41 protein-coding genes, 1 tRNA gene, 1 rRNA gene and 1 other annotated feature (1 of these 44 running past the window's edge) are annotated in these 57671 nt (G+C 38.2%); of the genes, 7 read left to right on the forward strand and 36 right to left on the reverse strand.

From position 1 onward, the window contains the following. Positions 1-314, reverse strand: a 16S ribosomal RNA gene (locus J2S10_RS09165); the annotation flags it as partial. A gap of 988 nt (positions 315-1302) precedes the next feature. Between J2S10_RS09165 and J2S10_RS09170 the strand changes: the two genes are divergently transcribed. Together J2S10_RS09170 and J2S10_RS09175 are read left to right on the forward strand one after the other, a co-directional pair. Next, positions 1303-1998, forward strand: a complete 696-nt coding sequence (locus tag J2S10_RS09170; protein ID WP_307406816.1) for an MgtC/SapB family protein — start codon at positions 1303-1305, stop codon at positions 1996-1998. A gap of 85 nt (positions 1999-2083) precedes the next feature. Further along, positions 2084-2156, forward strand: a tRNA-Ala gene (locus J2S10_RS09175). Between the two features lie 152 nt (positions 2157-2308). Here the strand turns inward: J2S10_RS09175 and J2S10_RS09180 are convergent. Continuing rightward, complete coding sequence (locus J2S10_RS09180; protein ID WP_307406818.1) at positions 2309-3193, reverse strand: fumarylacetoacetate hydrolase family protein; 885 nt, start codon at positions 3191-3193, stop codon at positions 2309-2311. A gap of 20 nt (positions 3194-3213) precedes the next feature. Next, positions 3214-4614 carry a DEAD/DEAH box helicase gene (locus tag J2S10_RS09185; protein ID WP_307406820.1) on the reverse strand — a complete coding sequence of 467 codons (1401 nt, stop codon included), beginning with the start codon at positions 4612-4614 and terminating at the stop codon, positions 3214-3216. A 167-nt stretch (positions 4615-4781) separates the two neighbouring features. On the opposite strand from J2S10_RS09185, the gene J2S10_RS09190 reads away from it, so the two are divergent. Continuing rightward, a complete protein-coding gene (locus tag J2S10_RS09190; protein WP_307406823.1) occupies positions 4782-5360 on the forward strand; it encodes an RBBP9/YdeN family alpha/beta hydrolase in 579 nt (192 codons plus the stop codon). Between the two features lie 225 nt (positions 5361-5585). Here the strand turns inward: J2S10_RS09190 and ebgA are convergent, their stop codons facing one another. The 14 genes from ebgA to J2S10_RS09260 form a co-directional block, all read right to left on the reverse strand. Further along, a complete protein-coding gene (ebgA, locus tag J2S10_RS09195) occupies positions 5586-8672 on the reverse strand; it encodes a beta-galactosidase subunit alpha (protein WP_307406825.1) in 3087 nt (1028 codons plus the stop codon). A gap of 23 nt (positions 8673-8695) precedes the next feature. Further along, positions 8696-9526 (reverse strand): carbohydrate ABC transporter permease, encoded by an 831-nt coding sequence (locus J2S10_RS09200; protein ID WP_307406828.1) that lies wholly within the window; start codon positions 9524-9526, stop codon positions 8696-8698. Beyond that, a complete protein-coding gene (locus J2S10_RS09205) occupies positions 9523-10446 on the reverse strand; it encodes a carbohydrate ABC transporter permease (protein WP_307406830.1) in 924 nt (307 codons plus the stop codon). The genes J2S10_RS09200 and J2S10_RS09205 overlap by 4 nt, the downstream gene beginning before the upstream one ends. 80 nt (positions 10447-10526) lie before the next feature. After that, complete coding sequence (locus J2S10_RS09210) at positions 10527-11819, reverse strand: ABC transporter substrate-binding protein (RefSeq protein WP_307406832.1); 1293 nt, start codon at positions 11817-11819, stop codon at positions 10527-10529. A gap of 54 nt (positions 11820-11873) precedes the next feature. Continuing rightward, positions 11874-13448: an aminomethyl-transferring glycine dehydrogenase subunit GcvPB gene (gene gcvPB, locus J2S10_RS09215; protein WP_307406833.1), complete on the reverse strand. Its 1575-nt coding sequence runs from the start codon at positions 13446-13448 to the stop codon at positions 11874-11876. A gap of 26 nt (positions 13449-13474) precedes the next feature. Further along, positions 13475-14863, reverse strand: a complete 1389-nt coding sequence (gene gcvPA, locus J2S10_RS09220; RefSeq protein ID WP_307406836.1) for an aminomethyl-transferring glycine dehydrogenase subunit GcvPA — start codon at positions 14861-14863, stop codon at positions 13475-13477. 61 nt (positions 14864-14924) lie between these two features. After that, a complete protein-coding gene (locus J2S10_RS09225) occupies positions 14925-15704 on the reverse strand; it encodes an SDR family NAD(P)-dependent oxidoreductase (protein WP_307406838.1) in 780 nt (259 codons plus the stop codon). 51 nt (positions 15705-15755) lie between these two features. After that, a complete protein-coding gene (locus tag J2S10_RS09230; protein ID WP_307406840.1) occupies positions 15756-17438 on the reverse strand; it encodes an amylo-alpha-1,6-glucosidase in 1683 nt (560 codons plus the stop codon). A gap of 101 nt (positions 17439-17539) precedes the next feature. After that, a complete protein-coding gene (locus J2S10_RS09235) occupies positions 17540-18370 on the reverse strand; it encodes a carbohydrate ABC transporter permease (RefSeq protein WP_307406842.1) in 831 nt (276 codons plus the stop codon). Positions 18371-18404: 34 nt separating this feature from the next. Beyond that, the gene (locus tag J2S10_RS09240) at positions 18405-19310 is read right to left on the reverse strand and encodes a carbohydrate ABC transporter permease (protein WP_307408098.1); all 906 of its coding nucleotides are present in this window, start codon (positions 19308-19310) and stop codon (positions 18405-18407) included. A gap of 54 nt (positions 19311-19364) precedes the next feature. Further along, positions 19365-20633, reverse strand: a complete 1269-nt coding sequence (locus tag J2S10_RS09245) for an ABC transporter substrate-binding protein (protein WP_307406845.1) — start codon at positions 20631-20633, stop codon at positions 19365-19367. Between the two features lie 145 nt (positions 20634-20778). Next, positions 20779-21921, reverse strand: a complete 1143-nt coding sequence (locus J2S10_RS09250) for a response regulator transcription factor (protein WP_307406847.1) — start codon at positions 21919-21921, stop codon at positions 20779-20781. A gap of 5 nt (positions 21922-21926) precedes the next feature. Further along, positions 21927-23636 (reverse strand): sensor histidine kinase, encoded by a 1710-nt coding sequence (locus J2S10_RS09255; protein WP_307406849.1) that lies wholly within the window; start codon positions 23634-23636, stop codon positions 21927-21929. 198 nt (positions 23637-23834) lie between these two features. Continuing rightward, a complete protein-coding gene (locus tag J2S10_RS09260) occupies positions 23835-24713 on the reverse strand; it encodes an alkaline phosphatase family protein (protein ID WP_307406851.1) in 879 nt (292 codons plus the stop codon). A gap of 290 nt (positions 24714-25003) precedes the next feature. Here J2S10_RS09260 and J2S10_RS09265 point away from each other — a divergent pair, with 290 nt between their 5' ends. Then, positions 25004-25849, forward strand: coding sequence for an ABC transporter permease subunit (locus J2S10_RS09265; RefSeq protein WP_307406854.1), 846 nt, complete (start codon positions 25004-25006; stop codon positions 25847-25849). Position 25850: 1 nt separating this feature from the next. After that, positions 25851-26804 (forward strand): peptide ABC transporter permease, encoded by a 954-nt coding sequence (locus J2S10_RS09270; RefSeq protein ID WP_307406858.1) that lies wholly within the window; start codon positions 25851-25853, stop codon positions 26802-26804. A 1321-nt stretch (positions 26805-28125) separates the two neighbouring features. Here the strand turns inward: J2S10_RS09270 and nagE are convergent. Next, positions 28126-30012: an N-acetylglucosamine-specific PTS transporter subunit IIBC gene (nagE, locus tag J2S10_RS09275; RefSeq protein ID WP_307406861.1), complete on the reverse strand. Its 1887-nt coding sequence runs from the start codon at positions 30010-30012 to the stop codon at positions 28126-28128. A 331-nt stretch (positions 30013-30343) separates the two neighbouring features. On the opposite strand from nagE, the gene J2S10_RS09280 reads away from it, so the two are divergent. Continuing rightward, positions 30344-32875 carry a bifunctional diguanylate cyclase/phosphodiesterase gene (locus J2S10_RS09280; RefSeq protein WP_307406863.1) on the forward strand — a complete coding sequence of 844 codons (2532 nt, stop codon included), beginning with the start codon at positions 30344-30346 and terminating at the stop codon, positions 32873-32875. Positions 32876-32934: 59 nt separating this feature from the next. Here the strand turns inward: J2S10_RS09280 and thrB are convergent, their stop codons facing one another. From thrB to J2S10_RS09295, 3 genes are read right to left on the reverse strand one after another with little or no spacing between them, the layout of a single operon-like run. Further along, entirely contained in the window at positions 32935-33852 is a 918-nt protein-coding gene (gene thrB / locus J2S10_RS09285) for a homoserine kinase (RefSeq protein WP_307406867.1), read from the reverse strand. Next, the gene (gene thrC / locus J2S10_RS09290) at positions 33849-34910 is read right to left on the reverse strand and encodes a threonine synthase (protein ID WP_307406870.1); all 1062 of its coding nucleotides are present in this window, start codon (positions 34908-34910) and stop codon (positions 33849-33851) included. The genes thrB and thrC overlap by 4 nt, the downstream gene beginning before the upstream one ends. Next, on the reverse strand, positions 34907-36202 hold the full coding sequence (locus J2S10_RS09295) for a homoserine dehydrogenase (RefSeq protein ID WP_307406872.1): 1296 nt from the start codon (positions 36200-36202) through the stop codon (positions 34907-34909). The genes thrC and J2S10_RS09295 overlap by 4 nt, the downstream gene beginning before the upstream one ends. Positions 36203-36514: 312 nt before the next feature. Next, positions 36515-36729, forward strand: a binding site (T-box leader). Between the two features lie 139 nt (positions 36730-36868). On the opposite strand from J2S10_RS09295, the gene serA reads away from it, so the two are divergent. Next, entirely contained in the window at positions 36869-38512 is a 1644-nt protein-coding gene (gene serA / locus J2S10_RS09300) for a phosphoglycerate dehydrogenase (RefSeq protein WP_307406875.1), read from the forward strand. Between the two features lie 38 nt (positions 38513-38550). Here serA and J2S10_RS09305 read toward each other — a convergent pair whose 3' ends face one another. The 15 genes from J2S10_RS09305 to speB form a co-directional block, all read right to left on the reverse strand. Then, positions 38551-39678, reverse strand: coding sequence for an HAD family hydrolase (locus tag J2S10_RS09305; protein WP_307406877.1), 1128 nt, complete (start codon positions 39676-39678; stop codon positions 38551-38553). A gap of 205 nt (positions 39679-39883) precedes the next feature. Beyond that, positions 39884-41359: an APC family permease gene (locus tag J2S10_RS09310; RefSeq protein WP_307406879.1), complete on the reverse strand. Its 1476-nt coding sequence runs from the start codon at positions 41357-41359 to the stop codon at positions 39884-39886. Positions 41360-41564: 205 nt separating this feature from the next. Beyond that, positions 41565-42776, reverse strand: a complete 1212-nt coding sequence (locus tag J2S10_RS09315) for an acyl-CoA dehydrogenase family protein (RefSeq protein ID WP_307406881.1) — start codon at positions 42774-42776, stop codon at positions 41565-41567. 13 nt (positions 42777-42789) lie between these two features. After that, entirely contained in the window at positions 42790-43974 is a 1185-nt protein-coding gene (locus J2S10_RS09320) for a CaiB/BaiF CoA transferase family protein (RefSeq protein WP_307406884.1), read from the reverse strand. Between the two features lie 207 nt (positions 43975-44181). Next, entirely contained in the window at positions 44182-45600 is a 1419-nt protein-coding gene (locus J2S10_RS09325; RefSeq protein ID WP_307408100.1) for an NAD-dependent succinate-semialdehyde dehydrogenase, read from the reverse strand. Between the two features lie 40 nt (positions 45601-45640). Next, on the reverse strand, positions 45641-47008 hold the full coding sequence (gene gabT, locus J2S10_RS09330) for a 4-aminobutyrate--2-oxoglutarate transaminase (protein ID WP_307406887.1): 1368 nt from the start codon (positions 47006-47008) through the stop codon (positions 45641-45643). Positions 47009-47061: 53 nt separating this feature from the next. Further along, on the reverse strand, positions 47062-48435 hold the full coding sequence (locus tag J2S10_RS09335; RefSeq protein WP_307406890.1) for a putrescine aminotransferase: 1374 nt from the start codon (positions 48433-48435) through the stop codon (positions 47062-47064). Between the two features lie 20 nt (positions 48436-48455). Further along, complete coding sequence (locus J2S10_RS09340; protein WP_307406892.1) at positions 48456-49949, reverse strand: aldehyde dehydrogenase family protein; 1494 nt, start codon at positions 49947-49949, stop codon at positions 48456-48458. Positions 49950-50149: 200 nt separating this feature from the next. Then, entirely contained in the window at positions 50150-52288 is a 2139-nt protein-coding gene (locus J2S10_RS09345; RefSeq protein WP_307406894.1) for a sigma 54-interacting transcriptional regulator, read from the reverse strand. A 127-nt stretch (positions 52289-52415) separates the two neighbouring features. After that, a complete protein-coding gene (locus J2S10_RS09350; RefSeq protein WP_307406896.1) occupies positions 52416-52664 on the reverse strand; it encodes a biotin/lipoyl attachment domain-containing protein in 249 nt (82 codons plus the stop codon). Between the two features lie 26 nt (positions 52665-52690). After that, positions 52691-52981: an SAV0927 family protein gene (locus J2S10_RS09355; protein ID WP_307406897.1), complete on the reverse strand. Its 291-nt coding sequence runs from the start codon at positions 52979-52981 to the stop codon at positions 52691-52693. A gap of 55 nt (positions 52982-53036) precedes the next feature. Further along, a complete protein-coding gene (locus J2S10_RS09360) occupies positions 53037-54329 on the reverse strand; it encodes a Glu/Leu/Phe/Val family dehydrogenase (RefSeq protein WP_307406899.1) in 1293 nt (430 codons plus the stop codon). Positions 54330-54569: 240 nt separating this feature from the next. After that, the gene (locus tag J2S10_RS09365) at positions 54570-56003 is read right to left on the reverse strand and encodes an APC family permease (protein WP_307406901.1); all 1434 of its coding nucleotides are present in this window, start codon (positions 56001-56003) and stop codon (positions 54570-54572) included. A gap of 503 nt (positions 56004-56506) precedes the next feature. After that, a complete protein-coding gene (locus J2S10_RS09370) occupies positions 56507-57088 on the reverse strand; it encodes a TetR/AcrR family transcriptional regulator (RefSeq protein WP_307406903.1) in 582 nt (193 codons plus the stop codon). 138 nt (positions 57089-57226) lie between these two features. Then, positions 57227-57671: the final stretch of an agmatinase gene (gene speB / locus J2S10_RS09375; protein WP_307406905.1), read on the reverse strand. Its footprint extends 518 nt past the window's final position; only the last 445 of its 963 coding nucleotides appear in the window; its start codon lies off the right edge, out of view; its stop codon occupies positions 57227-57229.

Below are 57671 nucleotides of genomic sequence, written 5' to 3' on the forward strand. Positions count from 1 at the left end.
GATCACCCTCTCAGGTCGGCTACGCATCGTCGCCTTGGTGAGCCGTTACCTCACCAACTAGCTAATGCGCCGCGGGCCCATCTGTAAGTGACAGCCGAAACCGTCTTTCAGCTTTCCTACATGAGTAGGAAAGAATTATCCGGTATTAGCTCCGGTTTCCCGAAGTTATCCCAGTCTTACAGGCAGGTTGCCCACGTGTTACTCACCCGTCCGCCGCTAACCAATAGGAGCAAGCTCCTAAAGATTCGCTCGACTTGCATGTATTAGGCACGCCGCCAGCGTTCGTCCTGAGCCAGGATCAAACTCTCCAAGAAAGTTGATTAGCTCATAAAAGTTACGTTGGCTCAGCTTCACTTTCATACGAAAGATTCACTGATAGTTATTGTTTGTTTGCACGATTTTGTTTGTTTAGTTTTCAAAGAACAAGATTACTTCACCTCAAAATATCATTTCCAAGGCTTGTACTTTTTATCAATCGCTCAAAAGCGACTTCTTCAATATAACATATCTCTCTACACAGTGTCAATAACTTTTTTAATTTCTTTTTCGTTAATTGACGCTCTCGGTGAGGACGAGATTTAATATAACATGATAAATTAATGATTGCAATATAATTTATAAAGATTTTTTAAAATATATTTTTCACATTAACTAAATATAAGTTGTTTTTTTAAAATTCCGAGATATTATTCACATTGTTATCCACAAGTTAATGTATATTAAAGGCTATGGATATTATTAGTTAGATGATATACCAACAAAATGTTAAAAAATCTTCTTATATATATCCACATCTTATCCACTCAATAATTAAATCAAAAAATAGAGGAACAATTCTCCTTACTACTCACCGGCCCTGATAAAATCCAAAGGCTGTCCGGCTGTAAATGTATCATTCAAAAGTGTGAAAGAACTCATAAATAAACAATAAATGTATATGTATAATGATAATCTTTTACTAACAATTTGACCGAATAATAAACATGCTGTTACAAACACACAGACATTAAGTTCTGAAATTTACTTCTTTGTTCGAAAAAAAGGATGAAAATTTCAGAAAAAAATAGTCGGTTTAAAAGCAAATAAGGAGCAGATCTAGGATTTATAAATTTCAGAAGCTGTTACAGATATTATTCCTACACTTAGCCACATAAAAATTTATTTTGGTTCTATGACGAACTCCTTTATAATGAATATCAAACGAAAGGTGGCTTTTTCATTTTTTAACTGTTACTGAACATTATTTTCTATTAACTTATCAAAATTTTTGCCCACACAATATTATTATGGACGTGAAATCACATGAACAGTATTAATATGGAAATATTAATAAAACTTGGTATATCGGCTGTTTTTGGACTGATCATTGGTCTTGAACGAGAATTAAAAAGAAAGCCCGTCGGTCTAAAAACAAGTCTAGTTATTTGTATTGTAAGCTGCCTGTTAACGATTGTTTCTATAGAATCAGCTTATATGTTTCCCAATTCGGATAAAGTAAAAATTACAATGGACCCACTTCGTCTTGCTGCACAGATCGTTTCCGGGATCGGATTTTTGGGAGCGGGAGTTATTTTAAGAAGGGGTAATGACAGCATTTCAGGTCTAACAACTGCAGCGATGATTTGGGGAGCTGCCGGGATTGGTATCGCTGTTGGCGCAGGCTTTTACTTAGAGGCATTTGCCGGAGTAGCATTACTTATAATAAGTGTAGAATTTATCCCTTTCTTAATGAAGCTCATTGGTCCAAAACAATTAAGAGAAAAAGAAATTATGCTGCAACTGTTTATTCGTGATAAGGGTCAAATCGATATAGCAATAACCTCTTTAATGGAAAGGAACTATATTATTCGAAGAGTTCGGATAAAAGATTTAGACAATGGTGACCATCTTGTGCAAATTTTGGTAGCGGTTGATTATCGGGAAAAAACAACCGATGTTTACTCCTATGTTTCTAGTTTTAAGGGAGTAAAGAAAGTAGAAGTTGAAAGCATTAGTTAAGAGCCAAATTTAATTGGCTCTTTTAAAAATTTCCTCTTGCAAGAATGCGTTGTTACGGATATAATTTTATTTGTACCACTTATACGGGGGATTAGCTCAGCTGGGAGAGCGCTTGCATGGCATGCAAGAGGTCAGGGGTTCGAGCCCCCTATTCTCCATAACCCGAAAACCCTTGCACAGCAAGGGTTTTCTTTTTTTGTAGTTAAAAGTACTATTAGCGCAAATCTGAGCATTTTATATTTATAGTTGAAATGTAAAATTCAAGAACAAAGAAAACGCCGCTCTTTAAATGAAGCGACGCTTTCCTCCATTATTTCTCTGCTACGAATCTATTTGTTAATGCACCTATTTTTTCAACCTCAACCGTAACAACATCACCTGGCTTTAAGTAAACCTGCTTTTCTTCAGGATAGCCTAAGACCACACCTTCAGGCGTACCGGTCAAAATCAAATCACCGGGTTCTAATGTCAAATGCTGCGAAATGTAACTTACGATTTCGGCGCACGTAAAGATCATATCTGAGGTATTGGAATTCTGGCGCACTTCCCCATTTACTTTTGTAGTTAATTGCAGGTTTTGCGGGTCACCAACTTCATCGGCTGTCACTAAAAAAGGGCCAACTGGACTAAAATCGTCACAGCTTTTTCCTAGGAGCCATTGATGTGTTCTCATCTGTAAATCCCTTGCGGATAAATCATTCACGGTACAATAGCCAAAAACATGCTCTAGAGCTTCTTCTGTTTTCGCATATTTAGTTTTCTTCCCAATCACAATACCAAGCTCGACTTCATAATCAAGCTTTTTGGTTACTTTCGGTACTGCAATTTCACTCATATGGGACGTTAATGTATTATTGAATTTATTAAAAAGGATCGGCACTTCCGGATAAGAAGCGTTTGTTTCGTCAGCGTGCCTGCGATAATTTAACCCGACACAAATAATTTTTTGCGGATCCGTTACACAAGGGCCCCATTCAATCTCCTTTTCATTTAAAACCACCGGCTGATTATTTTCAGCGATGTATTCCTCCAACGCAGAAACTGCCGGCTGCCCTCCCTGAATTACAGACATAATGTCTGTTGGTATACCCTCTTTTGAGTTAACAGATAAGGATGCAGCGATATCAATAATCCCTTCATCCGATTTCACTCCAAGCGTTAATTGTTCATCTTTTAAAATGGCTACTAGTTTCATTTTCTTCCTCCCTATACTATTTATCTCGGTTTTTTCCTGCTGGATCCTGTTTTACTGCCTGATCTTTCACCTCTACCTGCCCGTTGACTGTCTGCCGTTCTCTTTCCCTTAACCGTCTTATACTTGACTCCAAATTCTTTCGTAGATTTTTCAGGACCGTCCGAATTTGGGTTTTGCTTTGTACTAATTGGTTTCGATTGTTTTTGGTTCCGATTACTGTTTAATTTTTTCTGTTTATCCTGCCTGGTTTTCGAGTCTTTGGTTGACTGTTTTCTCTCCGGTTTCTGATTATTATCCTGTATATTTTTTCTTACCAACGATTGTTTTTGAATCGTAATATTAAGTTCTTTTTCAATCATATCCAGCGTTGGCCGATCTGCTGATGAATAGAACGTGATTGCTAATCCTTTCATTCCCGCTCTGCCTGTTCTTCCAATTCGATGGATATAGCTTTCAGCATCCTCAGGGATATCATAGTTAAATACATGTGTAACTCCTTCAACATCAAGACCTCTTGCCGCTACATCCGTTGCAATCAATACTTGAATCTCAGCATCCCTAAAACGTTTCATTACTCGCTCTCTTTTTGCTTGTGATAAATCACCATGTAGTTCATCACATGAAAATCCATGAGACTTGAGGACCTCATAGAGTTTGCTTACTCTTCTCTTGGTTCGGCAAAAAACAACGGCCAAAAAAGGACGATGTGTTTCAACAAGCTCCATAAGTGTTGCTTGTTTAGCCCGATCAATCGTATGAATGGCAATTTGCTTTACATTATCTGCAGGTCCTTGCTTTTTTTCTATTTGAATATATTCAGGTGAACGCATTTGCTTTTTAGCTAATTTTCGAATTTCCGGCGGAATTGTTGCCGAAAACAACATAGTTTGCCGGCTATCAGGGGTTTCCCGGATAATATCTTCGACCTCATTTAGAAATCCTATATGAAGCATTTGGTCTGCTTCATCTAAAACAAGAAAGGATACATCTGATAATTGCACAGTTTCTCTTCTAATATGATCTAAAAGCCGCCCGGGTGTTCCGACAACTATTTGCACATTTCTCTTTAATTTTCTTAACTGTTTATCAACATCCTGTCCGCCATAAACAGCCAAGACATCAATCCCTATCAAATTTACAATTAATTTTTCAATCTCTTCGGTTATTTGCAACGCTAATTCTCTTGTGGGAGTAACTATGAGGGCTTGAACATGTGAAGCTTCTGAATTGATTTTTTCAAGAATAGGGAGGATAAAGGCAAACGTCTTTCCCGTTCCTGTTTGAGCTTGGGCAATAATATCTTTCCCTTCCATTATATGCGGAATAGCTCTTTCTTGAATTGGTGTGGGTGTTACCACACCATATTGATGTAATTGATCTGTTAATGCTTGTGAGATACCTAACGCTGAAAAATCAGGCAAATTAACCCCTACTTTCAATTAAGATGATGGAACTACAAAACCCTAGTCAAATATTCCAAAAAATGAATTATTATTAAACATTGTTTGCCATTTTGTAAGAAAGAAGATATAATTTCGATAATACCAACTTATTTTATCGGAATAGTGAACTTAAACGGAGGGATTTTATGAACCACCAAAGTTTTCTTATTATCCACGGACTGGGCGGAAGCGGACCTGATCATTGGCAATCTTGGTTGAGTCAAGAATTAAGAGAACAAAAGCTTAATGTCTGTTACCCTGTATTTTCAGAATTTGATTCACCTGATAAAAATGTATGGTTAAAAGAATTATCTTCTGCCATTGACACAATCCCAAAAGATCATTCCTTAACGGTCATTACCCATAGTCTTGGATGTCTTTTATGGCTTCATTTCGCCGCAGCTCAGAACAAACAAATTGCAAATCAAGTTATTCTTGTTGCACCGCCTTCTCCAATAAAAGTACTCTCAGAAGCGAAATCCTTTTTTCCGGTACCCTTAAATGTAAAAGATTTATCTATTGTGGCAGAAGATACGTTATTTGTCCATTCTACCAATGATCCCTATTGCAGCATTGAGGATTCAATGCACTATAATAAGCTCAACATTCCAACCATTTCATTAGCACACGCAGGCCATATCAACACACAATCCGGATTCGGAAAATGGCCTTGGATCCTCGATTTATGTTTAAAGAAAAATGAAAAATCCGAAGTTTATACTTAAACCAATAAAATAAACATGAGTTTCAACTCCTAAACCAATCATAGAAAAGAGACTATTGCTTGGATTAATTAAATATTGTTCACAATCCAGTTTATGTACTTTTATGAATTTAGAATAGCTTCGCCTCTTTCTCACAAAAAAAGTGCTTTTTAAAAGCACTTTTTTGTGTGTTGAGTCTCAAACTTCCTTTTTCCCCAAAAACATACAACAACATCATTTTAGTTACTATTGCTTAAAGATATACTTTGCAGTTTCTGCACTTCCATTAAACGGAATAAATGTGATTTCATATTTAAATGGACTTGGTTTTAATAGGTATTCAGATAATGGGCCTGGGCCGCAGCTATTACTACCGAGACCCATTAATTGAGAATCAAGATTTAATGTGATAAATCCACGTTTCTTTAATTGATATAAATGTTTGGCTTCCTCAATATCTTCATTGGTGTAATAATGTGAACTAAAATTCATGCTCTCTTTAGCTACAGCCATTAACCCAAAATTAACTCTATTATGGAGGCTCACCCATTTTACATCACTTCTATTGCCATTTTCCTGAGGATAGATATATGGGAAGAACAGTTCATCAACCTTCATACTAAAATGGCCCATTTTGCATGCAATCTTACTATCTGGATAGCTTTCCCAAGGGCCTCTTCCATACCAGCTGGCTTGTTCTAATTCAATCGGTAATTTCATTTTCAAACCTACCTTAGGCCAGGTTGCTGGCAATTTCCCATATGGCTGCCCTTTGAGTGCTAGGTGAATATTACCATTTCCAAGTATGGTATATTCATAGCTTGCATTTACACCCCAATCGAGGACTCTCGGTGACACTAAAGCTTCAACTCGTATTTTCACAGTCGACTCATCAATCTGTTCAAATTTGACCTTTTTAGTATCATGTTCTAGTAAATGAAGATATGCCTCCTTCCACTCTTTTTCGGTATACATTTCATTATCCGTCACAGCACGCCAAAAATTCATTTTCGGACCCTCAAGCATCACTTGTTGACCCTTATGAATCCATTTCGTCATCGTCCCAAGAACCTTCGAAAAGTTAACTTCAAAGTCTTGTCCTTTTACGAAAATATTAATATCTCTGTTTTCAACAGTAATTGGGCCGTGAGCTTGAAAATTCAACTGTTTTTCTACTAACCTCTTTTGAGGAACAGGAAGCTTAAATTGTGCCCATGCTACTTCGTGCCCTGATTTCGCCCATACTGTATCCTGCTTCAGTGTAAAGGATAAATTCAAATAAGATTCTTCCATAGAGGATAGTTTATAAGGAATCCTAATATAGCCTTTTTCAGTAGCTAAAATATTAGGTAAAGAAACGACTCCATTGTCAACCAGATCTCCAACAGCTGTTACATTCCAAGAAAGAGTGAGATGTTCCATTGATAAAAAGTCATAACGATTTTCGATGGTAAACTCACCAGTCTCAATGTTAAGAACGTCGACTAAAACTGGCTCAATGACTTTTTTGTACTGATAAAGGCCCGGTGATGGTATTCTGTCAGGACGAATCAGTCCATCAATACAGAAATTCCCGTTATTAGGTTGGTCATCAAAATTGCCTCCGTAGGCAAAATATTCCTCTCCATCTTCTGTAAACTGCCGCAAACCATGGTCAATCCATTCCCATACAAATCCACCCTGAAGACGTTTATATTGATAAAAAGCATCCCAATATTCCTTGAGTCCACCAGGTCCGTTCCCCATCGCATGGGCAAACTCACATAAGATATGTGGCTTTTCCCAGTCCTCTTCTTCAGCAAATCCGATTATTTTTTCCACCGATGAATACATGGTGCTAAAAATATCAGCAGCTTTCGTTTCGCGATCGCCTTCATAATGAACAACACGAGTCACGTCTAATTCCTTACACCATTTATACATTGCTTCAAAGTTGCAGCCAAAACCGGACTCATTTCCAAGTGACCACATGATAATGCTAGGGTGGTTTTTATCACGTTCTACCATTCTAACCATTCGGTCTACATATGCTTCCTCCCAAGTAGGGTCATCACTTAGAAGGTTGGCATCCCCTAATAGTTCAAAGCCATGGCATTCAAGGTCTGTTTCATCGATGACATATAAGCCATATTGATCACACAGATCGTAAAAACGCGGGTCATTCGGATAATGGGCAGTTCGAACCGCATTGATATTATATTGCTTCATCATCAATATATCTTGCTTCATTGTTTCATAAGATACCGCTCTTCCAGTATCAGGGTCGTGATCATGGCGATTTACCCCTTTAAACATGACCGTTTTTCCATTTACCTTTAGATTCCCAGCTTTTATTTCAATGGATCGAAACCCAATTTTGTACGGAATGACTTCCATAATATTTCCCATATTATCTTTCAAAAAAAGAAGAAGGGTATATAAGTTAGGGTCTTCTGCAGACCATTTTCTTGGTGCTGTTATATGAGTTTGGAGGGTAACATGTCTTATTTCGCCTGGAGCAATATTATCGGCCTTTGAAAATACTCCCTCACTCACACAATTGAGTTGCTCTAAAAGTTTGTATTCCAAATTGAAGCTTTGATGATTTGTTGTTGTATTTTTCACCTTTGCCTGAAGGTTTAATTCTGCATTCTCATAGTGATGATCAAAATTCGTCCTCACATAAAAGTCATTCACGTGCACTTGTGGCAAGGATAAAAGATAAACATCGCGAAAGATCCCGCTTAACCACCACATATCTTGATCTTCAAGGTACGATCCATCACTCCATTGATACACTTGTACAGCGATTACGTTCTTTCCATGCTTCACATAAGAAGTAATATCAAACTCTGCGGTCAAACGACTTCCTTTGCTAAACCCTGCTTCCTGCCCATTCACCCAAAGATGAAAGGCACTATCAACTCCCTCAAAACAAAGATGTATTTTTCTTCCATCCCACTCTTTCGGAAGATAAAAATCCCTCCGATAACACCCTGTAGGGTTCTTTTCTGGAACATAGGGTGGATTAACTGGGAAAGGATAGTATAAATCCGTATAATGCGGCTTTCCATATCCTTGAAGCTGCCAAACGCTAGGCACTTGTATATCATCCCACTCGCTTGTATCATAACTTTCTTCAAAAAAGTCCTTTGGAGCTAATAGAGAATGATGCGCATAATAAAATTTCCATTTCCCGTTAAGCAATTGAAAGGTTGAAGCAGCTTCTCGATTCCACCGTAATGCCTCATCTTCGTTTATGTAGGAAATAAAATGAGTTCGGGGCTCTAATCTATTTTTATGCATTATTTTTTGATTAGCGATATCTTCTTTTGAAAATGTTTTGTTCGCCATTTACGTCACCTCTAGTTTCATCATTATTCTTTTACGGACCCACCTAAAATCCCAGAGATAAAATGTTTTTGCAGTAATAGGAAAAAAATCATTATCGGGATCGTTGATAAAGTGGTTCCTAACATCAGCTGTCCATAATCTATTCTGGCCATTCCTAATAAACTAGATAAAGCAACAGGAAGTGTAAACATTTCTTTCGAATTTAGCGTAATAAGCGGCCAAATTAAGCTATTCCATTGGGACATAAATAGAAAAATAGAAACGGCAGCTAATGCCGGTCTTGTTACTGGTAAAATGACAGAAAAGAATATTCTTATTTCCCCAGCCCCATCTACTCGAGAGGCTTCAATAATTGAGTCTGGAACCGCCTTCATATTTTGCCTCATTAAATAAATCGCAAAAGGAGAGGACAGGCCTGGTAAAATGATTGCTTGATACGTATTTAACCAATTAAAAGAAACCATGATTTCAAATAAAGGAATCAATGTCACTTGAGAAGGAATCATTAAGGAACACAAGATAATGAAAAAGAACATGTTCTTTCCTTTAAATTGATATTTTGCAAAAGCGTACCCAGCCATTGCACTAATAAGCGTACTAATAAATGTATAAACAAGGGAAATAAATAATGAATTCCAAAATATTTTGGCGATACCTAATGACTCATTTAGTGATCGAAAGTTCTTTGTTAAGTAATCACCAGGAAGAAGCTTAGGTGGAATATGAAAAATCTCTCCTGATTGTAGAGTAGAACCGATGAGCATCCAATAAAACGGTCCAATTGATAAGATGACACCTACGATCAACAAACTATAAATCCATATTTTAGACGATATTTTCTTAGAAGTTATCATTCTTCAAAATCACCTACCAGTTTCATCTGAATCCAGGAAACGATTGCCGTAATAATAACAAGAACATAAGCAATGGCAGATGCATATCCAAAGTCAAAAAATTTAAAACCTGTTTCATATAGATAAAGCGTAATCGTTATCGTAGCACTATTTGGTCCACCATGTGTCAAAATAAACGGTTCGTCAAATAGTTGAAGTGTACCGATGGTCGACATTACGACAGTAAAAATAAACACGGGTTTTAATTGCGGAATGGTAATCATAAAAAATTGTTTTACTCTGCCCGCTCCGTCCATACTTGCTGCTTCATATAATTCAGATGGGATATTTTGCAATCCTGCCAAAAAAATTACCATATTATATCCAGTCCATCTCCATGTCATAACAAGGATCACAGAGACCTTCGCCCAAAACGGTGAAGTCAACCAAGGAATGGATTCAACTCCGACAAAGGATAAAACATAGTTAACTAATCCGAAATGCTCATCCAATAGAATCATAAAAACGATCGACGCAGCAACAAGCGCTGTAATGGCAGGCATAAAGTAAGAGATTCGAAAAAAAGCTTTCCCTTTTACCATTGATGAATGAAGTCCCACTGAAATGAGTAATGAAAGAAAAATCATGATTGGGACCTGGACAATCAAAATCTGAAATGTGTTAACAAGGGATTTATAGAAAATAGGATCATGAAAAAGTCGAACATAATTTGCCAATCCTACAAATGATTTCTCTACACCACGTACTTCATGAAAGCTTAAGATGAATGAAGAGATAACTGGATAAACGGTAAAAATCAAAATCAGAAGAAATGCCGGTCCGATAAAAGCATATGGAGCCGTTTTAGGAGTTAATAAATTTTTGCTTGTTTTGGCCCGAAGGTTTGGAGCAGTGCTTACTACTTTTTCTGTTTGATCCATTGAAACGCCCCCCAACTACAAGGAATTAAATGATAGAGCAGAGAGGAGTTGGACCTCCTGCTCTATCTCTATTACTAGACTTATTTTATTTCATTTTCTAATTGTTTTTGGGCATCTTTTAATGCAGATTCAACCGATTTATTCTCAAGTAAAATAGATGCTTGAGCATTACTAGTAAGACTGCTGGCTTTTGCATAATTTTCATTTAATTTTATTTTTGGAACTTGATCGACAATATCAGCAAATTTTTTGAAAATCGGACTATTGTTGAAGTACTCATTGTTTTGACTAAATTGCGGAGCACTATATGTTTCCTTCAAAGATGGAAATAGTCCATATTTTTCGAATCCTAAAAGTTGGGATTTTTTGTCCGTTGTAAAAAATTCTACAAAGGCATAGGCAGCAGATTGATTTGTGCTTGTTGAAGGAATCAATAAGGACGATCCCCCCACATTGGCATATCTGCTACCACCACTTTCAAAACTCGGTAAATAAAAAACATCCCATTTACCTTTTAAATTTGGTGCCTGGTCCATGATGGAACCAGCATACCAAACTCCATAAGGGACTGTAGCAACACTTCCGTTTACAGTAGCAGTTACAATGCCATCCCACCCTTTATTGTTTAAGACTAAATCCTCGTCGTGAAGCTTTTTAATGACATTCATTGCACGGATGGCTTCCTTGGATTGTAGTGTAATTTTCCCGTCCTTATCGAAATAGGAGAGTCCTTGCTGCTGCATCATCATTTGAAATACACCATCATAGTTTGGTATATCAATTGGTAATAACTTCGCACCGGTAGCATCTTTAATCTTCTTACCTGCCGCAATATAGTCATCCCATGTTTTGATGGAATTGGGATCAACATTTGCTTTTTTAAAATAATCAACTCGGTAAAATACCCCTGCAGGTCCAATATCCCACGGGGCAGCAATGAAATCCCCAGCCTTATTTTGAACGGCTGCAACCTTAGCTTGATTAAAGGAATCTTTGTACTTTCCATAACCAAGCTTGTTTAGTTTTAAAAATCCCTCTGGAAACTGGTGGACATATCCAGGAATTCGTTCATCCTCCATTAACACGACATCCGGTAATCCTGAACCTCTTGCGGCTAATCCCACAGTCAACTTATCATAAAGGTCTGAGCTATTGAAATCCTCCACTTTCACTTTTACATCCGGATATTTTTTCTGAAATCTATCTACAGCGGCTTTCATGGTTGCCGCCGCAACATCCCATCCCCAAACAGTTATTGTCCCTGTTGGATGTTTTTTATCCCCTGATATTTGGTCATTGGCAGTTGTATTTTTCGAGCAAGCAGATAGCAATAGGAGAATCATGACAAGCATAATCGACATGTACTTTTTCATTGTTTAGCCCCCTATTTTCATAAAGAAATGTCATTTCGGCCTTCTCTGTTCGTTTTATTTAACTAGATCGCATGCTTTAGTCTTTTTTAAATAAGTCCGCCAGGTGATACACCACTTCTCCGGATTTTCCAAATAATCTTGCTCGTCTATTTTGTGTATTGTACTATTATTCGGGGCATTTTTGACGGTAGCTGGATTTTCATATGCTTCATTTGAGATTTGCTCTAATGCATGAATGTATTCATCTAAATCCTGCTTCGAATAAGACTCTGTTGGCTCGAGGGTAAACGGCTGCTTTACGATATACGGATGGTGACTAGTCCAGTAATGCAATCCAAAATCAGTCATTCTTAACTGAACATCCTCTGTTGTTACCCCCGTTTCCTTCGTTAGTTGTTCCCAGCTGTAACGAACCTGCTCAAGACGATGTCCCTTGACATATGGTGCATCAGCACCTCGAATTTTTAACATTTTATGATACAAATAATTATTATTTAATACAGCAATTTTCGCTACTTCCTTAAGACCTTCAGCCCCAAGCGCCCGAATCCAAGCATAAGCACGAACTACCGTTTGAGCTACACCATGGAAAGCCCGAACTTTACCAATCGAATGCTTTAAATCGTACTCCAATGAATAGTTTTCATCTCTAAATTGGACAATTGGTACAGGCAAGAATTCTTTTAATTCTGCTGTTACACCAAGTGCACCTGTTGCTGGACCGCCGCACATATGTGGGGCAGCAAAGGTTTTATGAAGATTAAAGAAACACATATCAAATCCTGCTTCTTTTGCTCTTGTAATTCCTAGTAGGCCGTTTGCGTTCGCCTGATCGTAAAAGCAAATTCCTCCGGCTTGATGCACGATATCGGTAAACTCTTTAATTTTCGGATTAAAAATACCTGTATCTTCTGGGTTTGCCACAACAAAACCTGCTGTTCTCTCTGATACCGCTGCTTTTAATTTCTCAATATCGGGAAAGCCATTTTCATCTGGATGCAAGGTAATAATTTTATAGCCCTTCACGGCTGCCGTTGCTGCTTGGGATGGGTGAGAGAAAATGGTGGTGATAATTTCATCCCTATGGTCCCCTTCGCCTCTTTGTTCATGATATTTCTGCACGATTGAAGCCATTGTAAACAGTGCCTGTGTACCGCTGCTCGGTTGGAAGGAGAAATAATCCATACCGGAAATTTCTCTCATGCATAAATCCAGCTTGTAGAAAATCTCAAGCATCCCCTGAACAGTATCCTCATTTTGTAATGGATGAAGCTCCATTATTTTGGGATCGCGTATTAACATTTCATTTATTTTTGGAATGTACTTCATCGTACATGTTCCTTGCCCGATTTCAACATTAAAATCAGATCCAAGTGTTTCTTGAGAAAGCCTAAGATAATGTCTTAATACACGTGCTTGGCCAATTTCCGGAAGTTCCGGCTTATTTTTTCTCTGCATTGTGTGCGGAATCTTTGATTTCCCATCACCTACAGTCAATGCGATTTGTTCATGAACGGGTGGCAGCTCCACTCCTGTTTCTCCAGGTTGATGAAGTTCAAAAATGATGGGCTCATTCCATTTTGCCTGGTGAAAATCTCGGGTTTTGCTTTTACGTTGAATCCTTTGCATAATTGACAACTCCCCTCTTCTAATGATTATTTTGCTAAAATATCCTTTAAGGATTGAACAAGTTGGTCAATATCCTCTTTCGTATGAACTTCTGTTACACAAAATAATGCCGATTGACCAAACTCTGGGAACTCAGTTGAAAGGTCCTTTCCGCCAAAAATCTTTTTATCTAACAGCCTTTGATTAATCTGTTCAACAGAATAACCTGTTTGATTAAAATCAACGATAAATTCTTTAAAAAATGGCGAGCTCAATCGAGATCCGGTTATACCGGTAATTTCATTTAACTGTTGAACAGCATATTGACTATTTTGCATAATCGATTGCCCTACTTCCTCCATACCATGGGGGCCAAGTAATGCTAAATATACGCCTGCTGTAATTCCCCATAAAGCAGTCTGTGTACCAACGGATTCTTTTCCTTTTTCACGAAGTGCAAAGGATGTTCTTTCATATGCCACGTCCCCAAAGCCATATTCGCCTTCTTTCACCGTAGGGACGATACCAAATAAACGGGATGGATATTCATTGACGAATTTCACATCATTATGTGTTGCAATAAAGCCTGCCTGCCCTCCGCTAAAATTCATATGCATGCCAAGTGGCTGCAGGTCTCCGCAAACAATGTCAGCCCCATAATGGCTAGGCGGTGCAAGAATGCCAAGAGAAATTGGGTCTACCCCAACCACCATTAAGGCCCCGCTTGCCTTTAATAGCTTTGAAATTTGTGTTCCTTGTGCTTCAATAAAACCAAGATAGGATGGATTTTCAAAATAAAGTGCAGCTACATCAGCAGTTAATTTAGTTTTTAAGTCCTCAATGTCTAATTCCCCTGATTTCACATCAAAATTGACAAATTCAAACTCCAATTTCGGCGTTCCGTAGTTGATGATTATTTTGCTTCTTTCAGGTGCGACAGTTTTTGCTAATAAGATTTTTTTCCTCCCTGTGATACGAGAAGCCATTCTAACTGAAGTAGCTGCCGCCTGCCCCCAATCAAATGTTGGAACATTCACAACATCCATATCTACCAATTCAGCTACTAAACTTTGATACTCAAAAAGTGCCTGGAATCGGCCATGATCCTCATAAGGTTCACCAGCATAAGCTGTCAAAAATTCAGATCGCTGATTAATTTCATCACATACAGCTGGGACGAAATGCTGCCAGCTGCCAGCTCCGAGGAAATTTACACATTCCTTCGTACTCGTATTCTTGTTAAGTATCCCTTCAATATGCCGTCTAAGCTCGTATTCTGTTAATGCTGACGGCAGCTTCATCACTGCTTGAAGTTTCAGATCATCAGGGATACATGAATATAACTCCATGGTTGATTCTACTCCGATCACCTTTAACATTTCCGCTTGAACTTCAGGGACCATATTAGGTATATACGGATGTACCTTTTGTGACATTACAATAACCTCCTCATCGAGATTGATATCAATTAAATTTAAGTTTTGTTTTCAATTAATGTTAAGCTAATCCCCCGCCATCAACGGTGAGGTCTGTACCAGTGATCCATGATGACAAATCACTTGCGAGGAATAAGACTCCTTTAGCAATATCTCTTGGTGTACCGAGTCTCTCCAATGGTCGTCCTTTTGCAGATGAAACTAAAAAGGCTGCTTCTTTTATATTTAGTTGCTTCGCTTCATCCCTTAATAGCGGGGTATCTGTATCACCGGGACAAATACAGTTCACACGAATATATTGCGGACCATGGTCGATGGCCATTGCTTTTGTTAAATTCACTACTCCAGCTTTGGCTGCACAATAAGCGGCAGCTTGATCCCCACCTTTTTTCCCCCAACCCGAGCCAGTATTTATGATACTTCCCCCTCCCCCGCTAGCCATGAGAGGAATTAAATATTTAGAAAGAAGGAATATCCCTTTTAAAGAAACATCAATGACTAAGTCCCATTCCGACTCTTCCAAATCAACAACTGTTTTTCTCTTAATGACCCCTGCATTATTAAATAGAACGTTGACGGTGCCGTAGCATTCCTTTATGTGGTTTCCAACTGCTTTACAATCGTCTGCATTTGTTACATCACACCGAAAAAACTCTGCCTTATATCCCCTCCCTTTTAAATCTGCAGCGGCTTTGTAACCATTTTCTTCATTAATATCCAGCAGGACCACCTTTGCTCCTACTTCAGCTAAAAGAGCAGCGGTTGCATATCCAATCCCTGATGCGCCACCTGTTACAACACATACCTTATTTTCCAAATCAAAATAATCTTGATTAGACATCGTATAACCCCCTTATTTCGCAGATTTGATAATGTTAAAATTAGGATGATTTCATTCTAATAACGCATTGGCCAAAATTAGAAATACACTTGATGTCCATGTGAAGGCTGGATCACGCAAGCCTTCACCTGTAAGAGCTTGGAAGTTTTCAGCCATTCCTGATTTGTTTGCCATGTCACAAAACTTTTTAGCAATCACCTTTGCCAATTCGGTTTCTCCTGACTCCACAAGCCCTTTGTAAATTAACAAAGTAGTGGGTGCCCAAATCGGACCTCTCCAATAGCCATCCTCCTGGAAAAAAGAACTTGTTGGCTTTTCGGTGGCAAGCCCAAACTCCGTTATAAAGCCATTTTCCACTAACCCTTCCACTAAACTTTTCCTAATAGGTTCTGGCAACCTATTACCGAGAATAATAGGAACAAATAGAACAAGACTTTCAGAATGGATGACAGAATGATCACCTGAGCGAACTGCCGTAAACCGATCATTCTTCCAAAAATGGACAATCATTCTTGCAAGCAAATCCTTGGAATTCCTTGCCCATTTTTCCGCATCCTCTTTTTTCCCTACTTCTCTAGCAATTTCAGCCAGCACTTCCATTTGTAAAATTAAAAATGCTGATAAATCTGGACTTTCAATTGGAGTTCCCCTATGAAAGATCGTGCTATTATCCCAGCCGCTATCATTGCCATGATTATATTGCGGGATCCCGTCATGATCATCATCCCTGTATTGGAGCCACCAATCTGTCCATTTTATGAGCGGTTCATATACTTCTTGCAGTTTTTCTTTTGTAACAAATTCACGATTTTCCATAAGCTGCTTTAATGTCCAGCCATGGATAGGCGGCTTGGTAAAATTCCATAACGCATAGCGATTATTAATGAAGTCAGGCAGCATTCCAGATTCAGCTTGGTGATCAAAAAAAGTCACGAATTGCTCCCATGCTAATTCAGGTGAATTTTCTGCTAGGGCCAACGCATTGAAGCAATGATCCCAGCTCCAAATATTTGTCATCCAATTTTTTGACATGTACATGGCTGGTCTCGTTAATTTTCCTTCTGGTTCTACGACACATGACCAAGTTATATAAGCTGCAAGTTCCCTTCCATTTTTCAAGTAGGAACCACATTCAAGCGAATGATCCAACCAAGTTTGGAATTCATTCTGAACCAATTCTTGAGCTTTCAAAAATTCCAAATAACTCCGCTTTTTATAATCGGTGAAATATTCTTCAATCGCACAGTCCATTTCCAAGGTTTGTGGATCTGGTATAAAGTCAGCAACAATCTTCAGGCAGCGTTGTTCTTGAAAAGGTGCATCCATGACCAGTTTCCCTTTAATGGGAGTCAACATATAGTGGATTTCTTGACCTGAATGGTTTACTTCCCAGCACTCCCCATTCGCTGGAATCGCATAATCATAAGCGCCAGTAATACCTGTTAAGCGAATTCCAACTCCTTCACTTCTTATTTGCAGCACTTTTGCTTCTGTGATTGAAATGTCTGCAAATCCTTCTGCTGCTTCGAGCCGAAGAATGGTTGGTTTCAATACAGGTTTATACGGGACTATCTGACCATCGGAAAGGACATCTAACCGAAAAGTTTCTCCCAAATCGTTATCACCATTCCGAATATTCCGAATATATAGATTGTCATTATCCTTTCCATGTAACGGTGAGATAACGATAAAGGAACCAAATCTACTGAACGGGACCTTCAAAATATCCATCATTTATTTCACTCTCTTCCAAATCCCTTTCAATAAAGGCTTTAAAGTAAAAGTAATAACTTTTAATTGTCTCGAATCTTTTCTACCGATTTCTCACTATTACTCTATCCTTTGACCCCAGACCTAGAAGCATCCTCCACAATATACTTCTGTGCAAAGAAGAATAGAATAAGTGGCGGCAGACTGATTAAGAATGTTACCGCCATGATTCCCTCCATATTTACCCCAAACATTCCTTTAAATTGGGCTAAACCAAGAGTCAGAGTATATTTACTCTGATCATTTAAGAAAACCAGCGGGCCCAGATAATCATTCCAACAGCTTAGGATATTAAATACTGAAACTAATATTAAGGAAGGCTTCATTAATGGCAGATAAATTTTATAATAGATTTGAAACGCATTGGCTCCGTCCATTCTAGCAGCCTCATCCATTTCCTTTGGAATCGACATAATAAATTGGCGCAATAAGAAAATGTAAAATGGTGCACCAAACCATGAAGGCACAAACAACGACTTCAACGTATTAATCCAGCCTAGAACATTAAATTCCATGTATAAAGGAATCATTGTTACTTCCCAAGGAATCATCATCGAGGCGAGAAGGACAATAAATAAAAAATCTCTTCCCTTAAACTTGAAACGAGCGAAACCATAAGCAACCAAAGACGAAGATACAATTTGGCCAATCGTCGAAAGTACTGTCACTGTAACAGTATTTAGAAAAAATTGATTAAACGGCTGCGACATCCAAGCTTCTTTAAAGTTCTCAAAATGAAACTTTGAAGGTATCCATTTTGGTGGAAACAGGTATAACTCTTCAGGAGATTTAACTGAAGTTGTAAGCATCCAGAAAAATGGCGCTAAAAACAAGAGCGAAAAAAAGATAAGCAGTATATAGACAATTGTTTTCTCAGTTATTCTTTTTGTTTTCATAAAAGACCCCTCTACCTAGTCTGGGAAATACAAACTATTTATTCTTCATTTCTCCTTCATAATACACCCAGGCTGATGATGACTTAAAAACCAATAATGTTAAAATTAAAACAACTACAAACATAAACCAGGCATTAGCGGAGGAGTAACCCATTTTAAAATACTTAAAAGCATTTTCGTATACATACATCGCATAGAAATAAGTAGATTTAAGCGGTCCTCCACCTGTCAAAACAAGTGCTAATGTTAATTGTTGAAAAGCACTGATAATCGTTGTTATTAAATTGAACAAAATAGTTGGCGTTAACATAGGGATCGTAATCTTAAAAAACTGCTGAAATTTATTGGCTCCATCAATAGAAGCCGCTTCATATAAATCATTAGGAATGGCCTTTAAACCAGCTAAGAAGATTAGCATCATCGTTCCTTGGCCCCAAAGACTTGCAATAACCATTGCAATTAATGACCAATTAGGATCATTTAACCAATCAGGTCCTGTCACACCTAATCTCGACAAAAAGTAGTTGAGAATCCCATATTCGCCGTTATATACCCACGCCCAGATCATTGCCAGCGCAACACCTGAAATAACCGAAGGTAAATAGAAAAACGTACGAAATAATGAATAACCTTTTACTTTCTGATTTAATAGAATCGCCAAAAAGAGAGCTGTAATAATATTAAGAGGGACAAAAAGACAAGCAAACTTTAGTGTCACTCCCAATGACTCCCAAAACAATGGATCATCCGTAAACATCGTCTTGTAATTATCAATGCCTATAAACTTTTTCTCTCCTACTATCGGCCAATCAAAAAAACTAATAAAAAGTGAATAAAGTAATGGGCCTAATGTGAAGGCTAAAAATCCGATAACCCAGGGTGCGATAAAAAGCAGGGGGACGATATTACCCCACCTTGCTTTGCGATTTTGGATTTTTATAGTAGGTGCAGCTGCGGCATATTCTGTTTTCAACAAAAACACCTCTTTTAATTTTTACTTTTCAATATATTTCTCAGAGTCCTTCACTGCATTATTCAATTGTTTTTCAGCATCTTGGCCAAGCATGATGGCATTCACTGCAGCTGAGAGATTACGATTGATATCATCCCAATTTTTATTGAGTAGGAATGCTGGAGTATCATTCGATCTTTCAAGCATTTTATAAAAAGGACTAATTAATGGGTCTTGTTCCGTTTTCATTTCTTTAACCACACTAATGCGAACTGGTAAATCAGCTGTTCGCATTTTTATTGCTTCCGGAGAGGAGTAAAATTTCACAAATTTCCAAGCAAGGTCTTTATTTTTAGAATCCTTAGCAATGGAAACTGCTGAAGATGCAATAACTCCTTTCACAGGTTTCCCAGAAAATGCAGGCATTTCTACGGTACCAAAGTTCACCTTTGCTTCCTTAAAACCTTCCAATGGCCAAATCCCGCTTTCCCACATAGCAATCTTTCCTGCCTTAAAAATATCATCGCCGCTTTGTTGATTTTTACCGCCTACAAGGACAGCACTCTTATCCTTAACCATGTCTGCAAACATTTTGAGAGATTTAATTGTTTCAGGGCTATTCATATATCCAGCAATTTTCTTCCCATCCTCACTTATATAACTGCTGCCATTACTCCAAACAAAGCCTTGAAGATCGTACGTATCTGGTTCTGGTCTTACCCCAAATCCATACTGTTTTTTAGATGGATTGGAAAGTTTCTTTGCAATTGTTTTAAAGTCATCCCATGTCCAGCCATCTTTTGGGTATGGGATACCCGCTGCATCGAATAAAGCCTTGTTATAATAAACAACTCTTGTTGTAAACCCAGCTGGCATTCCGTACAATTTTCCATACATACTCGAATAGTTAAAGAGACCTTGGTAAAAATCATTCATGTCCATATCAGGATCACTTTTAATTAGCTGATCAAGTGGTTCAAGCGATTGGAAATATGCAGGGAAATTCCACATATACATCACATCAGGCGGGTTTTTCGCTCCAAAGGATGCTGCAAGCTTTTGGTCAAACCCATCACCGTAAGCTTCCACTTGCACTTTCACATTCGGATTTTTTTCTTCGAATTTTTTTGCAATCATCTGCTGAATTTTTAAAGTTTCCCCTGAATCCCAAGTAGCAAAACGAAGAATAGTTTTTCCGTTACTTCCGCCATTACCTCCAGCATTATTAGTCCCACTGGATTTACTGTTTGAACAGGCTGCCATTGCAAATACTAAAAACAATACTAAAAATGCCGTCGTAAGCTTTTTCATTACCATGTCCCCCTTTTTTCTTTTTATAAAACAGAAACCGCTTTCATTGTAACTTGAATGAAAGCGGTCTTAAACTAAAATTTATCTTATTCTTTTTGTAATATTGTTCGAATTTTCATAAGAGATGTAATAATAGGTAAATTTGTTAGCCAACATTCGGATTTTTGTTCTGCCGATAGTCTGATGGTGTTTTACCAATACATTTTTTAAACCATTTGCTAAAATATTTTCCATCTTGAATGCCTACTTTCTCTCCAATTTCTTGCAAAGTAAGTGATGAATTTTCAAGAAGATCACATGCAGCTTGGACTTTAATCTTTTCTGTAAAGGAGATAAAGCTTTCTCCAACCGTCTTTTTAAACATCGTACTAAAATGGCTTCGACTTAAGCCGACTTCATTGGCAATATAGGTAGAGGAAAGGGATTCGTGTAAATGTTGGATAATGATTTGAACAGCCCGTTGAATCGGTAATGGCCAATTTTCCAGCGAAAACTTAAATTGTTTTTCAAATTTTAACTGTCGGTAAAGCTTGGAAACTCCGTCCATCCATTCAGTCATTCCTTGATTTGGGCCATTCGTCTTCCAGCGAATCGAGGAATCAATAGTCCTTGCCTCAACTAAAAATCGTTCAAACTGTTGATGTGATTTTTCAGGAATAAATATAAAAGCTTGGCCCTTACCACAAGAAATCCTAGCAAAATGTTTCTCTTCTGATGGCAGTTTCTTTTGAAGGAGTTCACTGTTATTTACTCCGTTCAATAGATAAATAAAGTAGGGCTGACGCATCCATTTCCAATCACTAGAAAACAACTCCTCTAATAGCTTGGGAAAAGAATTTTCAAAGTCACATAACCATTCATAAAATTCCTTTGCTAGGGAGGATGAATCATATGCATTCTGGACATTTGCCAGGTTAATTTCACGTTCAAAACGCCCAAGGTATTCTTCAAATTGCTGGTCTTGAAAAGCAGTTTTCAAAATATATCCAGAAGCACCAATGTTCATTCCTTCTTGTGCGTATGTGAAGTCACGATGGCAGCTTAACAATATTATTTTGGTTGCTGGGGAATTCTGTTTTATTTTTCTTGCAAACTCAATTCCATTCATTTCGGGCATAACAATATCTGTTATCACTACTTCAGGGGAATGTTCCTGGAATAGCTCCCAAGCCTTTTGACCGTTAGGAGCATCTGCAATAACCTTCATGTTAAACTTCCCCCAATCGACCGTTGCGATTAATCCTTTTCTGACAATTAGTTCATCATCTGCGATTAACACCTTGATCATCACCGTTACCTCCTTTTCGGCCATCTCATACGAAAGATTGTCTTCATCCCTACAATTGATTCAATTGATAATCCATACTTAGTTCCAAAGTGAAGCTTTACACGCTGATCTACATTATAAACACCGATTCCTTTCCCTTTTTCGTCGAGATAATTCGGGTCGAGAAGCTTTTTAATTGTTTCATCATTCATTCCTTTGCCATCATCGGCCAATGTTAGTTCTAGATATTCAGGTTCAGCAGTGACCACAAGTTCAATTCTACCCTGGCCGTCTTCAAAAGCATGGAAAAAGATATTTTCAAATAACGGCTGGAGTGTCATCCTTGGGATTAAATAGTCTAAGCATTCAGATTGAATTCTCTCTATATATTCAAACGTATGGCCATAACGGACCTCTTGCACTTTCAAATAATGTTTGATTGTCTGGAGTTCTTTTCTTAAAGGAATTAACTCATCGGCAAAATTTAAATTCTCTTGAAGAACCTCAGTCAAATGATAGATCATCTCTTGTACTTCTTTTGCGCCTAACAGCCTAGCTTTCCACTGGATAGAGTTTAAAGTGTTAAATAATAAGTGGGGGTTAATTTGATAATGGAAAGCCCTTAACTCAGCTTGTCTTTTTAAACGTTCTGTCTGGCTAATTTGGTCAATTAACTCCTTAATTTGATTGACCATATCATTAAAGCTTTGAGCTAAAATCCCTAGTTCATCTTTTGAAGTAACCGCTATCTGTGTATTTAAGTTACCTTTACTGACACGTTCCATTGAAGACTTAAGATTTTTAATTCGCTTAGCAAGCGGAACTGAAAATACTACTGCTAAAAAGGAAGCAAGTATGATCGAAAATAAAATTGCAAATAGTGTATATTGATAGATCACATTTGATGATTGATAATAGTATTTTTGAGGTATGCGAACATTGATATCCCACCCATAAGCATCAAAGTGGTTATTCCAGACAATATCAGTTGCCAAATCATCGGGTGCATTCTTCGTTTTATAAACAACCTGATGCTTCCCATTTTTAAGGGTGATAGAGGCATGAAGATTTTTTTCAAGAAAGTTAATATAAGAGAATAGTTCCTCGGCGTTTGTTTCTATTAAAAGTTTACTTCCTTTTAATACTCCGAACTGACTCTCAACTGGAAGAACTAACCCCATTAATTTTTCATCTTTATTACCAGTGTAATAATGGTCGGATCTATAAAACCCTATCCAAAGATCTCCTTCTTTTAAACTATTAATTTCTCCTCTCCAAAAGGGCTTCTGAAATAGCTTATGAATATCCACACGATCATTTCCGTAATAATATCCTGTATTGGTAATTAAATAGATACCCTTCGTATTAAAAGTCTTATGTGCTTCTAAAAATCTTTCAAAATTTTTGTTTTCAATAAAACCTTTATACGTGCGAGGGATTTCTTCCTTTAATATGATTAAGGTTGGGTCAGATAAATAATGATTAATATCTTTCGAAACGACATACATTTGTTCAAAAGTGTTTTCTATTTGTTTGTCGAGTTGAGATACAGCAAATTGCTCATAATCATTATATTGTTTATTCACAATATTGGAGGACTTTTCATATGATAGAAATCCAAATAACACCAATGGAATCAAGGCTACCATAAGAAAAAACAACACCATTTTTGTACGAATGCTACTAGAAAAGAGAAACTTTATTCTTGCTGCAAATTTTTTAAAAGTTTGTTTCACACGGACCCCCCAATGAAAAATTGAATTTCTTACATAGCCCAATCATATCAAAAATATTAAAATTCGCGTGAATATTTTGCATTTATAAGCTTAATTGCACTATCTTTACATAGTTTTAACAAGAACCTCCAAATTTCTAAAAATATAACAAAAAAGCCCTTTCCCATTTAGAATAGGAAAAAGACTTTTTAAATCCAATTATTTCCATACACTTGTAATAGGCTCTACAGATTTACTTTCTGCCGCATGTGCTAATCCGTAAATATCTTCGAGGGTTCTTAATAGATTAAAGTGATTAAGCTGTTCACTGAATTGCCCATTTTTCACCATGGGACCGACAAAAAAGGTGGGAATTTTGTTATCTTGCGAATTATCATCTTCGTCCCATGTCACAATTAACAAACTGTTATTCGTTTTTGCCCATTGGACATAAGGATTGATCTGTTTTTCCAGCCATTGATCTGCTTCCTTAATCGTTCCATCATGCATGTCATGTTGGAGATTTGGGATAACAAATGAAACGGTTGGCAGTTGGTTAAAATCCTTCGGAAAATTTTCTAACGGTTGATTAGCCTTTTTGGGGACATTGGTGAAATTAACCCACGGATTATGCTTGCGCGCGTAGTCTCCACTGGATTCTCCGTTAAAGCCTATGGATGGCAGATCTTCTGAGTAACCTGCAAATGAATATTTTTTTTCAATCAATTCACTTGCTAAATTAATTGTCGAGAATTTAGTTTTTGGAACATCATCGTCCGTTACACCCTGGTTTGAGCCGGAGAACAAGTCCAAATAATTTGGCTGGCTGGGATGCTCTATAGCATGATAGTTCGTTAAATTAGCACCCATATTTATAAGTGAATTCATATATGGTGCGGAGGAATTTCCGATAATCTGCCGTTGAGCGTGGTTTTCCTCAATAACAATAACGATATGATCAATCTTCGGAAATTTCACTTCTTTTGCTGAAGGGATATTGGATGATTTAACAGGAGTTTGTTTTTTGGGCTGAATTTGTGAACAGGCATTTAATATAAAGATTATTGAAACAATGAGTATACCCCATTTTTTAACCAAATCACTACCTTCTTTCCTCTTAATTTCATTATTTTACCAAATTTTTAAGATCAAATCAAAAAAGATCATCGAAATAATGATTGGCAACCTTTTCTGTTAGCTTATTTCATGAGAACTATTTGATATGCCTTTATTAGTATATCTCAATATAATAATAACTAATTTTCCCCAGTTCCTTTTATTATTTATTGAAAAGGCAATTAATATAATGATAATTTAAAAATTTTGTATTTTATTGAATATTATGGTAATTTAAAAATTGAGACAAATTTTTTAATAAGGATGAAATTATGATTGTAATTAGAAGAACTTTCTCTTTGATTTTACAGTGTATGATCGCCATTGAAATTCTTATTTTTATTGGGGTATTTCCTGTTTTATTTGCGAATCTATCCTTTAACCTCAAACAATACCTACAAACTGTGTACCAGGTTTCTGTTCGATTATTTACCTTTAAGCTATTTACACTTAACGGCCATATTTCTTTATTTCCGTCCATTTTTGCCAGATACCTAGATTCAATGAGAATACTCGGTTTAGGTATTATCGTTGCAAGTATCATTGCCTTTCTATTCGCCTATCTTGCTCTTATCCTATTTCGAAAAAGAATCAATGTCTTTAAAAAGCTTTTAGAACTGGCTGAATCGATTCCTGATTTAATGTTCATACTTTTATTGCAAATGGCAGTTATTCTTCTTTATAAAAAAACTGGGATTAAGATTGCACAGGTTGTCACCTTTAGAGAGAAAACGATTCTTTTACCTGTTATCAGTATTGCTGTACCTATCAGTTTTTACATAACAAAAGTACTAATCCATCATATTGAGGAAGAATTAGAAAAGAACTATATTACATTAGCAAAATCGAAGGGCTTCTCCTTCTTTTATATTTTAAACATCCATGTGCTCCGAAATATCGCGGAGGGCATGTTTGGCACCTCGAAAACTATTTTCTGGTCTATGTTGTCAACATTGTTAGTCATCGATTATTTGTTTAATATGAATGGCTTACTACGAATGATGTTAAGCGGCACGGACGCCTTTATTATCGGGAGTATTCTCATCTTCATCCCCTTTTTCATCCTTTATCGTATTTACGAATGGCTCAGCTTTGATAACAGAAAGGATATTAATTGAAATGGTTCTCTTTTTATTAAAAAAGAAAAGATTCTTATTCGGCTTTCTTTTCCTAGCCACCCTGCTTACACTAAGTATTTTTAATACAGTGAATAACCACGGGAAAATTGAACAGATCAGGTTTCATACCGATAAAAAAGGAAATTTGCTGGATGCCCCTCCGTATCCTCCATTTACTTTATTTGTTTTTGGTTCTGATAAAGAAGGGTTTAATCTGGGACAATTGATAGTGGAAGGGGCAAAATATACGATTGGCATTACCATTGTTGTTTCCATTTTAAGAATGCTTTTTTCACTTATAATAAGCGGCTTTATCTATACGCTAAGACCTGCATTCTATAAATTGCTGAAGACTATTTTTGAACCTTTTTCAATAGTCCCGCAAACCATTATTGCTTACTTTATTCTCTATAGTGTTCTTTGGTTGCCGATGGCTGGATTTCAGCATCCTTTCTGGCAGCGGGCATTATTTGAAACAACTATTCTTGTGATAATTGCCATTCCGAACCTAACGATTCACCTCTCCAATGAAATGAGGATTGTTAAAAAGGAACCCTTTATAGAAGCATCGAAAACTTTGGGCGCCGGCAATGGCTATATTTTCTTTAAGCACATTGTTGTGCACCTGCATGAAAAATGGATTTTATTATTTGGCCAGCAATTTTTGCAAGTTTTACAATTGCTTGCACATCTAGGATTTTTAAAGCTTTTCTTCGGAGGTTCAATCGTTGAGTATGGTCTCGGCTCAGGCCCCCCTACATCTGCTTCGCATGAGTGGGCAGGTTTAATTGGCAGCAATATCTCTTATCTTTATTTTCAGCAATGGATTATCCTTGTTCCGATTGGCTTCTTTATTTTAACAAGCATTAGCGTATTCTTTGTCAATGATTCTCTAAAGGAATATTTTCAAATGAAGGACACTCTTAGGTATAAAAAAGCGGAGCTGTTTAACTAAAAGACCTCAGTTATTAAACAACGGGTTCACTTGTGAGGTGCAAAACTGTAAATTGCATGAGAAATCTTGCCACCAATCACAAACAATTCACCAAAGAAATCACAGTAAAATACTCTTAAAGAATGGCTGTAAGTTTTCTCCAGGCCATTCTTTATTTTAAATGCTGTTTTTGGTGTTTTTGGATTGACTATTGTTTTAAGAAATACCCTAATCTTGACCGTTTTACTTTTAAACGGTTATAAAATAGAACAAGTTAAATGATGTGACAGGGAGATTTTGTCCTGTCCGAATAAGCCTCGCATTTGGACTATCATAAGCAATTTCCAACTTGGCCTGTCCGAATAAGCCTCGTATTCGGACTATCATAGGCAATTTCTAGCCTGGCCTGTCCGAATAAGCCTCGCATTCGGACTATCATAGGCAATTTCCAGCCTGGCCTGTCCGAATAAACCTTGTATTCGGACTATCATAAGCAATTTCCAGCCTGGCCTGTCCGAATAAGCCTCGCATTCGGACTATCATAAGCAGTTTCCAGCCTGGCCTGTCCGAATAAGCTTCGTATTCGGACTATCATAGGCAAATTTCCAGCCTAGTCTGTCCGAATAAACCTTGTATTTGGACTATCATAAGCAATTTCCAGCCTGGCCTGTCCGAATAAACCTCGTATTCGGACTATCATAAGCAGTTTCCAGCCTGGCCTGTCCGAATAAGCTTCGTATTCGGACTATCATAGGCAAATTTCCAGCTTGTCCTATCCGAATAAGTCTCGCGTTCGGACTATCATAAGCAATTTCCACCTTGTCCTGTTCAAATAAGCTTCGCATTCGGTATGCAATTATCTGTAAAATTTTTAAATACTAGGTAGAATTCACACCATAAACCATACTAAATTCACATACTGTCCAATAATAATTTCTATCCTTTAGAAATACACAGTCAATTCATATGTGAAAAGTTCGCAAAAGTGTATAGAAACCATACTATAACAACAAAGAAACACACGATATTCCCTATGTGAAATGTCGTGTGTTTCTTCGTGTGATTTTAATGTTTGCATCTCTAAAGTAAACCAGCTAGTTATTAAACTGAGGTTTTTTTTATTAAGGTTTCAACACAACTTTAATACATCCATCTGTCCTTGCGTCACCTTTACTCCAGCATGATCAACACTCCAATAGGCAGCTGAACAGGCATCCGCCAACGTTCGGATGTTAATTTAGCGGAGAAATAATTACTTTTGTGTAGAGGTTGTACATAAAAAAAGATATTTACAAATTACAATAAAACCCGGTCACAACTTATGTAACCGGGTCCATTCTATTTATTCAATTGCTAAAATACCGCTTTTACCTTGTTCCGCTTTTCCTTGTTTCTTAATTGAAAGCTTGGATAAGTTTGTAAAAATAATTGGAGTAACAGTTGAAGGAGCGGATTTCTTTAAAAATTCAAGATCAAACTTCAAAATCTCTTGCCCTTTCGTTATTTGCTCGCCTTCCGTCACAAGAACGGTAAAACCTTCTCCTTTTAAATTGACAGTATCCATTCCAACGTGAATTAAAATTTCGTAACCTTCTCTGGACATAATTCCAATCGCATGTTTCGTCGGGAAGATATTTAGCACTTCACCATCGACAGGGGATACGACTGAACCTTTTTCAGGTATAATCGCAAAGCCGTCGCCCATCATTTTTTGTGAAAATACCTGATCAGGTACTTCAGTAATCGGGATAATTTCTCCTTCAATAGGCATTACGAAATCATTAACCGATAATGGCAGCTGTCCGCTTGTTCCCGCATCAAGTACCGGTTCTTGGAATTGATGAGTGTTTACCGCCTGCATATCCAACCGCTTCATTGCATCGGCAACAAATTCTACTTCTGTACCCACAACTACCTGTAGATTTGTATCATTTAATTTCATTACACCTTTAGCACCATGTGCTTTTAAAGATGCATCCTTGACTTTTTCCATATCCTTTACTTTTAAACGCAAACGGGTCGTACAATTCTCAATTGAGGTAATATTTTCTTTTCCGCCAATATCATTAATAAAATAATAAGCCATTTGTTCGAATTTATCATTTCCAACCACTGTTGCAGTATTTTCACGGTCCCCCTCAACCTCATCTTCACGGCCAGGCGTTTTAAGATTGAATGCCTTAATAACAGCATAGAAAATGACAAAGTAAAGGACAAAGTACACTAAGCCGACCACCAGCAGCAATAATGGTTTTGAAGCGATATTAAAATTAATTAAATAGTCGATCGCACCTGCAGAGAAGGTAAACCCATCGCGAATTCCCAGCATGGAGGTGATCACAAAAGAAAGTCCTGTTAACACTGCATGGATTCCGTATAAAGCCGGAGCGATAAACATGAATGAAAACTCAATCGGTTCGGTAATTCCTGTAATAAAAGAAGTTAACGCAACACCGATAAACATACCGGTGACAGCTTTTCTTCTCTCAGGCTTTGCTGCCAAAATCATCGCAAGCGTAGCTCCCGGCAATCCAAACATCATCACTGGGAAGAAACCGGTCATATATTGTCCTGCATGAGGGTCTCCGGCTAAAAAGCGTGCGATATCCCCTGTTTTCCCATGGAATGTTCCGAATTGGAACCAGAATAAACTATTTAGCACGTGATGAAGTCCTAAAGGAATAAGAAGGCGGTTAAAGATTCCGAAAAGACCTGCTCCTACCGCACCCAAGCCAATAAGCCAATTCCCTAAGCCGTTTATCGCATCTTGAATCGTTGGCCAAACTAATCCGGCAATTCCTGCTAAAATAACCATTGCCACCGAGGTCACAATTGGAACAAAACGCCGTCCACTAAAGAAGCCCAGCCATTCAGGGAGCTTAATATTATGAAAACGGTTGTATAATAAACCTGCGATGATCCCTGAAAGAATACCGCCCAAAACACCCATATTAATGTCTTTATTTAATGCAATTGCACCTTGAGTTAAAACCAAATATCCGATTGCCCCGGATAATGCCGCGGCACCGTTATTATCTTTTGCGAATCCCATTGCCACCCCAATGGCGAAAATTAACGCCAAGTTGGCAAACACAGCATTTCCTGCATTTGCAATAAAGGGAATATTCAGTAAGTCAGCTTGACCGAATCGTAACAAAAGCCCTGCTGCCGGTAACACTGCAATCGGAAGCATTAAAGCCTTACCAATACGTTGTAAAAAGCCTAGCATATAAATCTCTCCTATCAAAAAATAAAATAATGAAAGCGCTTTTGGATTTCTGAAATTATCTTACCATTTCAATGTATAGTTGTCTATACCAATTTCAACCTGTTTGATAAAAAAAACACCACTCATCCTATATTTTGAGTAGTGTTTCCTATATTTTCTCTTGCTATTAAAAAAGGTTCATGTTGGTTAATTTTCCTTATAATATCTGCTTCCTTTATTCCGCACTTGATTATATGGTTAAATGAATGTAAGAGAATAAAAATAAGAAATATAAAGTACATCTGAAGAAATAGGGGATAACCCCTTTATAACATATTGGAGTGTTGCAATATTGTCTATTAAGAAGAAGGTCCCACTGATTTTTTGCATAATCGTGTTATTAATTTTAGTAGCAAATAATGCTTTTCATTATATCCGTTCAAAAAACCAATTGCTAATCAATAATGAAAAAGAAATTTCAATGCTCACAAATGAAGTATATTTCCAGGTAGAAAATACAAAAGATGGCTCCTTATTTGTAGAAAACATCCTTGGAAGGGACTTAAGAATCGCCTCCTTGGCAATAAAAAAATCATTACCGCCAAACTATCAAGATATTACAAACGAACAGCTAAAAGCGCTGGCAAAAGAGGTTGGAGTTTCTCATATCACGTTATTAGCAAAAACAAAAGATGATATTATCGGTGTTAAATCCTCCGACCCGGAGGAAATCAATATGTCTACAAAAGGTTGGGGCTACTGGTATGATGCCTATCAACAGCTATTCTCTTTAACTCCCGTTTCGGTTGGAAAAGGACTTTCCCTTCCATTTTATTGGTCAGGCCCGATAGAAATCGCTTCTTCCAATCCTGATCATATTGATAAATGGGGCTACTATTATGACGGAACAACAAATTACATCATTAACCCTTATTTTCGTGACAATGAAGTTTTAGCATATGAAAAACGATTTGGCCCGGGAAAAATAATCAACCGGTTCACAAAAGATTTACCCGGTGTAATGGAGTTAACCGTTTTCAATCCGAAGAACTTTGGCAAAAAGAACGAGGTTGTACATTTAAACGGAAATAGTTATATTCGAATCTCAGCACAACCAATTTGGTACGGGACATACAATATTAAAAATGTTCAAGTAGATTCTCAATATATTAAAAAGGCGATAAAAACGAAAACTGAGCAATCATACAAGAGTCTGATTGATGGTAAAAATGTAATTAAGACTTTTGTTCCGGTACTATCGAAAAATGAGCAGCCCTATGTAATTGGGCTTGTTTTTAACTATGGTCTCATTCAGCAGGAGCTTAATCATGAATTAACGGTTCATATACTCCTTTCGATTGTAATTATGATTATGGTGTTAATTATAAGCTTTATCTTTTCCCGTTCCATCACCCAACCAATCGGGTATATAGTTGAGCAGGTGAATGAAATTGCCCAAGGAAACTTTGGGAAAAATCTGCACCTCAATCGTAAAGATGAATTAGGCCTGCTTACGGAAAACGTCAATGCCCTCTCGAATCATTTACATAACTATGTAAATGACTTAAATCGCAGTAAAGAGTTGATTGAATATCAGGCATATCATGACCCGTTAACCGGTCTTCCAAATAGAAGATATTTTCAAGAAAAATTAAAACCTATTATTGATCGGTCAAATGAAACAGGCGGCACAGTATCTGTTTTATTTATTGATATGGATCGTTTTAAACATGTTAATGATTTATTTGGACACAACAAAGGTGATGAGATTCTTAAAACTACTGCTAATCGCATTAAAGAATGTATGTCAGATGATTATCATCTTATTACAAGGCAAGGCGGCGATGAGTTTATTATCTTATTGATTAATCTTGATGTTCAGGAAACAATGGCAGCAGCCGAACGAATTGTCAATTCTTTAAAAATGCCCTATTGTTTAGATGGAAACGAAATTTACCTTGGTGCAAGCTGTGGTATCAGTTTATATCCATATCACACAAAAAACCTTGAAACACTTGTTATTTATGCAGATATGGCCATGTATGCAGCAAAAAATATGGGGGGCAATAAGGCTATTGTTTTTAACGAGCAATTAAGTAAATTGGACCAAGAACGATCAAAGCTCGAGTCTCGTTTAAGAAAAGCCATCGAACAGGAAAAGATTGAAGTATACTATCAACCCAAGATTGATGTCTCATCCGGAATTATTTTCGGGGCCGAAGCGTTAGTAAGATGGCAGGATGATGATTTTGGGTTTATCTCACCTGAACAGTTTATTCCGATTGCAGAAGAAACCGAATTGATTCACCCTTTATGGGAATTGGTAATGAAAAAAGCCTGCCAACAGGTAAAAGGATGGAACATCCACCGTTCAGAGCCTTTATCCATTTCCGTTAATTTCTCAGCACGCCAATTTCAAGATCCCGGCAACATGGTTAAACAGGTAAAAGACATCCTTGCCGAAAGCGGCTTAGGCTATGAAAATTTTGAAATTGAAATTACAGAAAGTATTTTGCTTACTAACTCAAAGGAAATCGTTCAAGCACTTGAAACACTTAAAGGCTTGGGAATTTCTATCTCTATTGATGATTTTGGGACAGGCTATTCATCATTAAGTTATTTGAAAAATTTACCGATTGATTCTTTAAAAATCGATAAATCATTTATCCAAGATATCAATAAGGATTTTGGCAATGCAGAGATATCTGAGGTTATCATAAACCTAGCGCGCAGCCTTCACCTAAATGTTATCGCGGAGGGTGTAGAAAAAGAGTACCAAAAGGATTTTTTACTATCGAAAAATTGCGTACAGATGCAGGGATATTTGTTTAGCAAACCATTAAACAAGAATGATTTTGAGCAATTTCTTCAAAATGAAGGCTAATCATTAAGAAAAGGGAAGCGGAATGCTGCCCTTTTCTTTTCGAAAATTCATATAAACGTTTACTTTAGACAATTCTCCACTTTATAAACTTGACTTCCAATGTTATCTATATTTAGAACTTTTACAGTCATCGTTGAAAATGTGCTTTGCAAAGAAAGGGCCAACTGCTCTCCTTTTCCTTTTTCCGTAAAACAGATGACTGTCGGTCCTGCTCCGCTTAAGGCAACTCCAAATGCCCCATTTGCTTTCGCCCATTTTTCAATATCGCTATAGGCGTGTATCAACGGCCTCCGATATGGCTGGTGGAAGATGTCAATCTCCATCATTTTTCCTGCTAATGTCCAGTTTTGGCTAAGAAGTGCTGCAACCAATAGATTTGAAGTGGAAGAAGCTTGAATGGCTTCAGCATACGAGAATGTTGTTGGCAGTACTTCTCGTGCTACCTTCGTCAATAAAATTTCTTGCGGGATTACCGCTACTATTTCAAAGGACATATCAGAAAATGTTACCATATCCACTTCCCTTTGTTGATAGCAGCCGATTACCAGTCCGCCATACAAAGAAGCACCGGCATTATCAGGATGCCCCTCTAATTCAGTGGCAAGAAGCAGCTTTTCTTTTTTAGTCAATTTTAGCTTTCCGACACAGTCAGCGAGCTCAACACCAGCGACTATTGCCGCTGCACTTGAACCAAGTCCGCGTGCTAAAGGAATCTCACTCTCGATTTTCAGTTTACAGGGCTGCAAATCCCTTCCATATTTTCCTGCGGTTTGAATAGCGATTTGACAAATAAAATGGCTTTCATCCGTTGGAAGATCCCTTAAATCATCGGAAGTAGAATAGCATTCCCACTTATCACTTTCTTCTACCTCTACCTGCAAATACAAATCCAAAGCCACCCCCAGCGAATCAAAGCCGGGACCAAGATTTGCTGAACTTGCAGGTACTTTGATTACAAAGCGATTCTCTAGAGTCATCTTAGGACAACTCCTCTAATATGTTCAGTCACTGCACTTTCATCATTTGGCAATTGAATCAATTTCACTTGGCTATTCTGAATCGCAGTATCAGGGTCCTTCAAGCCATTCCCTGTTAGTACAGCCACTATTTTTGTACCTTTTTCAATTTTGCCATTTTGAATATTTTTATAAACTCCTGCAAGGGATGCACAGGATGCCGGTTCGGCAAAAATCCCTTCGCTTGAAGCAACTTTTTTATAAGCAAATAAAATTTCTTCGTCACTGACCTCATCAAACCTGCCATTTGATTCTTCTACTGCATTAACCGCTAAATTCCAGCTTGCAGGGTTTCCAATTCTTATAGCTGTTGCAATGGTTTCAGGATTTTCAAATACACGATTATGCACAAGAGCAGCGGCACCTGCTGCTTCAAAACCAAACATTCTTGGCAGCCCCGTTCCCTTTTTAGTTGCATATTCTTTAAAACCCTTCCAGTAAGCACTGATATTACCGGCATTTCCAACCGGAATAGCTAAAATATCAGGTGCAAAACCGAGCTGATCACAAACCTCAAAGGCAGCTGTTTTTTGCCCTTCTAAGCGAAAAGGATTGACGGAATTGACAAGGGTAATCGGCTCTTCTTCACTAATATTTCGAACCATTTGTAACGCTTGGTCGAAATTCCCTTTAATCGAAATAATTTCCGCCCCGTACATCATTGCCTGTGCCAGTTTTCCCATCGCTATTTTCCCTTCAGGAATGACGATGATACAACGTAAGCCGGCCCGAGCCGCATACGCTGCAGCGGCTGCAGAAGTATTTCCTGTTGACGCACAAATGACAGTCTTGCTTCCCTCTTCTACTGCTTTAGCTACAGCCATGACCATCCCGCGGTCCTTAAATGAACCTGTCGGATTGGCCCCTTCCATTTTTACGTAAAGCTCTACATCCCATTCCTTCGAAAGGCGGTCAAGCTTAATTAATGGGGTATTCCCTTCGTTTAACGTAAGGAGCGGTGTTTCTTGATTCACTGGTAAAAACTCTTTATATGCTTCTAATAATCCCGGCCATCTCATAATGATTTCCTCACCACCCGATAAGAACTTTTAATTTCCTTCACTGCTTGTAGATCATTTAATTCCGATAAAATATTTTCATAATTGGTTAATGATGATCGATGTGTAACTAAAACAATTTCTGATGTTTCATTTTTCTTGATAGGTAACTGAAGTATTTTTTCAAAGCTTACACCGTATTTAGCAAAGAGCGAGGTAATATCAGCAAAAACACCAACCTCATCCCGGACATGAATACGGAGGAAGTATTTAGAGTACTTTTCCGAGTCATCCTTTAATTGCTTTTGAAATTGCGGGGTAACAGCACTTCGGCCATTTACACCAAGTCTTAGGTTTTTAATGACTCCAACTAAATCGGAAACAACTGCTGTGGCAGTCGGCAGGCTTCCAGCACCGGGTCCATAAAACATCGTTTCTCCAACTGCTTCACCATAAACGTAAACAGCATTATATTCGTTTTGAACAGATGCAAGCGGATGATTATCAGATAAGAAAGTAGGCTGAACACTTACCTCGACTTTTTCTCCTTCACGATGAGCGAAACCGATGAGCTTCATTGTATAACCTAATTGTTTTCCATATTTTAGATCTTCTTCTGTAATAGTTGAAATCCCACTTACCTTTACATCGTCTAAATCAATATGCATCGAAAAACCTAATGTTGCTAAAATAGTCATTTTACGGGCCGCATCCAGCCCTTCAACGTCAGATGTCGGATCTGCTTCGGCAAATCCTAGTTCCTGAGCTTCTTTAAGAACCTCTTCATATGCCAACCCATCCTGGCTCATTTTTGTTAAGATATAGTTCGTTGTCCCATTGACAATTCCCATCATTTGCGTAATTCGATCAGAGGCAAGGCCATCGACTAAGCCTCTTAAAATCGGAATGCCGCCCGCAACACTTGCTTCATAAAACAAATCGCAGCCGTTTTCAGAAGCCACTCTCAACAATTCAGACCCGTGCAGAGCCATTAAATCTTTATTCGCCGTAACGACATGCTTTCCTTGACGGAGGGCGCTTAGCAAATATTCTTTTGTTTCAGAAACACCGCCCATTACCTCAATCACAACATCAATATCCGCATTATGAAGAATATCATCCGCATTAGAAGTTAATAGACCGGTGTCCACTTCGGCAGGTCTTGCTTTATGTAAATCTTGGACAAGAATTTTCTTTACAACAACAGGACATCCGATTTGGTGAATTAATTTATCTTGGTGATTTTCAATAATTTTTACCACACCGGAACCAACTGTTCCTAAACCTAACAATCCAATCGAAATTGCTTTCATGAGTTCCCCTCCTAAAATTGTCTTTTTCAAGCGTACAATTGTATTTATATAGTAGACATTATATGATTCTCTTTATTTTTTTACAATAGATATGTATTCATTAAATAATTATGTAATCGCTTACTACCGCATTGTTATTGGGCTATTATTATTCAAAAAAATTTTTTAATAATTAATTAAAAAAATAATTATATTTTGCCCTTTACAATATTAAAGGTATGCATGTAGAATATTCCGTATATTCCATCAAATACGAAAGTGACTTGGCACCTAAGCAAATTTCTTTCAAAGATTTTTGCAGTAAATTTCATATCAAAAGTGATGACGAAGACGGTAGTAAGAAAAGTCTTTAGAGAGCCGGTGGTTGCTGCAAACCGGTGTCCTTTCTTACCTTGCCCAGCCCTTCTGAACTGGCTAGCTAAAGAGCAATATGTAGGCTTGCCCGGAATGATCCGTTAAAATGTTGAGGCTGCTCTTATTTTTGCAGCAAAAGAGGGTGGCACCACGCGTTTATTCACGTCCCTCATAACAAGACGAATCTGTCTGTTATGAGGGGCGTTTTTATTTTTAGCAAAAGTGCCTTAGCCGGGGGCTTATGCAGCAGCTACAAATTTTTAGATTTTCATTTTATTAATCATTTAAAAGCACAGGAGGCTTGGATTAAACATGTATAAAGTACTTGTAACTGACGGAATTAGTGACACAGGTTTAAAAAGTTTAGTTGACCATCCCAATTTTACGGTGGATCGCCAGCCGACACTGCCGGAGGCGGAATTAAAAAAAATCATTGGAGATTATGATGCCCTTATCGTTCGCAGTCAAACCAAGGTAACGGAAGAATTACTCGAATCTGCCAATCAACTGCGAGTCATTGCAAGAGCAGGTGTTGGCGTAGATAATATAAACGTGAATGCTGCAACCCGAAAAGGGATTATTGTTATTAATGCACCAGGGGCCAACACCATTGCCGCTACGGAACATACATTAGCAATGATGCTTTCATTGGCTAGGAAAATTCCCCAGGCCCACCAAAAAACATTGACCGGTGAATGGGACCGCAACTCTTTTAAAGGCGTGGAATTGTACAAAAAAACCCTTGGCGTTATCGGAATGGGTAAGATTGGAACAGAAGTGGCGAAACGCGCAAAAAGCTTCGGAATGAATATTTTAGCATTCGACCCGTATTTAACAGAAGAAAGGGCAAAAAAACTAGGAATGACAAAAGCAAGTCTCGATTTAATTGCCCGTGAATCCGATTTTATTACGGTCCATACACCTTTAACAAAAGATACGAAAGGGCTGGTAAATGAAGAGTACTTACGTAAAACGAAAAAGGGTGTCCGGTTTGTAAACTGTGCCCGCGGCGGTATTATCGATGAGAAAGCATTGGTTAAAGCCATTCAATCAGGGCATGTTGCAGGTGCGGCTCTGGACGTTTTTGAAAAAGAACCGGTTGCTGATCCCGAATTGCTTCATAATCCGAATATTATAGTTACACCTCATCTTGGAGCTTCCACTGTTGAGGCACAGGAAAAGGTAGCTCAAGAGGTAAGTGCGGAAATTATTGAGATTTTCGAATCACAGTCGATTACCAATGCTGTTAATATGCCGCAAATGTCCGGCGAAGTGCAACAAAAAATGCAGCCCTATCTATTACTTGGCGAACAGATAGGACAGTTAGTCATCCAATTACTAAAAGAAGCACCATCAAAAATCGAAATCAACTATCACGGAGATTTGGTAGAAGAGGATACCGAACTATTAACACGTATCATGATTAAAGGAGTACTTTCCCATCATTTGAGTGACTCTGTTAATCTGATTAATGCCCTCCATCTTTTGAAGGAGCAGGGAGTTTCCTATAATGTCCAAAAAAATGCCACCAATAAAGGCTTTGCCAATTATATGGAACTTACTGTATCACAAGGTAACGAAACAGCTACTGTCGGGGCAACTGTCTTAAACGGCTATGGTGCAAGGATTGTCAAGATGAATCAATATCGGATCGATGTTAGGCCGGAAGAGCATCTTTTATACATTTTGCATCAAGATATGCCGGGTATGATTGGTAAGGTCGGTTCATTACTTGGGGATTATCAAATCAATATCGGTACGATGCAAGTGGGCAGAACAACAGTAGGCGGCCAAGCGGTCATGGTTTTAACGCTTGATAAAAAAGTAAATCCAGAGGTTATTCAATCACTTACATTAATTAATGGTTTAAACGAAGCACAATCTTTGGAATTATCTAATGTCGAAACGGTTGAAGCTGGACGGCAAGAGTTGCAGAAGGTTGAAAGTGTGAAATAATTTTAAGAGGGATTGCTGCGGCAATCCCTCTTCTTCTTTTAAAAAATTTCATTCAAGTCCAATACAGAATCTAATATATAATCAGCTTCATGCTTTTCAAAGTCAATTCTGGCATCTTTCCCTGAAAGGCCTGTTAACACAGCTGCGAATTTGCAGCCCAATTGTCTTGCTGCCAGCAAGTCCGCCAGAGAGTCCCCAACAATTAAAATCTCTTCACCATTTTCAATCGGTAATTCAATCCGTAAACAATGATCGTTCGAAGTGTTCTTACCGTAAAGTCCCTTGATGTAGGTAAATGGATGCGGCTTAGATAGTGATTTCTTTTCTGTTAATTCTTTTTCAGCATTCAGTACCTCATCTGCTGTCACAATATGATTTTCATCAAAATGCTTAAGCCAATCCAAATGGTGAAAAGGCTGAATCGTTTCCAGTGCCGGTCTTCCTGTGCCTACCCCAATCTTGAAACCGGAGTTTGTTAAAAATCGAAACAGCTCATCGATATCTTTTGAGGCAGCCAATGTTGTTTCGTTTGCTAAAAATCCCTTCTTACCTAGCTGCACAGATGGTCTGCCCGTAGAGGCTATAACGTTTTCATCGCCCACATACCATTCTTGAGAAACATGCTCACACACTGACCAGAGGGCATCATGCCCCTTGAATAGCGTCGTATCAACCCCGAGCTTTTCTTTTGCCAGTTCATTAAGATAGCAGAGCAATTCTTGCTTCGTCGCATCTGACCGCTCGAAATCCGGAACAAACGTTTCGAATTGGGTGGTCACATGATAGTGATTGAGCGTTTTCCCAATTTCGACTAATGCTTCTCTATCAATTGCGTTTTGCATCCATTTGGTAATTTTTTCAAATTCCACATCTTTAACTTGCGACAACAGGTGTATCAACTGGTAGCCGAATGTTAAATAGATCATATCCCAGTTGGCGTTTAACCCGCGTGATTTTTGAAACTTAAGGACAGTATCATGTTGAAAAACATTCTCTCTTATCGATTTAATCTCATCTTTAGTATAATCTGTCTTAAATTTATCGGGTGACAGTGCTAAGTAATTTTTACTTATTAGCATCTCCCAAACTGTCAATGCCGAGGCATCAAAATAATGCTCCTCGCTTAAAAGAACCCCATCAACGTCAAACAAGATCGTTTTAATCATTCCATCTTCCCTCGTTCCTTAATCTGCTTTTATACTGTATCGTACCACAGTGAACGATAGATTTTAAAGAAAAAATGATATAATCTTTGCTTCGCGACAAACCACTAAAATCAAAAGCCGTATGCTTTTAAATTCTAGCAACACGGCTTTTTTAAAAATTAATTTTCGTGATTGATGTATTGACTATAACTTATTCCCTCATAGATCATAAATCTTTCTCAAGCCCGAAACTGGCAGGTTCAGAGTTCCCTTGCAGAGCCTTATCACGAGGATAAACAGAAGAATAATAGTAAACAGCACCTAGTAACATTACACCTATGGCCAAGAGCGGGACGGAATAATTCATATACCAAGGTTGATCGGGAGAGCGTGGCCAGCAAAGATTGACAATGACGAATACCCCCCAGAGAAATGATAATAGATTCACAATCAACCCCCATTTTCCTAAATTCCAGGGGGAGGTGGTTGAATTCCATCCTCGACTTCGAGCGATAAGTGCACCAATGGATACACTTAAGTAAGCGAGATAGATTCCGACAACGCAAATGTTGACGATATAGGTCTCAGCTGAAGCGGAAAGGACTAATAGAATCGTAAATAACCCGCTAAATACAATGGCCGCCACTGGTGTATCATGTTTTTTTGACATTTTAGCCCATAGCTTGGAGCCGGGAATGTTGTTATCGCGGCCAAAGGAGAACAATAAGCGGGACACGGTGGCCTGAACAGCCGTGCCGCATACGAAAATAGCAATTAAGGCTAAGACGACAAACGCATTCGATACCCCTGTTCCCAGGTTCTTTTCTAGAATGTAAGTTAGAGGAACCGCAGCTTTCGTTGCCTCATCAAGGTTAGGAATAGCAAGCACGAACGCCCACAGAGCTAACCCACCAATGATAAAAGTCAAAAATAAAGAAGATGTAATGGCCTTCGGAACGACCCTACGGGGGTTAATTACTTCTTCTGCGAGACTACCTGCCGAATCAAAACCAAATAACACCCATGTGGAAGTAAGCATGGCTGCAAGGAATACTGGCAAATAGCTTCCTGTGCCAGCTGTTCCTGCCGTTTCAAACGTAAAGCTAAAGGGATGATGAACTCCAACAGCAAAAAGGGCAATGGCCAAAACAATCATGGCTACGATTTCAGCTATCATTCCAATATTATTAACAAGGGCAGTCAATTTCACGCTGAATGCGTTGATAAGGGTTTGAAGGATCACCATGACTGCAGTAATAATGACAAGTAACGTATGATTTTTCGCATCCAGTCCCATTAGCTCTGCTATATACGGCGCCCCCCCAAAATCGACGGAGGCGATAGTTGCAAGTAATGCGATCAAATAGATCCAACCAGAAAACCATGCATAGGTGTTTCCTACCAGGTGCTTCGTCCATTGATAAATAGAACCAGCGACCGGATAGTGAGAAGCGACCTCCCCCATCGTAAGTCCAACAAGCAGCTGACCTACGAATACAATAGGCCAACTCCAGATAAAAGCCGGGCCTCCAGTAGTTAAACCAAATCCAAACAAACTGAATATGCCTGTGGTTGCTGAAATAAAGGAAAACGAAATGGCAAAGTTGGAAAAAAAATTTAGATTTCTCTTTAACTCTTGTTTGTAACCTAGGCTCGCCAGATCCGCAACATCTTTGTCAATGGAATGTACCTCTTTAGACAAATGTATCAACTCCTCTATAAAGTAGAGCCTGACCTGGCCCAATTAATCTTTAATCCACCCCACTGGTTCCTTCTTCTTTTCTGGTTAAAACAAGAAATGTTTTATCTTCAATAAATACTTCGTTAGCTTCGACGTAATTCTTAGAATTTAGGGATTTAGCCACGATTAAAAAATTGTTGATAGTCGTTCGGAATTTGTTAATTTACTATTTACATTCGATAGCTGCCTCTTCAAACGGCCAAGCTGGAAGCTTCTTTCGAAGTGGTTTGTCCTCTCTATACCCAAGAGCATACTCAGCTTGCATAATTGTATGAATTTCCCTCGTTCCTTCATAAATAACCGGTGCCTTTGCATTACGTAAATACCGCTCGACAGGAAATTCATTTGAGAATCCATAGGCCCCATGAACTTGTACGGCATCGTTCGCAGCTTCAAAGGCGGCATCGCAAGAGATCCATTTTGCCAATGAGGTTTCTTGTGTGTTTCGTTTACCATTATTTTTTAACCACCCTGCTTTAAAAACTAGTAAACGAGAAATTTCAAGATTAGCTGACATTTTAGCAATCATTTGTTGCACGAGCTGATGCTTTCCGATTTCTTTTCCAAACGTTTTTCGTTCTTCGCAATACTTTACACTTGCCTCAAGCGACGCCATAATTGTTCCGCATGCTCCCGCTGCTACAGTGAAACGGCCATTGTCCAATGCTGACATGGCAATTTTAAATCCCTCGCCTTCAAACCCGAGCAAATTTTCAGCTGGAACTTTAACATTTTCTAAAAACACTTCACCAGTATTTCCGGCGCGGATTCCTAGCTTCCCTTTAATGGCTTTCGATGAAACCCCTACAAAGTTCCGCTCAACAATAAAACAGGAAATGCCATGTTGCTTCGCTCCTGGATTCGTTTTGGCAAAAATTAAGAAATGATCTGCTACATCACATAATGAAATCCACGTTTTTGAACCATTTAATAGATAGTATTCTCCCTCTTTTATAGCTGTAGTTTCCATAGCTGCCACATCAGAGCCGGCATTCGGTTCCGTCAACCCGAAGGCACCAATTTTTTCTCCGGCAGCTTGTGGAACAAGATATTTTTGCTTCTGTTCTTCAGTCCCCCATTGTAATAGAGTCATACTGTTTAAACCCGTATGAACAGAAACTGCTGTGCGGAAGGCGGTATCCCCTCGTTCTAACTCCTCACAAACGATTGCGAGTGTATTATAGTCCATTCCCACTCCGCCATATTCTTCCGGGATACATACCCCCATAAGCTGTAATTCGGCTAAGCGTTTCAAGATATTCTTTTCAAAATGTCCTTTCTCATCCCACACCTTAATAAAAGGTATGATTTCGCGATCCACAAACGTTCTAACTACTTTTCTCACGCTTTTTTGTTCTTCAGTTAATGAAAAATTCATTTTAACTTCCTCCTTATAAAATATGGTCCTGTTTCAATATTTCAATTTCAGATTTTGTGTAACCCAGCTTCATCAGAATTTCTTCAGAATGTTCACTATGCATTGGTGGATGACGATCGATTTTTACAGGTGTTTTTGAGAATTTCAAGGGTGATCCGACAAGTTTCAGGTCTGGAATGGTTGGATGATTTACATTCACAACCATTTCCCTCGATTTGGCTTGGCCCGACTCCATCGCTTCCTTCACATTGTAAATGGGCCCATTCGGGATGCCTGCTTCGTCTAGCAGCTGTTGCCATTCAGCTCTTGATTTCGTTTTAATCCTTGCTGAGATGATTTTAATAAGCTCTCTCTTATATTGCAGCCGTCCTGTATTAGTTGCATATTGCTCCGACAGCAGTTTCTCATCTTTCAGCAGGATTGCTAGATTTCGATATTGCCGGTCATTTCCCACAGCGACTATAAAATTCCCATCACTTGCCGTAAACACCTGATATGGCACGATATTCGGATGATCATTACCTAATCGTTCAGGAATATTCCCGGAACATAAATAGTTACTTGCTACATTCACCAAAGCTGCAAGCTGTGAATCAAATAATGAAATATCTATTTCCTGCCCCTCCCCCGTTGAATTTCGATACTGCAATGCTCCTAAAATACCAATACAAGTAAAAAGGCCTGTAAGAACATCTGCAATGGCAACCCCCACTTTTGTAGGCTGTGTTTCTTTTTCACCCGTAATGCTCATTAACCCTGACATTGCCTGGATGATATAATCATAGCCTGGCAGATGAGAGGAGGGGCCGTTAGTACCGAAACCACTGATTGAGGCAAGGATTATCCCTTCATTGATTTCCCTCATCTGCTCATAGCCAAAGCCTAATCTCTCAAGTGTCCCAGGCTTAAAATTCTGAACAACAACATCCGCATCCGTAATCAGCTGTTGCAAAATTTCTTTACCTTTTTGGGTTTTTAAGTTTAAGGTAATTCCCTGCTTATTTCGGTTTGCACAGAGATAGTAAGCACTTTCTCCCTCTAAAAAAGGAGGCCCCCATCCCCTTGTCTCATCACCGGAATCAACACTTTCAACTTTTATAACCTCTGCTCCCATATCACCTAAGATCATTGTGCAATATGGTCCTGCTAAAACACGGGATAAATCTATGACTTTAATTCCACGCAATGGGCCTGACAATGTTCATCCACTTCCTTTTAGAATTTAAAATGAAGGACAAAAGCGTGACAGTTTCCTCTGAAAAAAACCAGCAAAAACGATCAATGACAAATAAAGTCACTGGAGGTTTCACTGGCATTCATTTGTGTTTTTTCCTCTGGCAGGAGGATTAAACGAGTTCGGCAGTCACATCTTAGGGGTACAACCTAAAAGGGTATTTTATTAATTTTAATCTAAACCAATGGATATATATTTTACTTCTAAAAATTCTTCAATCCCGTAATGTCCGCCCTCTCTGCCAAGTCCGCTTTCTTTATAACCTCCGAATGGAACTTGAACAGCTGAAGGCAAGGCATCATTAAGCCCGATGATTCCATACTCTAACTGCTCTGTAATTCGAAAGGAACGACTTAAATTTTCTGTATAAACATAAGCAGCCAATCCGTAGCAGGAATCATTTGCCCTTTCAATCACTTCTTCTTCTGTTTTAAATGTCGAGATTGGTGCAAGAGGACCAAAAATTTCATCTTTCATACATTTCATATCGTCGTTAACATTGGTCAGTATGGTAGGAGCATAGAAATAGCCGTTTTCCACTGAAGGCTTCAGACCGCTATAAGTGACCTTTCCTCCCTTTTTCAGGGCATCATTGACCAGACCTTCTACTTTTTTATAAGCTGCTTTATCGATTAACGGTCCGATATCAGTTCCTTCTTCTAGGCCATCGCCGACTTTAAGCTTCTCTAGTTCCAGCTGAAAAAGTTGAATAAATTGCTCTGCAACTGTTTCTTGAACATAAACCCGATTTGTACAAATACATGTTTGACCGGCATTTCGAAATTTTGATTGAATAAGTCCAACTGCAGCTTTCTCTAAATTAGCATCTTCCATGACAATAAACGGTGCATTGCCTCCAAGCTCAAGTGAAACTTTTTTTACATTTTCAGCAGCACCTCTCATCAAGGTTTTTCCAACCTCTGTCGAACCAGTAAAAGTAATTTTTGTTACACGTGGATCCTTCAGCCACACGTCACCAATTTCAGAGGATCTTCCCGTTATTACATTTAACACACCGTTTGGGATTCCTGCTTTATGGGCAAGCTCTGCCATTTTCAAAGCAGTAAGCGGTGTTTGATTTGCAGGTTTTATAACGGCTGTACATCCTGCTGCAAGAGCAGGAGCTACTTTTCGGGTTATCATTGCCGCAGGGAAATTCCAAGGAGTGATCGCTGCAATCACTCCCACCGGTTCTTTTCTTACCAGAATTCGTTTATTAGGGTGCGAGGCTGGGATGGTTTCCCCATAAATCCTTTTTCCCTCTTCTGCGTACCAGGAGATAAACCCATTTGCATACTGGACCTCCCCTAACGCCTCTTTTAATGGTTTTCCTTGCTCAATCGTCATAATTTTGGCGATCTCATGTTTGCTTTCTTCAATTAAATAGAACCATTTCATCAAAAGCTGATATCGCTCATCAGCAGTTTTTTTCGACCAAGTTTTAAATGCTTTTGATGCTGAATCAACAGCCTGTTCAGCTTCATAGGCTCCACCTGTCGGAACAGCACCAATTACTTCATTAGTTGCAGGATTTATTATTTCCGTAAAAACCTCATAATCATTTCCAATCCATTTTCCATCAAGATACATTGGATAGATTTGATATTTTTGTTTTACAATATCCATTTCATTACCTCCTAACTGACACGGCAGGATCATTTACTAAGACGACTTCAATGGCTTCCTCAAGAATTTGTAACCCTTCCTCAAGTTGATCATCCGATATCGTTAATGGCATAAGAATTCGTATTACGTTACTAAAAAGTCCTGCGCTTAGTAAGATAAGACCTCGCTCACCTGCCGCTTTGACAATTTTAGCCACTGCCTCTTTATCAGGAGTTTTATCATATTTATTTTTTACAATTTCCATTGCACACATTGCACCTAAGCCGCGTACATCACCAATACTCTCGAATCGTTCTGCCAGAAGCCCCATTTTTTCTATTACTCTATCTCCCAATTTTTGTGCTCTGTCATTAAGGTTCTCACTTTCAATAATATCCAAAACTGTTAATGCTGCACGGCATCCAATCGGGCTTCCAGAGTAGGTGCCGCCAATTTCCCCTGCATCTGCTGCATTCATTACGTCCACCCTGCCAATTACACCACTTATAGGTACACCAGCACCCATTGATTTTGAAATCGTAATTAAATCAGGTACGACACCGAAATGATCAATCGCGAAATATTTCCCAGTCCGTGCAAATCCAGTTTGAATTTCATCTGCAATAAACAGAATTCCATGTTGACTGCAAATTTCCCTAACTCTTTGGACAAACGCGATATCTGGTACAATAAATCCGCCTTCCCCTTGAACTGGCTCCATCACAACAGCAGCAATCGTTTCAGGAGCCACTTCAGCAAGTAAAAACTGCTCAAACTGCTCGATGATCATGGCGCTATATTGCTGTTCGCTCATTCCTTCAGGGCGACGATAGACATACGGATAAGGCGCCTTGTAGACCTCTGGAGCGAATGGGCCAAATCCGTATTTATACGGCTTTACTTTACTTGTCATCGTCATCGTCATTAGCGTTCTACCGTGGAAGCCCCTAGTAAAAGACACGATTCCTTGGCGTTTTGTATATTTCCTTGCTATTTTTACAGCATTTTCAACAGCTTCTGCACCGCTGTTAAAGAAAGCTGCCTGTTTTTCGAAATTACCAGGAGCCAGCTTACAAAGTCTTTCTGCTAATTGAATGTAAGATTCATACATCATGACATTAAACCCTGTGTGAATAAATTGACTTGCCTGCTCCTGAAGTGCCCTTACGACTCTTGGATGCGAATGTCCAACATTAAGCGTTCCGATCGCACCCGCAAAATCGATATACGTATTACCATCAACATCTTCAACAAGAGCTCCCTGTGCTTTTTTCACAAAGGAATGGCAATTATTGCTGATTCCTCTCGGTACATACTTATTTCTTTGCTCCAACAGCTCCTTTGATCTTGGACCGGGTATCGATGTTTGGAGCTTAACATATTTCTTTTCCACTTTTCCTGCCCCCCAATATAGATTCATACCAACACTTTTTAATAATTCACTATTTATACTGACACTTGGGATAACACCTGTTTAAAGGTGCTGACTACTTTATCCACCTCTTCATAGCGGATAGTCAGTGAAGGCTCAATGCGAATTGTTTTCGAGTTGATCAATGTTCCTGCTACAAGTACGCCAAGGTCAAACATTCCTTTTGATACATCATAACCGATTTCATCTTTATGGAACTCAATACCAATCATTAACCCTTTTCCACGGATTTCAAGTACCTTATCCTCATGACCCTTTGCTGCTTTTTTCAATTCTTCAAGGAAATATTCTCCGACCTCTGCTGCTCTTTCTGGTAATTTTTCTTCAATCAATACGCCAATTGTTGCAATCGCAGCGGCACATGCCAATGGATTTCCACCGAAGGTTGTTGTATGCATAAATGGATTTTCGAACCAGCTCTTGAACACTTCTTCCTTAGCCACAATCGCACCAGCCGGCATCACACCGCCACCAAACGCTTTTGCGAGACAGATAATATCAGGAACCACCTCATATAAGTCTGCAGCAAACATTTTTCCTGTGCGTCCCATTCCAGTTTGTACTTCATCGAAAATTAACAAGGCACCAAATTGGTCGCAAAGCTCTCTGACTTCTTTTAAGTAGTTTTCAGGCGGAAGGATGATTCCCCCTTCACCTTGGATCGGTTCAAGAATAACGGCTGCCACATCTTCTCCGACAGAAGAGCATACCTCGAATGTTTTTCTCATCATATCAATATCGCCAAATGGTACATGGCGGAATCCAGGGATTAACGGAAGGAATGGTTTTCGGAACATTCCTTTTGCCGTTCCAGATAATGAACCAAGACTTTTCCCATGGAAAGCACGCGTTGTTGAAATAAATGTTGTCCGTTCACTGTACATTTTGGCCAGTTTTAATGCTGCTTCTACACTTTCTGTACCGCTGTTGGTAAAAAAGGCATATTTCAAATCGCCAGGGGTAATATCAGCCAAAATTTTTGCTAACATTGCACGAAGCGGGTCAAGAAGATCCTGACTATGCAGTGCCTGACGCTTTAATTGGTCAGTAACTGCTTTTACTACTTTTGGATTGCGGTGCCCCACATTATAAATGCCAAAACCTCCAAGGCAATCAATATACTCCTTACCGTTTACATCCTTAAAGCATGAACCATTGTCCGACCATTCTACTGCCGCAAATTGACCATCTTTTGTTACTGTTTTACGGTAAGAAAGAAATCCTGGGTTAACATGCTCGCGAAAGCCATCCACCGTTTCTTTTGTAATCCAACCAGCTTCTTCTTCGTTAATTTCCTCTTTTTCTATTAAACTTAAAACCTTATTAATGTAATCGCTCACATTTTTATTTTGTTCCTTTTTTAATTCACGGCTTAAATCGATACTCATAATAAAACTCCTCCTAAATTTTAGTTTGAAAACCAACCAATTGGTTCCACTTGCAAATTGATATTAATTTGTTTAATCTCCTGGAATTCCTCAAGGCCAAATGTTCCAAGACTTCGTCCAATGCCGCTTTGCTTATAACCACCCCACGGGGCCTCATTATAAGTAGGGTGATAGGAATTTATCCATGTAATGCCAGCACGGAGCTTTTTAATTACCCTTAATGCCTTTGCGCCATTATTGCTAAAAACACCACCTGCAAGACCATAAACCGTATTATTAGCAAGCTTCACCGCTTCACTTTCATCTTTGAATTTCTGAATGACAACGACAGGACCGAATATTTCCTCCTGAACAATTCTCATCTCTTGCTTCACATCTACGAAAACTGTTGGTTCAACAAAGTAACCCTTTTCTAATCCATTGCTAACGATTCGATTCCCACCGCAAGCAATCGTAGCCCCTTCCTGCTTTCCAATCTCAATATAGTGAAGGACCTTTTCAAGATGCTCCTGGCTGACAAGAGGCCCCATCTCTGAAGTAGAATCTTTTCCTGGTCCCACCTTAATTTGTTTTGCTCTTTCAACAAAGCGGGCTACAAATTTATCATAAATACTCTCTTCTACAAGGATTCTCGAACCAGCGGAACAAACCTGCCCAGCACCGGCGTAGATTCCAAATAGAGCATAATCGATAGCGGTTTCAAAATCAGAATCGGCAAAAATGATATTTGGTGATTTTCCGCCTAATTCCAGTGAAACCTTTTTCATTGTGTCTGCTGCAGTCTTCATAATATGTTTTCCTGTTTTAGTACCACCTGTAAAAGAAACCATGTCAACCTCAGGGTGGGAAGCTATTTCATGCCCGACCACTGGACCTGCTCCCAAAACCATATTCGCAACCCCTTTTGGAAGCCCCACTTCTTCAAAGATTTCAAATAGTTTTTTGGGAGTAACAGGTGTAACCTCTGACGGTTTAAATACAATTGTATTTCCGGCTGCTAATGCAGGAGCAATCTTCCATACACTCATTAATAGTGGATAATTCCAAGGAACAATCAGACCACAAACTCCAACCGGCTCACGTACGACCATGGCTTGCATTGGATCAGCTACATGATAGGTCTGGCCATCAGGCTTCGTGATAAGTCCTGCATAATAGCGGAAACAAGCGGCCGCATCTCCAACATCGAAGCCCGCTTCCCGTAATGTTTTACCGTTATCCATTGTTTCAAGCTGAGTCAATTCATCTGCATACTCGTCAATTTTGTCAGCAATTTTAAATAAATAGGAGGCTCTTTCTTGCGCGGATAAACCTGACCATACACCTTCTTCAAATGCTCTGCGGGCAGCATAAATAGCTTCTCTAGCATCAGCGACAGTCGCTTCAGGGGCATATGTAATCACTTCCCCATTAGCGGGATTTATTATCGGCCGTGTTTCTTGATTTTCTGATTCCTTCCACTTTCCATCAATAAACATCTTTAGGTTTCCAACTCGGTTTTTTATCTCGACCATTCGTTAATTCCTCCTTTATTACCCCTTTACTAACTAATATTGCAAGAACTGTGCCAACTCTTAATGAACCACAATATTGTAAATTTTTTATTGTTAAAGCTAAATTGTTATTCAATTTTGCATAAATCTATTACTTTATGCATAATGCTGATCCAAATTAAAAAAGCTGTTTCAGATTTGATTTCTGAAACAGCTTTTGATTAGTGGGTAGATAAGTTTTCTATATTTATGTTTTTTTCACTTAGAATCTTTTGATATTTTCTGCTAACGGAGGACTGACTTATTCCTAATGCTTTCGCAGCCTTTGTGGTCGTTTTATATTGGTTCATCGCCATGACAATCAGCTGTTCTTCTACTTGATCCATAGCCTCTTGCAGAGGAATCACCCTCGTAATTACTGGCTTCATTTTTTTATATTCATATCCGAATGATAAAAATTGACTTACAAACTCGGCATCTATTGCCTGTTCATCGGCCGAAACAACCAATCTTTCAATAATGTTTTGTAGTTCTCTAACGTTACCAGGCCAAGGGTAAAACTCAAGGACATTAATGGCATCAGGTGTTAGATGGTAATTCCGATCGTATCTTTCATTTAGCTGCTGAAGAAAATGAAAGGCCAGCAAGGAAATATCCTCTGTCCTTTCTCTTAAGGGCGGTATATGAAGAGGAATGACATTTAAGCGATAAAATAAATCCTCACGGAAGGTTCCCTCTTCCACCATTTTTTCTAACTTTTTATTAGTTGCTGCAATGATTTGAACATTAACCTTAATTGGAGTTGTACTTCCAACCGGTATTACTTCTTGTTCCTGAAGTACACGTAAAAGCTTTACTTGAAGATGCAAAGGCATTTCGCCAATTTCGTCTAGAAACAAAATTCCTTGATCAGCCTGTTTGAAGTACCCTTCTTTCCCATTTTTATCAGCACCGGTAAAAGAACCTTTTGCATATCCAAAAAGTTCACTTTCCAATAAATTTTCCGGAATTGCACCACAATTCAATTTAAGAAACTGTTTAGAGGATCGTTTTCCTAATTGATGAATTGCCTGTGCAATCACTTCTTTTCCTACTCCGGATTCTCCGTTAAGGAGGACTGTGGAAGAGAAATCAGCAATTTTCCTCGCCTGATTAATGATTTTTTCCATTTTTGGACTACAATAAATAAGCTTCTTTAAAAAGCGATCCTTACTTTTAAAATCATCTAATTCTTTCTTATATTGCTCCGATATTTTTTTCATTTCTTTAAGTTCGGTTTTTAGCCGCGTCGTTTCTGTTATATCTCTTGATGCAATGATAATACGGTCAAGCTGATTATTTTCATTAAACACGGGATTTCCGACGGCAAGGATTTTTCTTCCATTATTCGTTTCTTGAACAACGGAGACTTTTTTCTTACTTTCCATTACGAGCCTTGTTACGGAGGGAGTAAAAAGACCTTTATCTTCAAGCTCAAGAATATTTTTTCCAACAAGTTCCTTTAAATCAACCTTCCAGAAATCTTGAATGATATTTTCACTGAACCTGATTAATTCCCCTTTCGCATTCACAACAAGTATTTCATCGTAAATACTGGATAAAATGGCGTTCAAATCTTTATTTAAATCCTTAATATATTCAATTTCCATCGCCATTTCTTCCACCATCGGAAGGTCCTGTACGACGATAACAATTCCATCCACTTCATTATCATAGTTCAAAATAGGGCTATAATCGACCAGGACCCCCATTTCATTGGTAATTTCAAGATGGTTAAGGAGTGTTTTTCCTGTGGCAAATACGGTGTTTATTCGTTCGCCATTAAAAATAGTTTCTGCCGGAAAATTCAACACCTTATCACGGCTTGACTTAATCATTTTTAAACCAGCCTCGTTGCAATTAATGATTCGTCTTTCCTTATCCAATACAAAAATCCCCATTGGAATAGAAGTAAGGATGATTTTTAATAAATCCACACTTTTATTCTCCTGCTTAAAAAGCTCAGCCAGGACGTCTTCTCTTCGAATATAACCTGCCTGCTGGCCGTCCTCACCCCTAATAATCGCAAACGGTTCCCCAATAATTTGGAATAATATCGGTAAAGAAATATGCTCGCTAAGATGACAGATGCTTTCAATTGGTTCAGCTTGTTCAAGTAAGACCTCTATCGCGGAATTGTTTTTTTCCATTTTCTCTATTAAATGATTATTTAAAGTAACATATGCACATAATTTATCCTGTTTTTTTAAGAATAAAAAGGGTTCTTTTAGATTGTTTATGGTCGCTCTTAGAACTTCTTCGTTTCCATCAACTGCGACTGAAATGATGGGTTTAATTTTATCTTTTGCTACTGAAAACATATTTTACATCCCCCTTTAATCCTCATCTCTCTTATACTATCATTTAATACAGAATCTTTTAAATAAAAATAAAAATAAAATAAAAAGAGAAGATGCTGTTTCCATCTTCTCTTTTTAATGGAGGTTATTAATCGCTTCCTGTTACAAATATATCTTCTTTTATATAGGCAAGGACCATCCCGGGAATCACATCATCTCCTTCTTGCACCTCCAGAGATTCTACCTCCCCACTTACACCGGTTCGAATTATTTCTTGATTGCCTTCTTCTGTTTTAATCATAAATAAAGTTTCCCACTCATAAATTCTAGACTCACTATTTATCGAGATTTTTTCAACTTTCCCGTAAAATGGACTAACAACTACTCCAAAATACATTTATTTTCCCTCCCCATGTTACATGATTAATATTGCTCGTGAAAAGGTTGAGGTTGTAAAACAAGGCCAAAGAATTCTTGAAAATCAGGAATGTCCTCTGCTTCAATTCCTAATTTCGATGCCCAGTAATGATCTAAATGGGTATCATCCTGGCAAAGCAAAACCATTTTTCCACTTTGGATGGAGGTTACCATTGCCTTTCCAAAAAATTGCTCTGAGTATCCAATGGTTAAATCATAGCGATGGTTATTGGAAATAAGACAAAAATAATGCAAATTCTGACGTTCATTCTTTTCTGAAATAATTTCCAACTTCATTGAAAATTCCTCCTTTTTGTTATTAAAATAAAATTATGTTTAGTAAATTAGTAATCTAATATTTTAGCCATCCTCTTAGCCTAGAGGCTTCCGCTAACCTTTGAATACCTTCTATATAAGCAGCAATTTTCATGTTAACCCCATACCTTTTCGAGGTATCATAGACATTTAAAAAGCTTGAAGTTATTTTTTCTTTTAATCTTTCATCGACTGTATCCTCAGTCCAGTAATAGCCTTGATTGTTCTGGCACCACTCGAAATAAGAGACTATGACTCCGCCTGAATTAGCTAAAATATCAGGTACAACAAGAATCTCTCGCTCATCAAGAATAGTTAAGGCTTCTTTCGTTGTTGGCCCATTTGCCGCTTCAATGACAATATTACAATTAAGTTTAGATGCATTTTTTTTGTTGATTACACCAGAGATAGCCGCAGGAATTAAGACATCACATTCTTTTTCCAATAATTCCTGATTAGGGATTGATTGACTAAACTGATTGGAAACAATTCCAAAGGAATCCCTTTTATTTAGTAAGTACGGAATATCCAATCCATTTTCATCATATAAACCGCCAAGCAAGTCACTAATTCCGATTACTTTTGCTCCTAAATCATATAAATACTTTGCCAGGTAGCTTCCTACATTCCCAAAACCTTGAATAATCACTCTCAAATTCTCTAATGGAATATTCTTTAATTCACTGACCATTTGAAGAGTGTATAGAACACCTTTTGAAGTTGCCGTTTCCCTACCTTTTGATCCACCTAAAGCAATTGGTTTGCCCGTGATAAAACCAGGGGAATCGAATTCTCTAATATGATCGTACTCATCGAGCATCCATGCCATAATTTGCGAGTTGGTATACATATCAGGCGCCGGGATATCCTTTGTTGGGCCAACCATTTGACTAACTGCACGAACGTAGCCCCGGCTCAATCTTTCTAGTTCATTCGAACTCATTTGACGCGGGTCACAAACAATCCCGCCCTTTGCACCACCGTATGGAAGATCCGTAATTCCACATTTTAAGCTCATCCAGCCAGCCAAAGCTTTTACTTCTTCAGGAGTTACATCCGGATGAAATCGAATTCCACCTTTTGTCGGTCCTGGTGCGTCATTATGCTGAGCCCGGTATCCTTGGAAAATTCTTGTTTGCCCATTATCCATTTGAACCGGGATACTTACTTCTAAAAATCTCATTGGCTTCTTTAAGAATTCAAATACTTGTGGAGGATAGTTTAGGATGTTTACTGCTTCTTTTAATGTTTCTTGAAACTCAAGAAGTGAATTATCCTTTTCCTTTATCGATTCATCATTCTTTTTCATTCCCAAAGATTCAGCCGCCATTTTAACACCTCATTTTTTATTGTTAATGAATAATTAAGCAAGTTCCGTGCCAACTAAAAATAGCTGATTTTAATAACTTTTTTAAATAAAAGAATGTAAGCGCTATGAAAATATGACTTTATTATGCAGTTTTGAATAAAATGTATTTTTAAGTTGTTCGAAACAAAAGGTCAAAAAAAAACGCATTCCCCGAGAATGCGCTTTTCACTAATAAATTCTATTCCATTCGTATTTTTGGGCTTAACCTTCGACTTTGATCGACGGATCATGGACTTGTGTCGGAAAATCAGGATTCCAGCTTTCCAAACCATCCGTATAGAAACTGCTGCGATACTTTCTACGATAGTACATAAGTGGGAAAATCCCTATTACCAACGATCCAATTCCAACTAAATTAGTGACTAAATCTAGTTGTTTAATATCGTAGATTGCAATAAACCAAAGGAAAATACCTGCAGCAAGCGGCCAAACGATACGCATTAAAACATCTTTACCATCCCTAACCTTACGATAATACCATGCACAGGAAAAGCCAGTCAGACCATAGTAAAAGGCGATTTGCAGTCCGATGGCATTAATCGCATCTGTCATCAATGAATTGATTCCACTACTAAACGTAGAAAGCACAAATAAGACAAGGGCAACAATTCCTATGACAATACTTGATACCCATGGTGTTTTGAATTTCGGATGGAGCTCTCCAAATTTCTTGTTCATGACTTGGTCCCGCCCCATAGAAAAGAATGTCCGAGTCGATTGTAAAAGTGACGTTTCCAAAGTTGCGATTGTACTTATCATCACAGCTATAATCGCGATATCACCCCAAGGACGCGGGAAAATTAGATCCCCGATCACTGGGAGTAAATTTGTACTTGCCTTGTTTATTTGAACATTACTCATTCCCATTTGAAGCGTTACTTGCAACAATTCAAACAGCAGGAAAATACAAATCATACCATATACTCCGCCTTTTCCAGGAGCGTTATGGCGATCTGCAGTTTCCTCCGTCAAGTTCGCCGTTACATCCCATCCCCAGTAATAGAAAACAGCAACCAGAGAACCTGCGACAAAGGTACTAAAGCTAAATCCAGACGGTAAAAACCAACTCCATGAAAAATGATGAACAGGGTGTGCTGAAAATTTGATCAAAGCCCCAATCGTGATAATAATCAAAATCCCAATTTCAATAATAGTCATAATTTTCTGAAATTTAGCTGTAATCTCAACTCCAATCATTACTAAAATATTCATTGCGATAAACCAGAACGCACCTGCAATAGTCACAGCTAACACATTATTCGCTAACTTAGGTGCGATTAGGTCCAGTGTAACGGTCCCTGCAGGCAATGAGCCAGCAATCATAAAGAGAGTCGTTGAGATAAGCAGTGCCCATCCACTCATAAATCCAAGACTTGGGTTAATAGACCTGCCCACCCATGCATAACTTGCGCCCGAATCAGAACGCCAACGATTCAGATACATAAACGCAAAGGCTATCCCAAACATAACGATTGCAGCATATAAAAGGGATCCAGGCCCCATGAATCCCACCGCTGCAACTAATGAAGCAGTACTCGCAGATAACGAATAGACAGGGGCTGTTCCTCCAATCCCCAACATTACCGATTCCAATGAACTGATTGCATTTGCCTTGAGTCCTTTTGTTTCCGCCATAAACTAGTATCTGCCTCCCCTTTGACCTATTTTCTTTGATAAAATGCAATATAAGAAACTGGTGTAACCGTTTTCATTTGATTGTAAGTTCATCTGGATAAACTAAACTGCCCTTAAGGATATAAGTATTCTATAGGATCTCGGATCCCCCCTTATGGATTGCCTTTATGGACTTGTTTATTTCCCTATGCAACTGTGGCAATTGATTACCAATTGGCTGATTTACAACATTTCTTACTTCTTCCGATTCTCGCGAATTGGCAATTGATTTGCATGTGTGCGACTTTCGTCTTCCAATCACACCTCCTTTAGATCTTAACTTCCCTCACTTTTATTTATGCAATAATCATTCCAACCTGGATTCCGATGTTTTTTCATACGAATCAACCAAAATGGCTCTCTTATCAATGCAAATGTGAATAACATATGACAATTTGCATAGAAGCAGTAGCCGGAAATTACACGAGGCCATTAATATAGAAGAAGCTGATTATAATAAGCTTTTAATCATTTTTAAGTCCAAACCAAAAATTGGTCCAAATATTTAATATCCTTGGTTTCATCTTTTCAACACCATAATAAGATAATTCAATAAAAATCCCGTCAATTAAACAATAATAAGATATAATAAAATCATCAATGTTCCCCTTACGAATTTCTCCATTTTCCATGCCTTTATTGATAACTGTTCTTAAAATAGCGGACATCGCCTCTTCTGAAACCATAAACTGTTCATGCAATTGTTCCTTCAAGTTCTCTGGGGGGAAAAAGACTGCTCTGTTAAGAAAAGTAGATTGTTCCTCATAATCAATATAATATTGAAACGTTAAGTCAAGTATTTGAAATAACTGCTCTTTTGCATTTAAACCCTTTATATCTTCTATTAATTTTTCTACCTTATGTACGTGAAACCATAAAATATTCTCATAAATGGTAAAGAAGATTTCTTCTTTACTTTTAAAATGATTATAAATAGAAGGTTTTTGGATTCCAACTGCCTTTGCAATTTCAGACAAGCTGGTTCCTTCATATCCATTTTTAGCAAATAGCGCTAAAGCTGCCGCAATAATCTTATCTTTGGTCATATTTTTCCTCCGAGACTATGTTAAGTTATCTAAATTATAAACTTGTAATAGAGGGTAGTCTAAATTATGTATCTTATTTAATCAAAAAAAGCCCTGTTTTTTATACAGAAACAGAACTTTTTCCTTTTTTAATTTATTTTAGACAAGATCGATTGAGCAATTATTATTTTCTTTTACAATTTTCAATGTGGCCAAACTAGCGAATTCATGGACAAGCGTGGCTGCTAAAAGTGAAGTAATTTGAGTAGGATCATAGGATGGCAATACTTCCACTAAATCAAAGCCGATAAAATTAAAATCTGTTAAAGTGCGAATCATTTTTAAGGTTTCCATGCTATTGTATCCCCCGACCTCAAGTGTCCCTGTTCCCGGAGCACAGGAAGGATCGACAAAATCAATATCAAACGTTAAGAAACACGGCGTATCGCCAATCACCTCCTTCATTTTACGTAAAATACTCTCAAAACCACGTTCGTGTATATCAGGGGTTGTGATGACATTGTACCCTAAATCATAGCTTGCCTCTAAGTCTCCAGGATGATTCAGTGTCCCTCTTATTCCGATCTGAAATACCTTATTTGGG

The sequence above is a fragment of the Neobacillus ginsengisoli genome, from assembly GCF_030813055.1.

What these genes read in the sequence shown, in the direction of transcription:
- J2S10_RS09170 (WP_307406816.1), top strand. Translation starts at nt 1,303, where the DNA reads ATGAACAGTATTAATATGGAAATATTAATAAAACTTGGTATATCGGCT.
- J2S10_RS09180 (WP_307406818.1), bottom strand. Translation starts at nt 3,193, where the DNA reads ATGAAACTAGTAGCCATTTTAAAAGATGAACAATTAACGCTTGGAGTG.
- J2S10_RS09190 (WP_307406823.1), top strand. Translation starts at nt 4,782, where the DNA reads ATGAACCACCAAAGTTTTCTTATTATCCACGGACTGGGCGGAAGCGGA.
- ebgA (WP_307406825.1), bottom strand. Translation starts at nt 8,672, where the DNA reads ATGGCGAACAAAACATTTTCAAAAGAAGATATCGCTAATCAAAAAATA.
- J2S10_RS09200 (WP_307406828.1), bottom strand. Translation starts at nt 9,526, where the DNA reads ATGATAACTTCTAAGAAAATATCGTCTAAAATATGGATTTATAGTTTG.
- J2S10_RS09205 (WP_307406830.1), bottom strand. Translation starts at nt 10,446, where the DNA reads ATGGATCAAACAGAAAAAGTAGTAAGCACTGCTCCAAACCTTCGGGCC.
- J2S10_RS09210 (WP_307406832.1), bottom strand. Translation starts at nt 11,819, where the DNA reads ATGAAAAAGTACATGTCGATTATGCTTGTCATGATTCTCCTATTGCTA.
- gcvPB (WP_307406833.1), bottom strand. Translation starts at nt 13,448, where the DNA reads ATGCAAAGGATTCAACGTAAAAGCAAAACCCGAGATTTTCACCAGGCA.
- gcvPA (WP_307406836.1), bottom strand. Translation starts at nt 14,863, where the DNA reads ATGTCACAAAAGGTACATCCGTATATACCTAATATGGTCCCTGAAGTT.
- J2S10_RS09225 (WP_307406838.1), bottom strand. Translation starts at nt 15,704, where the DNA reads ATGTCTAATCAAGATTATTTTGATTTGGAAAATAAGGTATGTGTTGTA.
- J2S10_RS09230 (WP_307406840.1), bottom strand. Translation starts at nt 17,438, where the DNA reads ATGATGGATATTTTGAAGGTCCCGTTCAGTAGATTTGGTTCCTTTATC.
- J2S10_RS09235 (WP_307406842.1), bottom strand. Translation starts at nt 18,370, where the DNA reads ATGAAAACAAAAAGAATAACTGAGAAAACAATTGTCTATATACTGCTT.
- J2S10_RS09245 (WP_307406845.1), bottom strand. Translation starts at nt 20,633, where the DNA reads ATGAAAAAGCTTACGACGGCATTTTTAGTATTGTTTTTAGTATTTGCA.
- J2S10_RS09250 (WP_307406847.1), bottom strand. Translation starts at nt 21,921, where the DNA reads ATGATCAAGGTGTTAATCGCAGATGATGAACTAATTGTCAGAAAAGGA.
- J2S10_RS09265 (WP_307406854.1), top strand. Translation starts at nt 25,004, where the DNA reads ATGATTGTAATTAGAAGAACTTTCTCTTTGATTTTACAGTGTATGATC.
- J2S10_RS09270 (WP_307406858.1), top strand. Translation starts at nt 25,851, where the DNA reads ATGGTTCTCTTTTTATTAAAAAAGAAAAGATTCTTATTCGGCTTTCTT.
- nagE (WP_307406861.1), bottom strand. Translation starts at nt 30,012, where the DNA reads ATGCTAGGCTTTTTACAACGTATTGGTAAGGCTTTAATGCTTCCGATT.
- thrB (WP_307406867.1), bottom strand. Translation starts at nt 33,852, where the DNA reads ATGACTCTAGAGAATCGCTTTGTAATCAAAGTACCTGCAAGTTCAGCA.
- thrC (WP_307406870.1), bottom strand. Translation starts at nt 34,910, where the DNA reads ATGAGATGGCCGGGATTATTAGAAGCATATAAAGAGTTTTTACCAGTG.
- J2S10_RS09295 (WP_307406872.1), bottom strand. Translation starts at nt 36,202, where the DNA reads ATGAAAGCAATTTCGATTGGATTGTTAGGTTTAGGAACAGTTGGTTCC.
- serA (WP_307406875.1), top strand. Translation starts at nt 36,869, where the DNA reads ATGTATAAAGTACTTGTAACTGACGGAATTAGTGACACAGGTTTAAAA.
- J2S10_RS09305 (WP_307406877.1), bottom strand. Translation starts at nt 39,678, where the DNA reads ATGATTAAAACGATCTTGTTTGACGTTGATGGGGTTCTTTTAAGCGAG.
- J2S10_RS09315 (WP_307406881.1), bottom strand. Translation starts at nt 42,776, where the DNA reads ATGAATTTTTCATTAACTGAAGAACAAAAAAGCGTGAGAAAAGTAGTT.
- J2S10_RS09325 (WP_307408100.1), bottom strand. Translation starts at nt 45,600, where the DNA reads ATGTATCTTGATGGAAAATGGATTGGAAATGATTATGAGGTTTTTACG.
- J2S10_RS09335 (WP_307406890.1), bottom strand. Translation starts at nt 48,435, where the DNA reads ATGAGTATCGATTTAAGCCGTGAATTAAAAAAGGAACAAAATAAAAAT.
- J2S10_RS09340 (WP_307406892.1), bottom strand. Translation starts at nt 49,949, where the DNA reads ATGGTCGAGATAAAAAACCGAGTTGGAAACCTAAAGATGTTTATTGAT.
- J2S10_RS09345 (WP_307406894.1), bottom strand. Translation starts at nt 52,288, where the DNA reads ATGTTTTCAGTAGCAAAAGATAAAATTAAACCCATCATTTCAGTCGCA.
- J2S10_RS09350 (WP_307406896.1), bottom strand. Translation starts at nt 52,664, where the DNA reads ATGTATTTTGGAGTAGTTGTTAGTCCATTTTACGGGAAAGTTGAAAAA.
- J2S10_RS09355 (WP_307406897.1), bottom strand. Translation starts at nt 52,981, where the DNA reads ATGAAGTTGGAAATTATTTCAGAAAAGAATGAACGTCAGAATTTGCAT.
- J2S10_RS09360 (WP_307406899.1), bottom strand. Translation starts at nt 54,329, where the DNA reads ATGGCGGCTGAATCTTTGGGAATGAAAAAGAATGATGAATCGATAAAG.
- J2S10_RS09365 (WP_307406901.1), bottom strand. Translation starts at nt 56,003, where the DNA reads ATGGCGGAAACAAAAGGACTCAAGGCAAATGCAATCAGTTCATTGGAA.
- J2S10_RS09370 (WP_307406903.1), bottom strand. Translation starts at nt 57,088, where the DNA reads ATGACCAAAGATAAGATTATTGCGGCAGCTTTAGCGCTATTTGCTAAA.